The sequence below is a fragment of the Mycobacterium sp. SMC-18 genome (genome assembly GCF_045310895.1).
Lineage (GTDB): Bacteria > Actinomycetota > Actinomycetes > Mycobacteriales > Mycobacteriaceae > Mycobacterium.
Window position 1 is genome coordinate 1 of the sequence record NZ_JBJIAL010000036.1, and the last position, 53,153, is coordinate 53,153.

General features: G+C 66.4%; 47 protein-coding genes and 2 pseudogenes. 22 read left to right on the plus strand and 27 right to left on the minus strand.

The window, feature by feature from the left end; all coding sequences use genetic code 11:
* Positions 1-44 precede the first annotated feature (44 nt).
* Positions 45-2,246: pseudogene (locus ACJH6J_RS23490) on the plus strand (sulfatase-like hydrolase/transferase); the annotation flags it as partial.
* A gap of 69 nt (positions 2,247-2,315) precedes the next feature.
* Here the strand turns inward: ACJH6J_RS23490 and ACJH6J_RS23495 are convergent.
* The 9 genes from ACJH6J_RS23495 to ACJH6J_RS23535 all read right to left on the minus strand — a co-directional run bounded on the left by ACJH6J_RS23495 (position 2,316) and on the right by ACJH6J_RS23535 (position 13,362).
* Entirely contained in the window at positions 2,316-3,098 is a 783-nt protein-coding gene (locus ACJH6J_RS23495; RefSeq protein ID WP_406804598.1) for a hypothetical protein, read from the minus strand.
* A 219-nt stretch (positions 3,099-3,317) separates the two neighbouring features.
* The gene (locus tag ACJH6J_RS23500; RefSeq protein WP_406804599.1) at positions 3,318-4,370 is read right to left on the minus strand and encodes an LLM class flavin-dependent oxidoreductase; all 1,053 of its coding nucleotides are present in this window, start codon (positions 4,368-4,370) and stop codon (positions 3,318-3,320) included.
* Positions 4,370-4,876: an SRPBCC family protein gene (locus ACJH6J_RS23505; RefSeq protein WP_406804600.1), complete on the minus strand. Its 507-nt coding sequence runs from the start codon at positions 4,874-4,876 to the stop codon at positions 4,370-4,372. The genes ACJH6J_RS23500 and ACJH6J_RS23505 overlap by 1 nt, the downstream gene beginning before the upstream one ends.
* A gap of 4 nt (positions 4,877-4,880) precedes the next feature.
* Positions 4,881-5,477, minus strand: a complete 597-nt coding sequence (locus tag ACJH6J_RS23510; RefSeq protein ID WP_406804601.1) for a TetR/AcrR family transcriptional regulator — start codon at positions 5,475-5,477, stop codon at positions 4,881-4,883.
* Between the two features lie 160 nt (positions 5,478-5,637).
* A complete protein-coding gene (locus ACJH6J_RS23515; protein ID WP_406804602.1) occupies positions 5,638-7,440 on the minus strand; it encodes a fatty acyl-AMP ligase in 1,803 nt (600 codons plus the stop codon).
* A gap of 61 nt (positions 7,441-7,501) precedes the next feature.
* The gene (locus ACJH6J_RS23520) at positions 7,502-8,626 is read right to left on the minus strand and encodes an LLM class flavin-dependent oxidoreductase (protein WP_406804603.1); all 1,125 of its coding nucleotides are present in this window, start codon (positions 8,624-8,626) and stop codon (positions 7,502-7,504) included.
* A gap of 3 nt (positions 8,627-8,629) precedes the next feature.
* Entirely contained in the window at positions 8,630-10,018 is a 1,389-nt protein-coding gene (locus ACJH6J_RS23525; protein ID WP_406804604.1) for an NtaA/DmoA family FMN-dependent monooxygenase, read from the minus strand.
* On the minus strand, positions 10,015-11,193 hold the full coding sequence (locus ACJH6J_RS23530; protein WP_406804605.1) for an LLM class flavin-dependent oxidoreductase: 1,179 nt from the start codon (positions 11,191-11,193) through the stop codon (positions 10,015-10,017). The genes ACJH6J_RS23525 and ACJH6J_RS23530 overlap by 4 nt, the downstream gene beginning before the upstream one ends.
* Before the next feature lie 408 nt (positions 11,194-11,601).
* Positions 11,602-13,362 (minus strand): amidohydrolase family protein, encoded by a 1,761-nt coding sequence (locus tag ACJH6J_RS23535; protein ID WP_406804606.1) that lies wholly within the window; start codon positions 13,360-13,362, stop codon positions 11,602-11,604.
* A 139-nt stretch (positions 13,363-13,501) separates the two neighbouring features.
* On the opposite strand from ACJH6J_RS23535, the gene ACJH6J_RS23540 reads away from it, so the two are divergent.
* Positions 13,502-14,137 carry a TetR/AcrR family transcriptional regulator gene (locus ACJH6J_RS23540; protein WP_064858160.1) on the plus strand — a complete coding sequence of 212 codons (636 nt, stop codon included), beginning with the start codon at positions 13,502-13,504 and terminating at the stop codon, positions 14,135-14,137.
* 45 nt (positions 14,138-14,182) lie between these two features.
* Here the strand turns inward: ACJH6J_RS23540 and ACJH6J_RS23545 are convergent, their stop codons facing one another.
* The 4 genes from ACJH6J_RS23545 to ACJH6J_RS23560 form a co-directional block, all read right to left on the minus strand.
* A complete protein-coding gene (locus tag ACJH6J_RS23545; RefSeq protein ID WP_406774547.1) occupies positions 14,183-15,040 on the minus strand; it encodes an SDR family NAD(P)-dependent oxidoreductase in 858 nt (285 codons plus the stop codon).
* 63 nt (positions 15,041-15,103) lie between these two features.
* Entirely contained in the window at positions 15,104-15,529 is a 426-nt protein-coding gene (locus tag ACJH6J_RS23550; protein ID WP_212811458.1) for a hypothetical protein, read from the minus strand.
* A gap of 57 nt (positions 15,530-15,586) precedes the next feature.
* Positions 15,587-15,937: a hypothetical protein gene (locus tag ACJH6J_RS23555; protein WP_212811459.1), complete on the minus strand. Its 351-nt coding sequence runs from the start codon at positions 15,935-15,937 to the stop codon at positions 15,587-15,589.
* A 107-nt stretch (positions 15,938-16,044) separates the two neighbouring features.
* Positions 16,045-17,202, minus strand: a complete 1,158-nt coding sequence (locus ACJH6J_RS23560) for an acyl-CoA dehydrogenase family protein (RefSeq protein ID WP_212811460.1) — start codon at positions 17,200-17,202, stop codon at positions 16,045-16,047.
* An 86-nt stretch (positions 17,203-17,288) separates the two neighbouring features.
* On the opposite strand from ACJH6J_RS23560, the gene ACJH6J_RS23565 reads away from it, so the two are divergent.
* A complete protein-coding gene (locus ACJH6J_RS23565) occupies positions 17,289-17,918 on the plus strand; it encodes a TetR/AcrR family transcriptional regulator (protein ID WP_212811461.1) in 630 nt (209 codons plus the stop codon).
* A 45-nt stretch (positions 17,919-17,963) separates the two neighbouring features.
* On the opposite strand, the gene ACJH6J_RS23570 is transcribed toward ACJH6J_RS23565, so the two are convergent.
* The 5 genes from ACJH6J_RS23570 to ACJH6J_RS23590 all read right to left on the minus strand — a co-directional run bounded on the left by ACJH6J_RS23570 (position 17,964) and on the right by ACJH6J_RS23590 (position 23,156).
* Positions 17,964-18,353 (minus strand): hypothetical protein, encoded by a 390-nt coding sequence (locus ACJH6J_RS23570; protein ID WP_212811462.1) that lies wholly within the window; start codon positions 18,351-18,353, stop codon positions 17,964-17,966.
* A gap of 69 nt (positions 18,354-18,422) precedes the next feature.
* Entirely contained in the window at positions 18,423-19,475 is a 1,053-nt protein-coding gene (locus ACJH6J_RS23575; RefSeq protein ID WP_406804607.1) for an alcohol dehydrogenase catalytic domain-containing protein, read from the minus strand.
* Complete coding sequence (locus ACJH6J_RS23580) at positions 19,472-20,716, minus strand: LLM class flavin-dependent oxidoreductase (RefSeq protein ID WP_406804608.1); 1,245 nt, start codon at positions 20,714-20,716, stop codon at positions 19,472-19,474. Before ACJH6J_RS23580 ends, ACJH6J_RS23575 begins: the two co-directional genes overlap by 4 nt.
* A gap of 171 nt (positions 20,717-20,887) precedes the next feature.
* The gene (locus tag ACJH6J_RS23585; RefSeq protein ID WP_053856342.1) at positions 20,888-21,517 is read right to left on the minus strand and encodes a TetR/AcrR family transcriptional regulator; all 630 of its coding nucleotides are present in this window, start codon (positions 21,515-21,517) and stop codon (positions 20,888-20,890) included.
* A gap of 13 nt (positions 21,518-21,530) precedes the next feature.
* A complete protein-coding gene (locus ACJH6J_RS23590) occupies positions 21,531-23,156 on the minus strand; it encodes a PucR family transcriptional regulator (RefSeq protein WP_406804609.1) in 1,626 nt (541 codons plus the stop codon).
* A gap of 115 nt (positions 23,157-23,271) precedes the next feature.
* Between ACJH6J_RS23590 and ACJH6J_RS23595 the strand changes: the two genes are divergently transcribed.
* The 8 genes from ACJH6J_RS23595 to ACJH6J_RS23630 all read left to right on the plus strand — a co-directional run bounded on the left by ACJH6J_RS23595 (position 23,272) and on the right by ACJH6J_RS23630 (position 32,578).
* Positions 23,272-24,771 carry a CoA-acylating methylmalonate-semialdehyde dehydrogenase gene (locus tag ACJH6J_RS23595; RefSeq protein WP_133427375.1) on the plus strand — a complete coding sequence of 500 codons (1,500 nt, stop codon included), beginning with the start codon at positions 23,272-23,274 and terminating at the stop codon, positions 24,769-24,771.
* Positions 24,772-24,798: 27 nt separating this feature from the next.
* A complete protein-coding gene (locus ACJH6J_RS23600) occupies positions 24,799-26,181 on the plus strand; it encodes an aspartate aminotransferase family protein (protein ID WP_138249259.1) in 1,383 nt (460 codons plus the stop codon).
* A gap of 15 nt (positions 26,182-26,196) precedes the next feature.
* Positions 26,197-26,925, plus strand: a complete 729-nt coding sequence (locus ACJH6J_RS23605; protein WP_064858138.1) for a (Fe-S)-binding protein — start codon at positions 26,197-26,199, stop codon at positions 26,923-26,925.
* On the plus strand, positions 26,922-28,388 hold the full coding sequence (locus ACJH6J_RS23610; RefSeq protein ID WP_406804610.1) for a LutB/LldF family L-lactate oxidation iron-sulfur protein: 1,467 nt from the start codon (positions 26,922-26,924) through the stop codon (positions 28,386-28,388). The genes ACJH6J_RS23605 and ACJH6J_RS23610 overlap by 4 nt, the downstream gene beginning before the upstream one ends.
* The gene (locus ACJH6J_RS23615) at positions 28,385-28,999 is read left to right on the plus strand and encodes a lactate utilization protein C (RefSeq protein WP_406804611.1); all 615 of its coding nucleotides are present in this window, start codon (positions 28,385-28,387) and stop codon (positions 28,997-28,999) included. The genes ACJH6J_RS23610 and ACJH6J_RS23615 overlap by 4 nt, the downstream gene beginning before the upstream one ends.
* Entirely contained in the window at positions 28,996-30,489 is a 1,494-nt protein-coding gene (locus ACJH6J_RS23620; RefSeq protein WP_406804612.1) for an adenylate/guanylate cyclase domain-containing protein, read from the plus strand. The genes ACJH6J_RS23615 and ACJH6J_RS23620 overlap by 4 nt, the downstream gene beginning before the upstream one ends.
* A 21-nt stretch (positions 30,490-30,510) precedes the next feature.
* Positions 30,511-31,635: an epoxide hydrolase family protein gene (locus ACJH6J_RS23625; RefSeq protein WP_226522156.1), complete on the plus strand. Its 1,125-nt coding sequence runs from the start codon at positions 30,511-30,513 to the stop codon at positions 31,633-31,635.
* A gap of 109 nt (positions 31,636-31,744) precedes the next feature.
* Positions 31,745-32,578, plus strand: coding sequence for a DUF559 domain-containing protein (locus ACJH6J_RS23630; protein ID WP_226521967.1), 834 nt, complete (start codon positions 31,745-31,747; stop codon positions 32,576-32,578).
* 55 nt (positions 32,579-32,633) lie between these two features.
* On the opposite strand, the gene ACJH6J_RS23635 is transcribed toward ACJH6J_RS23630, so the two are convergent.
* The 4 genes from ACJH6J_RS23635 to ACJH6J_RS23650 form a co-directional block, all read right to left on the minus strand.
* Positions 32,634-34,007 (minus strand): purine-cytosine permease family protein, encoded by a 1,374-nt coding sequence (locus tag ACJH6J_RS23635; RefSeq protein ID WP_406804613.1) that lies wholly within the window; start codon positions 34,005-34,007, stop codon positions 32,634-32,636.
* Positions 34,008-34,011: 4 nt separating this feature from the next.
* Positions 34,012-34,896 (minus strand): EamA family transporter, encoded by an 885-nt coding sequence (locus tag ACJH6J_RS23640; protein WP_406804614.1) that lies wholly within the window; start codon positions 34,894-34,896, stop codon positions 34,012-34,014.
* A 138-nt stretch (positions 34,897-35,034) separates the two neighbouring features.
* Positions 35,035-35,280 (minus strand): hypothetical protein, encoded by a 246-nt coding sequence (locus ACJH6J_RS23645; protein ID WP_406804615.1) that lies wholly within the window; start codon positions 35,278-35,280, stop codon positions 35,035-35,037.
* Positions 35,281-35,380: 100 nt separating this feature from the next.
* Positions 35,381-36,202 carry an acyl-CoA thioesterase domain-containing protein gene (locus ACJH6J_RS23650; protein WP_406804616.1) on the minus strand — a complete coding sequence of 274 codons (822 nt, stop codon included), beginning with the start codon at positions 36,200-36,202 and terminating at the stop codon, positions 35,381-35,383.
* An 85-nt stretch (positions 36,203-36,287) separates the two neighbouring features.
* Here ACJH6J_RS23650 and ACJH6J_RS23655 point away from each other — a divergent pair, with 85 nt between their 5' ends.
* Genes ACJH6J_RS23655 through ACJH6J_RS23665 form a run of 3 tightly spaced genes read left to right on the plus strand, consistent with a single transcriptional unit; the run spans position 36,288 to position 38,533 of the window.
* Positions 36,288-37,211: a LysR family transcriptional regulator gene (locus ACJH6J_RS23655; protein ID WP_406804617.1), complete on the plus strand. Its 924-nt coding sequence runs from the start codon at positions 36,288-36,290 to the stop codon at positions 37,209-37,211.
* Positions 37,212-37,240: 29 nt separating this feature from the next.
* Positions 37,241-38,050 (plus strand): tat pathway signal sequence, encoded by an 810-nt coding sequence (locus tag ACJH6J_RS23660; RefSeq protein WP_406804618.1) that lies wholly within the window; start codon positions 37,241-37,243, stop codon positions 38,048-38,050.
* 9 nt (positions 38,051-38,059) lie between these two features.
* Positions 38,060-38,533 (plus strand): RDD family protein, encoded by a 474-nt coding sequence (locus ACJH6J_RS23665; protein ID WP_226521964.1) that lies wholly within the window; start codon positions 38,060-38,062, stop codon positions 38,531-38,533.
* Positions 38,534-38,536: 3 nt separating this feature from the next.
* Here ACJH6J_RS23665 and ACJH6J_RS23670 read toward each other — a convergent pair whose 3' ends face one another.
* Entirely contained in the window at positions 38,537-40,048 is a 1,512-nt protein-coding gene (locus tag ACJH6J_RS23670) for a carboxylesterase/lipase family protein (protein ID WP_135355260.1), read from the minus strand.
* A 79-nt stretch (positions 40,049-40,127) separates the two neighbouring features.
* Here ACJH6J_RS23670 and ACJH6J_RS23675 point away from each other — a divergent pair, with 79 nt between their 5' ends.
* Positions 40,128-40,826: a hypothetical protein gene (locus ACJH6J_RS23675; RefSeq protein WP_064858167.1), complete on the plus strand. Its 699-nt coding sequence runs from the start codon at positions 40,128-40,130 to the stop codon at positions 40,824-40,826.
* A gap of 3 nt (positions 40,827-40,829) precedes the next feature.
* Here ACJH6J_RS23675 and ACJH6J_RS23680 read toward each other — a convergent pair whose 3' ends face one another.
* Positions 40,830-41,060 (minus strand): hypothetical protein, encoded by a 231-nt coding sequence (locus ACJH6J_RS23680; protein ID WP_406804619.1) that lies wholly within the window; start codon positions 41,058-41,060, stop codon positions 40,830-40,832.
* Between the two features lie 135 nt (positions 41,061-41,195).
* On the opposite strand from ACJH6J_RS23680, the gene ACJH6J_RS23685 reads away from it, so the two are divergent.
* Positions 41,196-42,029, plus strand: coding sequence for a class I SAM-dependent methyltransferase (locus ACJH6J_RS23685; RefSeq protein ID WP_406804620.1), 834 nt, complete (start codon positions 41,196-41,198; stop codon positions 42,027-42,029).
* A gap of 16 nt (positions 42,030-42,045) precedes the next feature.
* On the opposite strand, the gene dnaE is transcribed toward ACJH6J_RS23685, so the two are convergent.
* Positions 42,046-45,579 (minus strand): DNA polymerase III subunit alpha, encoded by a 3,534-nt coding sequence (gene dnaE, locus ACJH6J_RS23690; protein ID WP_406804621.1) that lies wholly within the window; start codon positions 45,577-45,579, stop codon positions 42,046-42,048.
* A gap of 67 nt (positions 45,580-45,646) precedes the next feature.
* The gene (locus ACJH6J_RS23695) at positions 45,647-46,312 is read right to left on the minus strand and encodes a TetR/AcrR family transcriptional regulator (RefSeq protein WP_406804622.1); all 666 of its coding nucleotides are present in this window, start codon (positions 46,310-46,312) and stop codon (positions 45,647-45,649) included.
* A gap of 367 nt (positions 46,313-46,679) precedes the next feature.
* Here ACJH6J_RS23695 and ACJH6J_RS23700 point away from each other — a divergent pair, with 367 nt between their 5' ends.
* From ACJH6J_RS23700 to ACJH6J_RS23710, 3 genes are read left to right on the plus strand one after another with little or no spacing between them, the layout of a single operon-like run.
* On the plus strand, positions 46,680-47,612 hold the full coding sequence (locus ACJH6J_RS23700; protein WP_346414689.1) for an ATP-binding cassette domain-containing protein: 933 nt from the start codon (positions 46,680-46,682) through the stop codon (positions 47,610-47,612).
* Entirely contained in the window at positions 47,609-48,346 is a 738-nt protein-coding gene (locus ACJH6J_RS23705) for an ABC transporter permease (RefSeq protein ID WP_406774530.1), read from the plus strand. The genes ACJH6J_RS23700 and ACJH6J_RS23705 overlap by 4 nt, the downstream gene beginning before the upstream one ends.
* Positions 48,343-49,140 (plus strand): ABC transporter permease, encoded by a 798-nt coding sequence (locus ACJH6J_RS23710; protein ID WP_406774529.1) that lies wholly within the window; start codon positions 48,343-48,345, stop codon positions 49,138-49,140. Before ACJH6J_RS23705 ends, ACJH6J_RS23710 begins: the two co-directional genes overlap by 4 nt.
* Positions 49,141-49,166: 26 nt before the next feature.
* On the opposite strand, the gene ACJH6J_RS23715 is transcribed toward ACJH6J_RS23710, so the two are convergent.
* On the minus strand, positions 49,167-50,468 hold the full coding sequence (locus tag ACJH6J_RS23715; RefSeq protein ID WP_406774528.1) for a UDP-glucose dehydrogenase family protein: 1,302 nt from the start codon (positions 50,466-50,468) through the stop codon (positions 49,167-49,169).
* 331 nt (positions 50,469-50,799) lie between these two features.
* On the opposite strand from ACJH6J_RS23715, the gene ACJH6J_RS23720 reads away from it, so the two are divergent.
* From ACJH6J_RS23720 to ACJH6J_RS23730, 3 genes and pseudogenes are all read left to right on the plus strand, one after another.
* Positions 50,800-51,633, plus strand: coding sequence for a glycosyltransferase (locus ACJH6J_RS23720; protein WP_346414685.1), 834 nt, complete (start codon positions 50,800-50,802; stop codon positions 51,631-51,633).
* Positions 51,634-51,831: 198 nt separating this feature from the next.
* A pseudogene (locus ACJH6J_RS23725) lies at positions 51,832-52,286 on the plus strand (IS3 family transposase); the annotation flags it as partial.
* A gap of 192 nt (positions 52,287-52,478) precedes the next feature.
* Positions 52,479-52,676, plus strand: a complete 198-nt coding sequence (locus ACJH6J_RS23730; RefSeq protein WP_406774527.1) for a hypothetical protein — start codon at positions 52,479-52,481, stop codon at positions 52,674-52,676.
* The last annotated feature ends 477 nt before the right edge of the window (positions 52,677-53,153 follow it).

The following is a 53,153-nucleotide window of genomic DNA, read 5'->3' on the forward strand; positions in this document are numbered from 1 at the left end:
CTCCGGGTCGTACTTGCTCGGCATGACATGCACCTTCCCAAGGAAGGAGGTGCGCATCAAACGCGGGATGGTTCATCATAGTCCTCATCGACGACGCGGGTCCGGGTCTGCCGTCCGCATTGGGCGGTGAGGTGACCACCTCGACCCTCGACCGCGTGTGCGCGGAAGGCGTCTCCTACAACAGGTTTCACACCACGGCCATGTGCTCGCCGACACGGGCGTCGCTGCTGACCGGCCGTAACCATCACGAGATCGGTAACGGGCAGATCGCCGAACTCGCCAACGACTGGGACGGGTACGCGGGCAAGATTCCGCGATCCAGCGCGACGGTCGCCGAGGTGCTCAAGCAATACGGCTACGCCACGTCGGCATTCGGCAAGTGGCACAACACGCCTGCCGAGGAGACCACCGCGGCGGGCCCGTTCGAAAACTGGCCCACCGGTTTGGGTTTCGAATACTTCTACGGCTTCCTCGCCGGCGAGGCGTCCCAGTACGAGCCCAACCTGGTCCGCAATACCACGGTGGTGGCGCCTCCGAAGACGGCCGAAGAGGGCTACCACCTGTCCGAGGATCTGGCCGACGACGCCATCTCGTGGCTGCGCCGGCACAAGGCCTTCAACGCCGACAAGCCGTTCTTCATGTACTGGGCCAGCGGCTGCCTGCACGGGCCGCACCACATCATGAAGGAATGGGCCGACAAGTACGCGGGTAAGTTCGACGACGGCTGGGATGCCTACCGGCAGCGGGTGTTCGAGCGCGCCAAGGACAAGGGCTGGATCCCCCAGGACTGTGAACTCACCGAACGCGATGAGACCCTGCCCGCATGGGACGACATCCCCGAGGACGAGAAGCCGTTCCAGCGGCGCCTGATGGAGGTCGCCGCCGGCTATGCCGAGCACGTCGACGTGCAGGTCGGCCGGATCACCGACGAACTCGACGCCCTCGGCTACGGCGACAACACGCTGCTCCTGTACATCTGGGGTGACAACGGCTCCTCTGGCGAAGGCCAGAACGGCACCATCTCGGAGTTGTTGGCGCAAAACGGAATTCCGACGACCGTCCGCCAGCACATCGACGCTCTCGAGGAGCTCGGCGGCCTGGATGTCCTGGGCTCTCCCCTGGTCGACAATCAGTACCACGCGGGTTGGGCCTGGGCAGGCAGCACGCCGTACAAGGGCATGAAGCTGTTGGCGTCGCATCTGGGCGGCACCCGGAATCCGCTGGCGGTGCGCTGGCCCGCGAAGATCGCGGCCGACACCGTGCCCCGGGAGAACTTCCTGCACTGCAACGACATCGTGCCGACGATCTACGAGCTGGTGGGCATCGAGCCGCCACGCTCGGTCTACGGGGAACCACAGATGCCGCTGGCCGGCGCCAGCTTCGCGCGAACGCTGGTGGACCGGAATGCGCCGGGCGGCAAGAAGACCCAGTATTTCGAGATCATGGGCAGCCGCGCGATCTATCACGACGGCTGGATCGCGTCGGCGCGTGGGCCGCGGTTGCCGTGGGTGCCGGGACAGCCGCCGGGCATCGCGACGTGGACACCCGATCTGGACGTCTGGGAGCTCTACAACCTGGACGAAGACTGGTCGCAGGCCAATGATCTCGTCGAGCAGCAGCCGGAGAAGCTCGCGCAAATGCGGGAGATGTTCGCGATCGAAGCGGCCCGCAACGCCGTGCTGCCCATCGGTGGCGGGCTGTGGGTTCCCGTCTACCACCCGGAATTGCGGATCGCACCGCCGTTCCGGGAATGGCAGTTCTCCGGCGACATGATCCGCATGCCCGAGTTCTGCGCCCCGGCTCTGGGCAACAAGAACAATGTGGTGACCATCGACGCCGAGGTCCCGGAGAACGCGTCCGGAGTGCTCTACGCACTGGGCAGCGGCGCAGGTGGCCTGACCTGCTACCTCGAGGACGGCCACATCCGCTATGAGTACAACCTGTTCATCCTGCAGCGCACCAAGATTCAGTCCGAGTCCGTCATCGCGCCCGGCCGTCACACCATCACGGTGACCACCCGGTACGCCGAGCCACGCCCCGGCGGTCCGCTGGACATCACCGTCGCCGTCGACGGTGAGACGGTGGCCACCGGACAGGTTCCGATCAGCGCGCCGCTGCTGTTCACCGCGAACGACTGCCTCGACATCGGCACCTGCCTGGGGTCGCCGGTATCGATGGACTACCGCGAACGCGCACCCTTCCCGTTCGAGGGTCACATCCACAACGTCCACGTCGCCTACACGTAAGCGGACGCCGCCCTGCCACGGCCCGGCACCATTGCCGACCGTGGCAGGACGCCCCCGAGTTGGGTCAGGTCACCACGTCACCGACGTCTCGACGTGGCCCATCTCCGACTTCTGCTTACCACTGGCGTCATGGCAGGACAGCACGACGTTGTAGGTGGAGAGAGTCGGTGCACCGCTGAAGTTCTCGGTGTGGTTCCCGTTGGCAGGGACGTTGAACTGGCGGGTGGTCTTGCGCGGCACCAACGGATTCACCGAGTTCGTGGTGGCGACATAGTTGCACGTGGCCGCGAGATTCGACGTGTTCGAGACATTGAAGGCAATGCTCGTCGCACCCGGAGCGCCGAACGACGCCTGAATCGCGTTGGTCACCTCAGGAATCGGCGCGCACTGTTGGCCGGCATGCACCGTCGGGGTCGGCGACCCGTCCGGGCATTTGATGTCCGCCAAGGGTGCTGCCTCACACTGTTGTCCTGCAGGCACCGTCTCAGTCTTCGATCCCGCCGGACATTTCACCGGCGCCTCCTGCGGCTTGGCGGGCGGGGTGTAGTTGTAGTCCGCCCACGGCCCGCACCAGTCGCCTTCGAAATCTTTCTTGCGGCAGCCCTGGACGCCGATCTTGAAAGCCTTGCCGCCGTTGTCATGTCCCCACCGTGCGGTGGCGCCGTTGATGCATTTGAATTCGTATTCGGACTGGATGCCGTTCCACATGATGTGTACCGCGTCGATGACGTAGTCACCGTGCACGCGAGCGCATCCGCCGATGATGCACGTGACGTGGACGTCGCTGTCCGGCGTACAGGTCGCGGTGAGCCCGTTCGACAACTGATCGGCGCTGGCCGATGGCGGCAGCATCAGACCGAACGTACACAGACACGCGACCAGAATCGGCGTGACGATGCGTCTCAGATTTCGCCTCCGACTGGGCATGACATCTCCTCGGGCGCTGGAACATGGCAGACAAATCGCGGTGCGCTGGCCAGCTCGAACCACGGTTCGACGCTACGTCCGCGTCACGGCCCGGCAAATAAGGGAACTCCCTATGATGTGCCTGCCGCCGTCAGGCCTGCCGGATCACCGCTCGATCGAATGCACCATGTCGATGGCAGCACCGAGCGTGGTGAAGCGTTCCTCGAGAGTGTCGCCCGCAGGGTAAATCCGGACGGTGTCGACGCCGGCATCGCACCACACCTGAAGGCGATCGCGCACCATGTCCGCGGTGCCGATCAACGTGGTGGCCAGGATCATTTCGTCGGTGATCAGTGCCGCCGCACCATCACGGTCACCGGATTGCCAGCGTTCCCGGACCGCCGCCGCGACCTCGGCCCAGCCCTGCCGGCTGTACGCCTGGTTGTAGAAATTGGTCGAGGTCGAACCCATCCCACCGAGGCTGAACGCCAGCTCGGACTTCCGGGCGTCGATCAGTGTGTTGAGATGAGCCTCGTCGCGGGCGAACGACACCTCGGCGCCCTGGCAGATGTCGAGATCGGCACGCGCACGGCCCGAGCGCCCGAGACCGTCGTCGAGGTGGGCGAAGTAGGCGTCGTCGGCACCTTCGGGGACGAAGCTGGTGCCGAGCCAGCCGTCGGCGACCTCGCCGGTGAGCCGCAGCATGGCGGGTGTGAGACTCGCTATGTAGAGCGGGATTTCGTGCTCCGCCCGCATCGACAGGCGCATCGGCTTCACGTCACCGCCCGGCAGCGGAATCTGGAACTGGCTGCCGCTGAACGTGACCCGCTCGCCCCCGATCGCTTGCCGGATGATGTCGATGGTCTCCCGCATCCGGCCCAGCGGCTTGGCGAACGGTACGCCGTGCAGTCCCTCGATGACCTGGGGTCCCGATGCGCCGAGGCCCAGCAGGAAGCGCCCGCCCGACAGATTCGACAGCGTGATCGCGGCCTGGGCGATGGCCACCGGCGTCCGGGTGCCGAGCTGAATGATGCCCGAGCCCAACAACATCCGTTCCGTGCACGCGGCGTAGTACCCGAGTGCCGACGGCGCGTCGGATCCCCACGCCTCGGCGACCCAACAGATGTCCAGGCCCAACTTCTCGGCCTCGGAGACGAAAAGCCTTTGATAATTCCAGTTTCCGAGGCTCGCAGCCTCGACCGTCGTCGCTGCGCGCATCAGCTCTCGGCCCGCTGCTTGATGTACGCCAGTGCGCACTGCATCCCGGACTCGAATTCGCGGAGCCGGTTGAAGACGATCTTCTGCTCCTTGTCGGGCATCCGGGCGATCGCCAGTGACAACCCCGACGGTGCGGGGCCCATCTGGGCCCATTCCGCCAACCGGGTCCCGGTGCCCTCGGGGTGCAGGCTCAGGCGCCACGTTGCGGTCGGGTTGCCGGCATCGCCGATGGCCCAGGCCATCACATGTTGTGGTTCATACTCGACGATCTCGCACTCCGTCGACCACTCCCCGAGCGCGGGATGGCTGTTGTGGCCGACGAAACGGGCTCCCACACGCGGTGCGTCACAGTCCCCGAGCCATTCGACCCGCTGCAGCTCGGGGCTGCACTCGGGCATCACCGTGATGTCCGACGCCACTTCCCAGACCCGTGCCACGGGCGCGTCGATCCACGTCGACACCTCGACGGTCGGGGCGTCGGCATACACCGCACCGGTCCATTCCATGGTCTCAACTTCCCTTCGGGGTAGGTGCGCCTGCGGCAAAGAGCGTCCGGGCTGCCAGCAGCAACTTCAGTTCGGCGTTGACATCATCGAGCGGCTGCAGGCTCGATGTGGCCCGGCACATGGTGATGGCACCTTCGATGGCACCGAGCGACATGGTGGCCAGTCGGCGGGCAACCGCGGTGCCGACGCCGTCGGCCACCAGACAGTCGGTGACCAGCTGGTGCCAGGTGCGGAAGATCTGATTGGCGTGCTGCGCCAGCGCCGAACCCGGTGCCGCGCTGACGGCGATGGACACCACCGGGCAGCCGACCGCAAAGTTGTTCTGGCGCAGCAGCTTCCGCCAGAATCCGGTCATGGCATCGACGACGGCCGCCGGTCCGTCCGGTGCCGCCCTGGAGATCAGCCGAGAGATGGCATCACCGCTGAGCTGCGCGGCCTCGTCGATGATCTGAGCGCGCCCGCCGGGAAAGTGATGGTAGATGGAGCCTCGCGGCGCGCCGCTGCGGCTCAGCACATCGTCGAGCGTGACACCGTCGACGCCCCGCTCACGCAGCAGTTCGACGGCGGCGAACACCATCGACTGGCGAGTGTCGGGCGGCATGGGGCGACTCCTGACGGGCGGATCGATTGACCCGAATTATGATCGTGTTCATATCGAGGAGTCAAGAACCGCCCATATCCGACGAGCACGAGCTGCATGGGCGTGGGTCAACGCACTCGAATATGATCTGATTCATAACCGACCGCGTGGCGCCCGGTGCTTACAGCGAACCGTCCAGATAGGCGGCTCTGCAGGCGCGGCGCGCCAGCTTCCCGCTGGTGGTGCGCGGGATGCCGCCGGCGGGCAGCAACCGGACCTCGGCGACGGTCACGCCATGACGCTCCGAAACGAGCGCATGGACCGACTCGATCGCGGGCCGGGGATCGTGGCGCGCCGTGCCCGAGGCACGTTCGGCGATGATCACGAGCTGTTCGCCATCCTCGCCCGGCACGGTGAAAGCCGTCACGTAGCCGCGCCGCACCAGTGGTGACGCGTCGGCGGCCGTCGTCTCGATGTGCTGCGGATAGTGGTTCTGCCCACTGATCGTGATGACGTCGGCGAGACGACCCGTGACGTACAACTCACCGTCGAGGTAGAAACCCAGATCACCTGTCCGCAACCAGGATCCGTCGACATCGGCGCCGTCGGCGTGACTGTTCAGCGGCAAGGTGCCGCGCAGCCGAGCGTGGAAAACCTCTCGGGTCTCCTCCGGCCGGCCCCAATAGCCACGGCCGATGTTGTTGCCCTGCAACCAGATCTCGCCGACGCGACCGTCGGGCTGTTCGGTTCCGGTGACCGGGTCCACCAGCACCACCCAGAGACTGCTCGCCGGCTGCCCGCACGCCACCTGCGCGACCGCGCCCGGTGCGTCCTCGGCCACCGGCACCGCCACACCGGACGCCAGCTGCGCGCGGTCGAAGTACCGCACCGTCGCCTCCGCATCGGGCGCGATGTTGGACACGAAAAGTGTTGCCTCGGCGATGCCATAGGACGGCTTGATCGCCGTCTTCGGCAGTCCATACGATTCGAAGACCGCGTTGAAGCTCTTGATGGCGTCCATGCTGACGGGCTCCGAGCCCACGATCATCACCACGTTCGCCAGGTCGATGTCGTCACCCGGGCTCGGCGCACCACGATGCGCCGCCCATTCGTAAGCGAAATTCGGTGCCGCCGTGACCACTCGGCCGACCTTCGAGCCGTCCGACAACGCCTGGATCCACCGCAACGGCCGGCGGACGAACGCCGTCGGCGACATCAATGTCGAGTGCCCGCCGTACACGGTGGGAAAGCCGATCATCGACAGACCCATGTCGTGGTACAGCGGCAGCCAGCTGACGCCGTGGGTGTTGCGATCCAGCATGTCGATGGACAGGATCATCTGAATCAGGTTGGTGCCCACCGCTTTATGGGTGATCTCCACTCCGACGGGCGGGCGGGTCGCCCCCGAGGTGTACTGCAGGTGCGAGACGTCGTCGATCTCGAGGTGGACGGGTTCGAACGAAACACCCTCGTTGTCCGGCACCTCGTCGATGGCGACGACTGCCGGCGTGCCCAGGTCCGGATGCGCGGCCAGGAATTCGGTGACGGCCGGCCGCGCCGCCGTCGTTGTCACGATCGCTGCCGGTCGCGCATCGTGGAGTGCGGTGTCCAACCGCTCGGCATGCCCCGGCAATTCGGGCGCGAACAGCGGTACCGCAATGGCGCCGGCCTTGATCGCCGCGAAGAACCCGGCGACATAGTCGAGGCCCTGCGGCGCCATGATGGCAACGCGGTCACCGCGCTCGGTGACGGACTGCAGCCGGGCCGCGATGGCCGCCAGTCGCACCCCGAGTTGGGCCCAGGTCACTTCGTAAGTCCGCGATTCGGTGCCGGAGTAGTCGAGGTAGCGGTATGCCACCATGTCGGGGAGATGCGCGATGTTCCCATCGATCAGGGCGATCAGCGTCGCGCCGGGCGGCAGCGTCACCGCCCCCGATTCGTCGACGCAGTCCTCGATCTGGAAAAGGCCGCTGCCCGGTGTCATGGGTCCAGCCTATGCGCACCCTTGAAAGGGGCTGCGCCGCTACACATCTATCTGTAGTTGTTCACCGCCGCGACCACTCGTCGGCCAACAACTCGTAGGAACGCACCCGGTCCCGGTGGTCGTGGGTGATGGTGGTGATGATCAATTCGTCGGCCCCGGTGGCGTCGCGCAGCCGTTCCAGCTTGTCGGCGACCTGTGCGGCGGTCCCGACGAACTGGGTGTCCACCCGGTCCGCGACGAGCTCACGATCGGCAGCCGTCCAGGTGTGCGTCCGCGCTTCGGCCGGGGTCGGAAACGGGATGGCGCCTTCGGCGGTGCGGATGCTGCGCACCCACAGGCCGTATCCGGTGGCGAGTTCGCGGGCCGTGGCCTCGTCGTCGGCGACGACGACATCCGCCGACACCGCGACATAAGGCTCGTCGAGTTCGGTCGATGGACGGAACGCAGCCCGGTACGCATCGGTCGCCTCGAGAACCGACGATGGTGCGACGTGGTAGTTGCTGGCGAACCGCAGTCCTCTGGTGCCGGCGACCTCGGCGCTCTCACCGCCGCTGCTGCCCAGGATCCAGATCTGGAGGTCGGCGCCTTCCCCGGGCACGACCTGCGCCGCCAAGCCGTCGGCGTCGCGGTAGACGCCGGCGATCAACGCCAGGATGTCGCTGATCTGGTCGCTGTAGTCCTGCGATTGCGCGCCGGGCAGCTGCAGGAGTGCCCGTTGGAGGGCGAACCGCGGTGACTGCAGCAGCGGCCGCGGATCGAACTTCGGTTGAATCAGCAACCCGCGCGCGCCGTTGCGGACACCCGGAGCGCCCACCGAGGCACCCACCGGGACTTTGGGTTCCCGCGGCTTCCCACCGGAGCGCCCCAGGCCGAGGTCGAACCGGCCCGGGTGCAGGGCGTCGAGCAGGCCGAACTCCTCGACAGTCGCCACCGCGGTCCGGTGGCCCATCTGCACCGCCCCCGAGCCCAGTCGGATCGTGGAGGTCTCCGCCGCGGTCAGCGCGAGCAGCACAGCCGGCGAGGTGCCGGCGATACCCGGATTGAGATGGTGTTCGGCAAACCAGTAACGCGCGTAGCCCAGGGCCTCCGCGCGCTTGGCGAGGCCGATGCTGTTGCGTAGCGCCTGCGGCGCAGTCGAACCCGACGAGATCGGCACCAGATCGAGCACGGTCAGTGGAGTCGCCATGACCTACGACGCCACTTCTGCAGAGACGTTGGTGCGCACCGCCGGCCGCGGCAGCGGCGCCAGTCCCAGATGGTCGCGCAGTGTGGTGCCCGAGTAGTCGGTGCGGTACGTGCCGCGCTCCTGCAGCAGTGGCACCACCCGGTCGACGAACGGGTCGAGGCCGCCGGGCGTGATGTGCGGGACGAGGATGAATCCGTCGCTGGCATCGGCCTGGACGTATCGGTCGATCGTCGCCGCGATGGTGTGGGGCGATCCGATGAACGATTGCCGCCCGGTGACTTCGACGATCAGCTCGCGCGTGGTGAGGTTCTGCGCCTCGGCCTTGGCCCGCCACTCGGCGGCGATCGCGAGCGGGTCCCGGAACATGCGCACGCTGGCCCGGCCGCGCGCGATGGTGTTCTCCCCCACGACCGGATCCACCGCCGGCAACGGCCCGTCCGGGTCATGGTCGGACAGGTCGCGGTTCCAGAGCTGTTCGAGGAACTTGATCGCGGTCTGCCCGGACACCTGGGCGAGCCGGACCTCGTGCGCCAGGTCGGCCGCCTCGTCATCGGTGTCACCGATCACGAACGTCGCGGCCGGGAGGATGAGCAACTCGTCATGGCGCCGGCCGTAACGTGCCAACCTGCCCTTGACGTCGGTATAGAACGCCTGCCCGGCCTCCAGCGTGCTGTGCCGCGAGAAGATGGCGTCGGCCGCCGATGCCGCGAACTCGCGGCCCTCGTCCGAGTCGCCCGCCTGGAAGATCACCGGGCGCCCCTGCGGGCTGCGTGGCACGTTGAACCGGCCGTGGATGTCGAAGTGGCTGTCCGTGTGCGCGAACGCGCCGGCATCGGGTTCGGACAGGAACACGCCGCTCGTCTTGTCCGCCACGATTTCGTCGCCGCGCCACGAGTCGAACAGCTCCAGCGCCGTCTGCAGGAATGTCTTGGCCCGTTCGTAGCGCTGGTCCTCCGCCAGGAACCCGCCACGGCGAAAGTTCTCGCCCGTGAACGCATCCCACGAGGTGACGACGTTCCAGGCCGCACGGCCGTCAGAGAGATGATCCAGCGAGGCGAACTGCCGGGCCACCTCATAGGGTTCGTTGAACGTCGAATTGATGGTGCCCGTCAACCCGATTCGCTCGGTCACCGCGGCCAGCGCGGCCAGCACGGTGAAGGTGTCCGGACGCCCGACGACGTCGAGGTCGTAGATCTGGCCGTTCTGTTCGCGCAGGCGCAAGCCCTCGGCCAGGAACAGGAAATCGAATTTCCCGCGCTCGGCCGTCCGCGCGAAGTGCTCGAACGAGCTGAACTCGATGTGGCTGCCCGCCGCCGGGTCACTCCACACCGTGGTGTTGTTGACGCCCGGAAAGTGCGCAGCGAGGTGAATCTGCTTGACTGGCTTGCTCATTGGCTGCTCCTTGCGTAACGGTTGGTCGGGCGCGGCAGCCCGAGCAGGCCACGCAACGTGTTCGCTTCGTATGCGTCGCGGAAGAGTCCGCGGCGCCGCAATTCGGGCACCAGTTGTTCGGTGATCTGGACCAGGTCGTGCAGCAGAGCCGCCGGCCGCAGCCGAAATCCCGTCAGCCCGGCGCCGTGCCACTCCGTCAGCAGGTCGGCCAACTGCGCGGCGGTTCCGGCGAACACTGTTGCATCGCTGCGATATTCGGCACCGGCGACGTCATCGAGCCGGCGCCGGCGGGCCTGCGCCGCCGGCGCACTGTCATCGAGAAACACCACCACATCGCCGAAGATGTGGATCGTCTCGGAACCGCGGCCGGCGTCGTGTTGCAGCCCACGGATTTCCTCGACGACAGCTACGGCCTGTGCGGCATCGCCGGGAGTGACGAACCCGACGTCCGCGCTGCCGGCGATCAGTTCGTGGCCGGCGCGGCCGTGGCCCAATGCCGCGACGATCGGCTGCCCCTGCGGTGGGCGCGGCGTGATGGACGGACCCTTGACCGAGAACCAGCGGCCACTGAAGTCGATGTAGTGCAGCTTGTCCCGGTCGATGAAGCGGCCGGTGGCTGCATCGCGGATCTCGGCGTCGTCCTCCCAGCTGTCCCACAGCCGGCGCAGCACCTCGACGTAGTCGGCGGTCTCGGCGAAATACTCGTCGGCCCGCGACCGGGACGCAGCCTCACGTCGCCCGAAGTGCGCGGCGACATCCGGGCGGCCGGCGATCTGGACGCGCACACCGGCCCGGCCGGCACTCACGTAATCGAGCGTCGCGATGGACTTCGACACATGGAACGGCTCGGTATGGGTGACGACGGCTGTGGGCACCAGCCCGATCCGCTGGGTACGCGGCGCGACCCGCGCCGCGATCAACACCGCGTCCAACCGGCCACGGACCCGATCGACGCGCTGGTCGGGCACGAAGGGATCGTCGGACTGGATTGCCAACGAGTCCTCGACGGTCACGAAGTCCAGCGCACCGCGTTCGGCCTCGATGACCAGGTCGGTCCAATACCCGGCGCCGAAGAGATCGGCGGGTCGCGCGTCGGGTTCACGCCACGCGGCCGGGTGCCAGCCGGCGCCGTCCAGCGCCACGGCCAGATGGATTCGGCTCGACGAATGAGGCATCGCAACCTGCCTTCCTGACGGGGTACGACCACTCTGCCGAGCCGCGCGCAGATCGCGGCGGTTGCGGCAGTGTCCGCGCCCGGGCAGGGAATAGTCAGCCGAGCGGTCGGCACATCCGGTAGACGGACGCTCAGCCGTCGCACCGGCCGGCCGGAGATCAGGCCGGCGGGATCGTCGATGCCCGCCGGAGCGGCCCGAGGCGGGTGCGCTGCGGCATCAAAATGGCTTTATGCCAACGTCTTTGACGACGTGCGGCAGTCGACGGCGTCCGCACGTAGCGCGCCTCGCGGCGAGTGCCGGGGGCCCGGGACAGATCACTGGGATGCGAGTTTGCGCGCGGGGCCTGCCGCGTCTGCACGACCCCAGAGGTACCGCGATGCTCCTGAAATCATCAGGATTCCAAACCGGCTAGCGGATGCCGCGGACCAGCCGGCCCGGCCGCGCGCCGGTATCGATGCCGTGCCGGCGGGTGACGGTGCCGCTGACGATCGTCGCGTCGTACCCACTTGCGCCCTGCACCAAGCGTTTTCCACCGGCGGGAAGATCGTGCACCATCTTCGGCGCGTGCAGCGTCAGCGCGTCCAGATCGATGACGTTGACGTCTGCCTTCTTGCCGACGGCGATGACGCCGCGGTCCGACATCCCGTACAGCTGGGCGGTGTCATGCGACTGCTTGCGGATGACGTACTCCAGCGGCAGCTTCTCACCGCGATGGCGGTCCCGGGCCCAATGCGTCAGCAGAAACGTCGGGTACGACGCGTCGCAGATCATGCTGCAGTGCGCGCCGCCGTCCGACAGCCCGAGCACCCCGGCCGGATGCGTGAGCATCTCGCGGATGGCGTCATGGTTGCCGTCCGAGTAGTTGAACATCGGGTACATCAGCATGGCGCCGGCGTCGGCTTCCAGCATCAGGTCGTACATCGCGGCCAGCGGGTCCACGCCGCGGCGCTCCGCGATCGCCGCCACGGTGCGCTCGACCGTCGGCTCGTAATCCGGCGGTTCGCCGATGTGGTACAGGCGATTTGCCGCATTCTGCGCCAGCATGAACATGCCGTCGAACAACTTGGTGGGGTCGATCGGCAGGTCATCCTCGGCCAGGATCGCGGCCCGCACCGCGGGCTCGGCCAGCTTCTCGGCCAGCTCCTCGCGCGTGCATTCGGCGACCAGCCGACGGTAGGTCGGCCGGTGGGTGAAGGCGTGATGGCCGGGGAAGCCCAGCAGCATGCCGAACGGGCGCGCCGCCACTTGCGGGAACAGCCTGCTGCCCGCCTGGTGCGCGGCAGCCGACAGGTCGAGTTGTTCACGCCACAGATTGGGGTCGGCGTCGACTTGGATGAGCGCGAAACTCAGGGCGCAGTCGATCTCCTCGCCGAGCCGGCGCATCCAGTCGAGTTCCTTGCGCGGCGCGATGATGTCCTCGCCGGCCGCGCCCTGCGGGGCCAGCTCGAAGACCGCCGCGCCACCGGCCGCGGTGGCCCGGCCCAGCGCGAACAACTCATCTTCGGCGGCGAACGTGCCGGGCACCGGTTCGCCGTCCATGGCGCGGTGTGCCAGTGTCCGCGACGACGAAAAGCCCAGGGCGCCGGCCTCTATCGCCTCCTGGACCAGTTTCGCCATGGCTTTGATGTCGTCGGCGTTGGCCGGTTCGTTGCGGGCGCCGCGCTCTCCCATGGCGTATGCGCGGACCGCGCCGTGCGCGATCTGGGTGCCCATGTCGACGGCAAGTTCACGCTGCCCGATGACGTCGAGGTACTCGCCGAAGCTCTCCCAGCCCCATGTGATGCCCTCGGTCAGGGCGGTGCCCGGGATGTCCTCGACGCCCTCCATGAGGGCGATCAACCACTCCTCCTGGCCCGGGCGCACCGGCGCGAAGCCGACGCCGCAGTTGCCCGCGACGACCGTTGTCACGCCGTGGTTGCTCGAGGGCTCCAGCACGCTGTCCCAGCTCACCTGGCCGTCGTAGTGGGTGTGGATGTCCACGAACCCGGGAGCGACGATCTTGCCGCCGGCATCGATCGTCTGGGCCGAATCACCCGACAGCACAGGGTCGTTCGGGCCGCGGCGGTGCACTTCGACGATCTTGCCGTCCTTGATCGCGACATCGGCGGTGAACCGGTCGGCCCCCGTGCCGTCGACGACAGTGCCACCGGTGATCTTCAGATCGAACACATCTGCTCCCTCGTTGCTGCCCCCGAACGTCCGTCAGCGGCAGTACTGTAACAGTGTTACACCGTGATGGGCCGCAGATCCAGAGGCAGGACGCGGCCCTGGTGTGATTAGGTGTTCGGCGAGGCTGAAGGAGGTGGTCATGGCTGAGGCAACCCAGCGCGGGTCGGAGGGTCCGTCGAAAACTGTTGACGCTCAACTCATCCTGGATACCGCCGCGGCGCTTCTGGAGCGCGACGGTGTCGAGGGCTTCTCCATGCGCAGCCTGTCCGAGCATCTCGGTGTCGCCGTCACGTCCATCTACTGGCACGTCGGGGGCCGGGACAAGCTTTTCGACCACCTGATCGACCGGCTGATCGAGGTGATGGCGAGCCTGCCGGCCACCGGTGACACCCCGGAAGAACGCATCGTCTCGCTGGCCCGCGCACAGCGCATCGCGCTCATCGAACGCCAGCATCTGATGGCCATCGCACACGAACGCGACCGGACACCGTCGCTGTTCCAGTCGGTGCAGCAGACCCTCGCCGCCGAACTCGCCGCGCTGGGGATCACCGGCAATCAGGCGGCCCTGGCCTTGCGCTCCATCGAGGTGCACGTGATTTCGTCTGCGCTGATGCAGTTTTCGGCGATTCGCAGTGGCGAGCACGAGGAAGAGGACGCCTCGCTGTGGGGCGACGACTGGCCGGATCAGCAGCTGGTCGACGCCCTTCGCTCCCCCACCGACTACGACGCGGTGTTCGAGTACGGACTGGCCGCGCTCCTCGCCTCACTGGTGTGATTTGTGCACGAAAATCCGCGGTGAGCGCGGAAAATCGTGCACAAATCACTTGGTGGCGAACCGGCGGGTGCGCAGCTTCGGGATCGCCTGCTCACTGAGGACCCGGGCGCGTTCGGCCATGGCGCCGGCGACGGCGTCGGGGTGGGTGGTCAGATAGAAGCCGCCGGCCGCCGACTGGTCGAAGATGGCCGCGGCCGCGGTGAGCGGGTCCATGGCGGAGAGCTGGTGCATCGCCGCGCGCTCGGACTCTGAGGCGTCGGCGGCGTCCCCGCTTCCGCTGTCGACACCGCCGGCCGCCGTGAAGATGTTGGATTGCACCGGTCCGGGCAGCACCGCCTGCACGGTTACGTGGTCGTCGTGCCCGGCGAGCTCGACCTCGACGCGCAGGCACTCGGTGAGTGCGAGCACGGCGTGCTTGCTGACGATGTACGGCGCCTGCAGCTGCACCGTCGACACGCCACCGACGGACGACATGTTCCACACCCATGCCGGTTCGTCCGACGCCAGCATGGCGGGCAGGAAGGCCCGCACGCCGTGGAAGACGCCGCTGACATTGATGTCCATGACGCGCTCCCAATTGGCGACCGGCGTGTCCCACAGGTAGCCGAACTGCTCGATGCCGGCGTTGTTCACCAGCAGCCGCACCGGCCCGATCTCGCGGTTGACCCGGTCGGCCAGGGCCTGCACGGCCTGCGCATCGCGGACATCGCACACCGCGTCGACAGCGGTTGCACCGGCAGCGGACAGTTCATCGCGCAGCGCGGCGATCGCGGCGGCGTCGACGTCGGCGAGCACCGTCGTCATCCCGAGCCCGGCGGCGTACCTGGCCAGTCCGGCCCCGATGCCCGAGCCGGCACCCGTGATGACCGCGATCCCACCACCGAACAGTTCCTGTGCACCCATGGCCGAAGTAAATCGCAGGGCGCGGGCCCGGACGGCCCGAACGTCCGATCAGTGGAATGCCGGTCAGGCCGGCTGGACCTCGACCTCGGCTCTCGGCGCCGCGCGCAGCACACACCGCGCATAGCCGATCCAGCTCACCACGCAGGCCACGAAGCCGATGACGATCATCGGCGTGACCGCCTGACCGAGAACCACTGCGACGGAATCACTTCCGGCCAGCCGCCGGTCGACCGCGCCGCCCGTCATCAACGGCAGCAGACTGACCACGAAGCAGGCGATGGCCGCGGCCAGCGCGGTGCCGAACATGGCGCGCACCGCGGCGACGATCATCGTGCCGGCCGCGAGCAGGATCAGCACCGCGAAGGGCAGCGGCCGCAACGCGGCGCCCAGGTTCCCGGTGATGTCCCAGATTCCCCAACCGCTCATGGAACCGTGCCCATGGTCGTTGTGGGCGGTGTACCACGGCAGCACGGCAGCGACGACGATCATCGCGAAGGCGATGACCCCGATCGCCCAGCGCGTCAGTACGTTCTCGATCTCGACTCCTCAGACCCCCGTGAACGTCGGCTGCATCAGCGTCAAGATGGCCATGGCCAAGCTGATGAGCAGACACAGACTCAATACGATCATCGCACCCACCAGCAGCCAGCGGCCCATCCGGCGGCGAATGCGCGTCAATTTCGCGATGCGACGGTCCGCGACGTAACTGATGGCGACCATGGCGAACGCCACGTCGATGTGTTCGTCGCCGACGGTCGCCGCGCCCGCCGCGATCTCCTGCAGGCGCCCGGGCTCGATCTGCACTCCCGCGACGGCGAAGCGCCGACTGAGCCGGCGCGCCTGACCCCGCGTGAGCGGATGGTCGCACACGTGCACGTGGTGTCGTGGGGCTGCCACTTTGCGTCGTTCCCTCGATTCGGGCACCTCGACAGGCCCGAAAATGCAGAAGGCGCCCGGGAATCAAGTTACTCCGACGGGCGCCTTCGCACACTGCGACAGCGCTTTTAGAGCCCCATGTCCTTCGCGATGATCATCTTCATGACCTCACTGGTACCGCCGTAGATGCGGCCGACGCGGTTGTCGGCGTACAGCCGGGCGATCGGGTACTCGTTGATGTAGCCATAGCCGCCGTGCAGCTGCAGGCAGCGGTCGATCACGCGCGCGGCCGCATCGGTGCAGAACAGTTTGGCCTTGGCGGCGTCGGCAGCGGACAGCTCGTCTAGGTCGTGCGCTTCCATGGCCCGGTCGACGACGGCTTCCATCGCGTCGACGTCGGCCTGGCAGGCGGCGAGCTCGAACTTGGTGTTCTGGAATGAGGCCACCGGCTTGCCGAACACCGTGCGGTCCTTGGTGTACTGCACGGCGAACCGGACCGCGGCCTTGGCCTGCGCGTAGGCGCTGACGGCGATGCCCAGCCGCTCGCGCGGCAGGTTCTGGCCGAGGTAGTTGAAGCCCTGGTCGGGCTCGCCGAGGATGTCCTCGACCGGGACCTTGACGTCGGTGAAGTTGAGCTCGGCGGTGTCCGAGCAGCGCAGGCCCAGCTTGTCGAGCTTGCGGCCGACCGAGTAACCCTCCAGCTTGGTGTCGACCACCAGCAGCGAGATGCCGAAGCGGCGGTCGTCTTCCTTGGGGGCCGACGTGCGCGCGCAGACGATCACGCGGTCGGCGTGCACACCGCCGGTGATGAAGGTCTTGGAGCCGTTGAGGACGTAGTGTGTGCCGTCCTCGGAAAGCTTTGCGGTGGTGCGCATTCCGGCCAGATCGGAACCGGTGCCCGGCTCGGTCATCGCGATGGCGAACATGATCTCGCCGCTGAGCATGCCGGGGAACCAGCGCTTCTTCTGCTCTTCGTTGCCGATGTCGCGGATGTAGGGCAGACACAGGCCGACGTGCACGCTGGAGCCGCCGAAGGAGACCGCGGCGCGGGCCAGCTCCTCGGTGAGGATCGCCTGGAACTTGTAGGAGGTCAGACCCTCGCCGCCGTACTCCTCCGGGATTTCCGCGCCGAAGATGCCGAGTTCGCCGAGCTTGTAGTAGAACTCGCGCGGCACCAGGCCCTTCTCGAACCACTCGTCGTAGACCGGACTCACCTCGGCCTCGACGAAGGCCCGGATCATGGCCCGGTAATCCTCGTGCTCTTCGCTGTAGACCTCGCGTTTCACAGACAACTCCTCAAAAGTGGTGAACAGTGTTAGCTTGTTGCCGTCACCATAAGCTAACAATGTTCGCTAATTCAAGGGAGAAGCAGATGGGCAGGCCCCGCGTACCGCTGCTCAACCGCGAACTCATCCGTGACACCGCATTGGACTTGATCGATCGCGACGGCCTCGCCGAATTGTCGATGCGCAAGCTGGCCGCCGAACTCGGCGTCCAGGCGTCGTCGCTGTACAAGCACTACCCCACCAAGGACGACGTGCTCGACGCCGTCGCGAGTCGGGTCGCCGGGGAAATCGACACCTCCGGGTTCGACCGCGGCGATGACTGGCAGGACGCGCTGGCGGCGTGGGCCCGCTCCCACCGCGCCGCGCTGGCCGCCCACCCGAATCTCGTGCCCTACCTGGCGACCGGGCCGGGCCGTCGCGATGTCAGCCTCCGGATCGCCGACGCCGTCCACGGCGGCCTGGTCGGCGCCGGCTGGCCACCGCGGGAAGCGACCTTGATCGGTGCCGCCACCCGGTCGCTGGTGCTCGGATCGACCGTCGGCTCCTTCTCACGTGGATTCACCGACGACGTGCAGGTCTACCGCGACCGCTACCCGCACATGGGCCAGGCACATCTGCTGCGTGGCAAGGCCGACCAGATCGACACGGCCGGTTTCGAGCTGGCCCTGACTGCGTTCATCGACGGATTGGCCATCCGCTTCAACGCCCTACCGTGATTTGTGCACGATTTTCCGCGGCCGGCGCGGAAAATCGTGCACAAATCACCTGTCTTGCGGGGGTTTGGGTCCGCCGCCGAAGGGGTTCAGCCGCGACACCCCCGGGATGTTCGACAGCAGCCGGAACACCTCGTTGCCGGTGTTCACCAGGGCTTCGAGTTGCGGCAGCAGGGCGTCGAGCGTCCGGAACATGGGATCGGCCATGGCCATGACCCGCTCGGTACGGTCGATCGTCGCGTTGAGCCGCTCGGTGGCCACCGCCAGGTTCTCGATGAGATCGGGCACCTGGGCGGCGAGCTGGACGGAGGCCGGCGGGATGCGCATGGCACCGCTGGCGACCGCCTGCGTCATCTCGACGGCGGACTGGGCGGCATCGACCGCGGACTGAGCCGCAGCCTTCAGGTCGCTGGGCTTCGGAATCATTTGACCGGCCATACAGTTAACTGTGCCGCACCCGGGCCCGCCTGTCCCGTGATCGACACGGCTACACGTCGGTAACGCTGCTCACGACCAAGACGGCAGTACCAGGATCTTGACGTGCTCGTCCGGATTCCGCAGCGCGGTGAACGCGTCCGCAATGCCGTCGAGCCCGGTGCGTCCGGTGATCAGTGCCTCGGCGTCGATCTCCCCCGCGGCCAGCCGGCCCAGCACCTTTTCGTAGGCCTGCTCGTACGGGCCGTGCCCGAAGTTGATCGCGATCTGTCGCATCTGCGCGACCACCGGGATGATCGTCTCCTCCGCGAACGGGGATGCCACCACCTGGATGCGCGAACCCCACGGCAGCGTGTGGGTCAGGGTGTTGAGCGTGCCGACCCGGCCGCTGCACTCATAGGCGATCAGCAGGCCACCGCCGGTCTTGCCGCTACCCAGCAACTCGTTGTAGACGTCGATCGGGTCCTGCTCAGTGGGGTCGACGACGATGTCGGCGCCCATCTTCGCGGCGAGCTCGCGCCGCTTCGGCGACGGCTCGGAGGCGATGACGAGGTGCGCGCCTGCGGCTTTCGCGGCGAGGATCGTGCCCAGACCGATCGAGCCGCAGCCGATCACCAGCGCGGTGTCCGCGGGCGTCAGCCCCGACTGCTGCATGTGCATCTCGCCGACGTGCAGCGGTTCGGCCAGGGACGCGTGTTCGAGCGAGAGGCCGTCGGGCACGTGCCGTACCCACAAGGCGTCGACGACGATGTACTCGCCGAACGCCCCGTGGTAGTCGTTCGAGTAGCCGATGATCGTCGGCATCCCGTTCTGCTCGGTGGTGATGCCGAGGCCCGTGACGCGGTCGTCGACCTGGAAATCCTCGACGCCTTCGCCGGTTTCGACGACGACGCCCGCCCATTCATGCCCCAGCACCACCGGACGGGTGGCGTCGAAGACGGCGAACGGGAAGCCCGCCCCGGCGGCGACGGACACGAACCGGCACGGGTCCTTGGACATGCTCAGGTCGCTGCCGCAGATGCCGCACGCGGCCACCTTGATGCGCACCTGGCCCGGACCGGTGGCCGGCGGCTCCGGCACGTCCGTCACGGTGAACTGGCCGTCGATGAACTGTGCTGCCCTCATGCGTGTGCTCCTGCGGTGTTGAGTTCGTTGGCGGGCGCCGGGGTGGCGGGCAGATCGGTCGGCTGCCCGTAGTAGTCGGTGTAGGCCTTGGTGATCGCGCCCACGAGGTTGCCGATGAGCACCTCTGAGTTGTCCTGCGCGAACTGCAGACTGGCCTGACGGCCGGCGTTGCGGCGGCGGAAGTGCGGGATGACCTCCGAGGCGAACAGCTCGTAGCTGCGCTTGGTGTTCTCCCAGTCGGCCAGGTCGACGTGCATGATCAGCAGGGTGCCGAAGCCGCCGGTCTTCTCGATCAGACGATCGATCTGCGCGATGGCGTCCTCGGGCGTGCCGATGATCGCCTGACCGAACTCGCCGAGCGATTCGCCCCGCCAGTAGTCGATGATGCCGGCCGGGGTCTGCGCCCAATCCGGGTTGATGTTCTGCTGCCGGTTGACGTATTCGGCGATGGCGTGAATCCGGCGGCTGACGGCGCGCTCGGCTTCCTCGCGCGTCTCGGCGATGAACATCGGATTGACCAGACGCCACGTCGACCGGTCGGCGACGTGGCCGTTCTCGGCCGAAACCTGTTCGTACACACCCCAGTTGCGGTCAAGCGACTCGTAGCCGGCCGGCGAGCTCGCGGCCAGCGACAGCAGCGACAGTCCGTGCTTGCCGGCCAGTACCGAGCCGTTGGGTGAGATGGTCGAGGCGGTGGCCACCTCGATGCCGGCCGGGTTGTAGGTGGGCAGCTGGGCGCGGGCGTCGCGCAGGGTGAACCAGTCGGTCTCCATGTTGACCACCTCACCGCGCAGCAGACGCAGCACGGCTTCCAGCGCCTCGCCCTGCATGCGGCGCTGGTTGGTGGTGGTGATGCCCATCATGTGCGCGTCGAGCGGGATCTTGCCCGGGCCGGTTCCGACGATCAGCCGGCCGCGGGTCTGCAGGTCCAGCTGTGTGATGCGGTCCGCGGTGATCAGCGGGTGGTGGTACGGCAGCGACATCACACCGGTGCCGAAGCGGATGCGCTCGGTGCGCTCGGCCGCGGCGGCGATGAAAACGTCAGGCGCCGGGACGATCTCGGCGCCGGTGGAGTGGTGCTCCCCCATCCAGGCCTCTTCGAAACCGAGGTGGTCCAGATGCGTCATGAGGTCGATGTCGCGGCGCAACTGCAACGCCGGGTCGGCATCGAGCGGATGGTACGGGGCGAGGAACGCCCCGAACTTCATGGACATCGGGCTCCACTGGGCAACGCTGCTCACGGTGGTCTCCTGATTCTCGGTGAGGGCTGTCTCGGCTTGCCCGGCCGACTGTAATCCGATCACTCGATTGGATCAAGTGATCCAAAAATATCGGCGTGCTCGCCAGCCACGAGTGCGACGAAAATGCACGCAGATTGCGGCGTGTTGCCGTACAGACACGGCCGCTCGCGGTTAAGAATTCAGGAGGCGTTCGGTGCCGCCGACGACGAACGTCACGAGGTCTTCGTAGAACGCCTCCAGGGCCGGGGCCGAAAGCTTGGCGCGGTCCCATTCGTCGGCGCGGCTCAGGCCCTGCACGAAGCCCATGATCGACACCGCCCAGCGGGCCTCGAGCCGGGCCTCGTCGGCGTTCGGGAAGGCCCGCCGCACCTGCGCCAGCAGGGCGACGCGCAGCTTGGGCTCGATGTTCTCGTCGGCGGGGCCGGCCTGGGTGATCTGGGCCATGATCTTGATCCAGCGCATACCGCGGGTGCGCTGGCGCCGCAGCAGATCGAGATAGGGCGCGGTGACGGCGCGGACCAAGGCGTCGGGCGACGGCGCGGCCGAATCCGCCGCCAGCACATCGACATTCGCCTGGATGGCCGAGCCCACCGCGGCGCCGAGATCGAGCACCACCGCGCGCAGCAGCTCGTCCTTGGAACCGAAGTGGTAGTGCACCGAGGCGGCGCCGAGGCCCGCCGCCGCATTGACCGAGCGCACCGAGACGGCGTCCACGCCCTGCTCGGCGAAGAGCTTCTCGGCCGTCTTCACCAACTTGGCGCGGGTGGCATTGCCCTGACGGTTCTGCGATGTGCCCGACACGGTCAGAAGCATGTCACAGCGGTGCGCCGCCGCCACCGAAAGCGTTGCGTGTCTCCAGGATCAGCAACGCCACGTGCAGGGAAGTCGCCGACTCACCGTCGGCGAGGTCGACGCCGAGGATCTGCTCGATGCGGCTGAGCTTCGCATAGAGCGACGGGCGGCTCAGATGCAGCCGCGACGCGAGCGCCGACTTGTTGCCGCCGAGTTCGAGATAGCCGCGCAAGACGTCGAGCAGGCCCTCACCCGTCTCCATGTCGTGCAGGATCAGCGCGCGCAGCTCCCCCTCGGCGAATCGCTGCACCCGCGGGTCGGTCCGCAGCATCGACAGCAGCCCGCGCAGCCTGATGTCGGCGACCCGGAAGCAGACCCGTTGCGACGCGGGCAGCGACAGCGCCGCCTCGGCGACATGGGCGGCATCGGTGATGCGGTGAATCGCGTCGATCAGGCCCGCCGCCGGCGAACCGATGCCCAGTACCAGGCCGTGAGCGTCGACGGCACGTTCGGCGTCGCGTCGCAGTGCCCGGCCCAGTGGCTCCAGCGCGCCACCTGCGCGCGCGTTGAGCGACAGGACCATGGCGATCTCGCCCGGACCGCGTAGCGAGAACAATCCGGTGTGCCCCAACGCCTTCACCGACCGGGTGACCACGTCGAGCAGGCGTGCGCTGCGGCGTTGTTCGGACACCGGGTCGGTGTCGGAACCATCCTGCGCGGCCCAGCTTGCGATCCGCAGCGTTGCGGGCAGGTACTGCGCCGCCGGACGCAGGCCCAGCGCGAAGGCGCGCGCTGTCGCCTCATCCTCGAACCGGATACGTTCGCGCGCAACGTCTTCCAGCAGACCGGCCTGCGCCTGATGTTCGATGTCGGTGCGGCCACGCTCGGCCATCCGGTGCAGCACCAGGGCCTGCGACGCCCGCTCCAGCACCATCGTGAACCTGCCCGCCACGTCATCCGAGGGGCTCAGCGCGATCAGGCGGCCCCACGCATCCTCGCCGCGTCCCACCTCGCTGATCACCCAGTCGTCGGTCCGTTCGGCCCCGGTCTCGTGCTGACGGGACCGACGTTGCCAGTCCCGCAACACCTCTGAGGTCGGGCGCCCGGCCGTCGCCACCGCGATCGCCTGGTGGGTGAGGTCCTCGAGGACGACGGGCGCGCCGAGCAGATTCGCCGCCGCCTCGGCGATCCCGGCGGGCGTCGCCCGGCGCATGCTCAGGTCGGTGAACACCTCGTGCGTCTGCCGCGCGAAATCGACCTCCTGGTACTGGTCGGCGACGATCACGCGGTGCACCTGTTCGGTCACCTCGACGAACTTGATCACCCGGCGCACCGCCACCAGGGCCAGCCCGAGTTCTTCCGCGATCGCGCCGACGTTGACGGGCAGCGGCACGGCGCCGGCGCCCAATTCGACGATGACGCCGACGGCCTGCGCGGCGGCAACCGACCGCAGGTAGTCCAGCGGCGCGGCCCGCAGCGCGGCACCGGTCGTCAGCACCAGCTCACCGCCCTGCAGGACTTCCGAGAGGTCCGGGACGTCGCTGACGTGGACCCAGCGGATCGGGCGATCGAATCCGGTCGCGCAGAGAATCTCGGGTTCGCCCTGCTGGATGACCGGCAGGGCGACGATCTCGGCGACGGTCGGCATTTACAAAGTGTAAATCCACATCCGGAACCTGATACAGATTGTCGGCCGATTCGGAGGTCGCCCCGGGGCAAGCTGAGTGCACACCCAGTACCGACCAGGAAGGCCTACTTCGACGATGACCACCTCGCAGACCATCTCGCACTGGATCAACAACGACGTCTTCACCGGATCCTCGGGACAGTCGGCACCGGTCACCAACCCGGCCACCGGCCAGGTCACCGGACAGGTGGCACTGGCCAGCGTCGAGGACGCCCAGACCGTCATCAACGCCGCGGCAGCCGCCTTCCCGGCCTGGCGCGACACCTCGATCACCAAGCGTGTGCAGACGCTGTTCGCCTTCCGCGAGCTGCTCAACGCCCGCCGCGGAGAGCTGGCCGCGATCATCACCGCCGAGCACGGCAAGGTGCTCTCCGACGCCATGGGCGAGGTCGCCCGCGGTATCGAGGTCGTCGAATTCGCCTGCGGCATCCCGCATCTGCTCAAGGGCGGCTACGCCGAGAACGCCTCCACCAACGTCGACGTCTACAACATCCGGCAGGCCCTGGGCCCGGTCGCCATAATCGCGCCGTTCAACTTCCCGGCCATGGTGCCGATGTGGTTCTTCCCCATCGCCATCGCCGCCGGCAACACCGTCGTCGTCAAGCCGTCCGAGAAGGACCCGTCGTCGTCGCTGTGGATGGCCGAACTGTGGAAGGAAGCCGGCCTGCCCGACGGTGTCTTCAACGTCCTGCAGGGCGACAAGACCGCCGTCGACGAGCTGCTGACCAACCCCGCCATCAAGGCCGTCTCGTTCGTCGGCTCCACCCCGATCGCGCAGTACGTCTACCGGACCGCCACCGCCTCCGGCAAGCGCGTGCAGGCCCTCGGCGGCGCCAAGAACCACGCCGTGATCCTGCCCGACGCCGACCTGGACCTGGCCGCCGACAGCATGGTCAACGCCGGCTTCGGTTCCGCCGGTGAGCGCTGCATGGCCATCTCGGCCTGCGTCGCGGTCGGTCCGATCGCCGACGACCTGGTCGCCAAGATCGTCGAGCGCGCCGCCGCCATCAAGACCGGTGACGGCGCCAAGGGCTCGGACATGGGCCCACTCATCACCAAGGTGCACCGCGACAAGGTGGCGTCCTACATCGACGCGGGCGAGGCCGAAGGCGCCAAGGTCGTGCTCGACGGCCGCAATGTCACGGTCGAGGGTGCCGAGAACGGCTTCTGGCTGGGCCCGACCCTGCTCGACAACGTCACCCCCGAGATGAGCGTCTACACCGATGAGATCTTCGGCCCGGTGCTGTCGGTCGTCCGCGTCGAAACCTACGACGAGGCACTGGAACTGATCAACAACAACCCGTACGGCAACGGCACCGCGATCTTCACCAACGACGGTGGCGCGGCCCGGCGGTTCCAGAACGAGGTCGAGGTCGGCATGGTCGGCATCAACGTCCCCATCCCGGTTCCCATGGCGTTCTTCAGCTTCGGCGGCTGGAAGGCGTCGCTGTTCGGCGACACCCACGCCTACGGACCCGAGGGTGTGCAGTTCTTCACGCGCGCCAAGGCCGTCACCCAGCGCTGGGCCGACCCCAGCCACGGCGGCATCAACCTGGGCTTCCCTGAGAACAACTGATCACGCCACCCAGACAGAGGACCCGACATGACCCTCGCCGCAGACCACGTCCTGCCCGCAGGCCACACCATCGACTCGATGCGTGCCGAAGCCGAGCGTGCCTACGCGCTGGACCGCGCCCACGTCTTCCACTCCTGGTCGGCCCAGGCCGCGCTGAACCCCATGACCATCACCGCCGCCGAAGGCAGTTACTTCTGGGACGGTGACGGCAACCGGCTGCTCGACTTCTCCTCGCAGCTGGTCAACACCAACATCGGCCACCAACACCCGAAAGTTGTTGCGGCGATCCAGGAGCAGGCCGCCAAGCTGTGCACCATCGCGCCACAGCACGCCAACGCCGCACGTTCCGAGGCCGCCCGGCTGATCACCGAGCTGACCCCCGGCAACCTGAACCACGTGTTCTTCACCAACGGCGGCGCCGACGCCAACGAGCACGCCATCCGCATGGCGCGCCTGCACACCGGCAAGCACAAGGTGCTCGCCCGCTACCGCTCCTACCACGGTGGCACCGACCTGGCGATCAACCTGACCGGTGACCCGCGACGGTTCGCCAACGACCGCGGCGCGGCCGGCGTCGTCCACTTCAACGGACCGTTCCTGTACCGCTCGGTGTTCCACGCCGAGACCGAGGAGCAGGAATCGGCCCGCGCCCTCGACGAACTGCAGCGCGTCATCGAACTCGAAGGCGCGTCGACCATCGCGGCGATCATCCTGGAGTCCATCCCGGGCACCGCCGGCATCATGGTGCCGCCGCCCGGGTATATGGCCGGCGTCCGCGCGCTGTGCGACAAGTACGGCATCGTGATGATCGCCGACGAGGTCATGTCCGGCTTCGGCCGCTCCGGAAAGTGGTTCGCCATCAACCACTTCGATGTCGTCCCGGACCTGCTGACCTTCGCCAAGGGCGTCAACTCCGGCTACGTGCCGCTGGGTGGCGTCGCGATCAGCGACGCCATCGCCGCCACCTTCGCCGAGCGCGCCTACCCCGGTGGCCTGACCTACTCCGGCCACCCGTTGGCGACCGCGGCCGCGGTCGCGACGATCAACGCGATGCGCGAGGAGGGCATGGTCGAGAACGCTGCCCATCTGGGTGCCGACATCATCGGGCCGGCTCTGCGGGACTTCGCGCAGCGCCACCCCAGCGTCGGTGAGGTGCGCGGCGCGGGCGTGTTCTGGGCCGTCGAACTGGTGAAGGACCAGAAGACGCGGGAGCCGTTGGCGCCCTACGGTGGCAGCAGTGAGGCGATGAACGCCGTCGTCGCGTTCTGCAAGGAGAACGGGCTCATGCCGTTCACCAACTTCAACCGCATCCATGTGGTGCCGCCGTGCAACGCCGCCGATGACGACGTCCGTGCCGGGCTGGAGATTCTGGACCGCGCCCTCGACGTGGCGGACCGGTACGCAAAGTAGGGGTACTGTCGGCCGGTGCGGATAGCCCTGTTCGCGACGTGCCTGGCCGATGCCATGTTTCCGGCTGCCGCCATCGCCACGGTGCGGTTGCTGGAACGGCTCGGCCACCAGGTGGAGTTTCCCGCCGGGCAGACCTGCTGCGGGCAGATGCACGTCAACACCGGTTACCTGCGCGAGGCCGTGCCGCTGGTGCGCAACCATGTGGAGGCATTCGCCGGCTTCGACGCGATCGTGGCGCCGTCGGGGTCCTGCGTCGGGTCGGTGCGACATCAGCATGCGATGGTGGCGCGGCGCGCCGGTGACACCGGACTGGCGGCCCGCGCCGAATCGGTTGCGGCACACACCTTCGAGCTCTCCGAGTTCCTGGTGGACGTACTCGGCGTCGACGACGTCGGCGCCTACTACCCGCACCGCGTCACCTATCACCCGACGTGCCACTCGCTGCGGATGCTGGGCGTCGGTGACAAGCCGCTGCGACTACTGCGCAACGTCCGGGGCCTGACACTCGTCGAGCTGCCCTCGGCCGAATCCTGTTGCGGCTTCGGTGGCACATTCGCCTTGAAGAACGCCGACGTGTCCACGGCGATGCTCGAAGACAAGATGGCGAACATCACGACGACGGGCGCCGCGGTGTGCACCGCCGGTGACGCATCGTGCCTCATGCACATCGGCGGAGGCCTGAGCCGGACCGGCAGTGGGGTCCGCACCGTGCACCTGGCCGAAATCCTGGCGGCCACATCGTGACCGCGGTGTTCCTCGGGCAGCCGGGTGTGGGGAATCTCCGTGGCGATCATAGTTTTCCGGCGGCGGCGCGGACAGCGCTGGCCGATGAGCAACTGCGACGCAATATCGGCCATGCCACCGGCACCATCCGCGCCAAACGCCTTGCCGCCATTGCCGAATGCCACGACTGGGAACAGCTGCGTGCGGCCGGCAGCGCGCTGAAACAGGATGTGCTGGCGCGGCTGCCCGAACTCCTGGAGGAACTGGAAGCCAACGTCACCGCGCGTGGCGGCACCGTGCACTGGGCCCGCGACGGCGACGAGGCCAATCGTATTGTCGCCCAACTGGTCCGGTCGACTGGTAGCCGCGAGGTGGTGAAGGTCAAGTCGATGGCGACGCAGGAGATCGGACTCAACGAGCATCTCGAGGCCGAGGGGATCACGCCCATCGAGACCGACCTGGCCGAACTGATCGTCCAACTCGGACACGACAAACCCAGCCACATCCTCGTGCCGGCGATCCACCGCAACCGTACGGAGATCCGGGACATCTTCGAACGCGAAATGCCCGGCGTGGGCGACCTCACCGACGAACCCCGGGTACTGGCGATGGCCGCCCGCGCGCACCTACGACGAAAGTTCCTGTCCGCCAAGGTCGCCGTCAGCGGCGCCAACTTCGGGGTCGCCGAGACCGGCACCCTGGCGGTCGTCGAATCCGAGGGCAACGGGCGGATGTGCCTGACGCTGCCCGAGACCCTGATCACCGTGATGGGCATCGAGAAAGTCATCCCGCGGTTCACCGACCTCGAGGTGTTCATGCAACTGCTGCCGCGGTCGTCGACCGCCGAGCGGATGAACCCGTACACCTCGATGTGGACCGGTGTGCATCCCGGCGACGGGCCGCAGCAATTCCACCTGGTGCTGCTCGACAACGGCCGCACCCGGGCGCTCGCCGACGAGGTGGGACGTGCTGCGCTGCACTGCATTCGGTGCAGCGCGTGCCTGAACGTCTGTCCCGTCTACGAGCGCACCGGCGGACATGCCTACGGCTCGGTGTACCCGGGACCCATCGGCGCGATCCTAAGTCCCCTACTGACCGGGACCACCGGACATGACGATCCGAACGCGACCCTGCCGTACGCGTCGTCATTGTGCGGCGCGTGTTTCGAGGCCTGCCCCGTCCTCATCGACATCCCGTCGATCCTGGTGCACCTGCGGGCCGCACAGGTAGACCAGGAACGAGGCGGGCTCCCGTCCGGACAGGATCTGGCGATGAAAGCCGCGGGCTGGGCCATGGGGTCCGCGGCGCGGTTCGGATGGGCGGAGAAGGCTCTCGGCGCCGGCCGGATGCTCGCGGGCAAGGACCACCGCATCAGCCGACTACCGTGGCCGGCGTCGAAATGGACTGCGAGCCGCGACATTCCGGCACCACCGGCGGAGACGTTCCGGCAGTGGTGGGCCCGCAACCGGGGTGGCGAACAATGAGCGATGCCCGAACCGAAGTGCTGGGCCGGATCCGCGCGGCTCTCGGGCCGGCGACGGCAGCGGTCGCGGTGCCACGCGACTACGACCGTCACCGGCTGACAGATCGGGGCAACGTCGCGCGATTCGCCGAGACGGTGGCCGACTACCGGGCACAGGTCCACCGCGTCGACGCGAGCGAGGTGGCCGCCACGATCGAGGCGCTCGTCGGCGCCGGCACGGCTGTGGTCCCGGCCGACTTGCCGCCCGACTGGGTCACCGGCATCCGCGCCGTCGTCGACGATCCGCCCGTCGGCCTCGACGTGTTGGACAGCGTCGATGCGGTGGTGACCGGCTGTGCCCTCGGCATCGCGGCGACCGGAACCATCGTGCTCGATGCCGGTGCGGCACAGGGCCGGCGCGCGCTGACGCTGGTGCCCGACCATCACGTCTGCGTCATCCGGGCCGACCAGATCGTCGATACCGTGCCGCAGGCCTTCGCGGCACTCGACCCGTCGCGTCCCCTGACCTTCATCTCCGGACCGAGTGCGACGAGCGACATCGAGTTGCAACGCGTCGAGGGTGTGCACGGCCCGCGCATTCTGAACGTGGTGATCGTCGAGGGCATCCGGTGACCGACCCCGTCGCGACCCGGCCCAGCGCCACCTCCATCGCGCTCCGCTACACCGTCGGATTCACCTTCGCCTACCTGCTGACCACCGCCGAGGTCGTCGCGACCGTGGTATCGCTGTGCGCCGAAACCCACAGTGCCGCCAGTTCGTTGCTGAGCCGGGCGAACCTGCTCCCGCTGGTCGCCGTGGTCACGCTCGGCACGCTGGTGGTGGCGATCGGCAGTTATCGCAGCATCGTCGACAGCGCCCGCTGGTACGCCGCCGCCGCGATACCCGACCAGGCCCAGCGACGCCGCGCTGTCACCGTCGTGCAGCGGCAGGCGGCCCTGTCCGCCGTGGTGTGGGTCATCGGCGGTGCCACCCTGATCACGACCAATCACCAGCCGATACCGGCGACGCTGCTCGCCATGACCGCCATCTTCGGCGCCATGTCGACGCTCAGCACCGGCATGTTGTTCACCCAGCGCGGCTACCGACCCCTCGCGGCCGCGGCCACTCAGGACTATCTGGGCCGGGCCGGCACGCCCGGGGTGCTGGCGCGCCTGGTGATCATGTGGGTGATGAACAGCGCGCTGCCGAGTCTGTTCATCGCCGTGCTGATCATCTGCCGCCACATGGGCTGGTTCATGCCCAAATCGGCGTCGGTGGACATTCCCGTCGTGGTCGTGGCAGCGGTGTCGGTGGCGCTGGGGCTGCGCGCGCTGATGGTGGTGTCGCTGTCGATCTCCGATCCGGTGCGCGACGTCGTCGAGGCCATGGCCGAGGTCGAACGGGGTCAGATCGGCCGCACCGTTCCCGTCTACGAGCAGTCCGAAATCGGCCGCCTGCAAAGTGGATTCAACCGCATGGTGACCGGACTGCTCGAGCGCGACCGGCTCCGGGACCTCTTCGGCCGGCACGTCGGCCCGGACGTGGCGCGTCTGGCACTGTCGTCCGACGAGCCGGTGGCCGGCGAAGTGCGCGATGTCGCGGTGCTGTTCATCGATCTGACCAACTCGACCCGGATGGCCGAAACCATGGCACCCGCAGATATCGCCGCGGTGCTCAACGACTTCTTCCGGATCGTGGTGGCCGCCGTCGACCAGCACGGCGGCCTGATCAACAAGTTCCAGGGCGACGCCGCGCTGGCCATCTACGGGGCTCCCCTGCGCTCGGACACCGCGGCCGCCGATGCCCTGGCGACGGCTCGCACGCTCGGTGTGGCGTTGCAGCAACTACCGGTGATCGACTTCGGCATCGGGGTCAGCGCCGGCAGTGTGTTCGCCGGCAACATCGGCGCCGAGAACCGGTATGAGTACACCGTGATCGGTGATCCGGTGAACGAAGCCGCCCGGCTGGCCGATGTCGCCAAGAAGGAGCCTCACCGGACCCTCGCCTCCGAGGCGGCAATCAGCCTGTGCGACAACGCAGAACGAGGGCACTGGCGAAACAGCGGCAGCCGGATGCTGCGTGGACGGTCGAGCCTCACGCACACCTCCGTACCGATCGAGTAAGAATGGATACTTGTGACTGACATCGTGCCTTTTCAGATCGCCGTGCCCGACGAGGTGCTGGACGATCTGCACCAGCGCCTGACCAACACTCGCTGGCCCGAGGCCGAGTGCGTCGACGACTGGAGCCAGGGCATCCCACTGAGCTACACCCGCGCGCTGGCCGATTATTGGGCGGACGGCTATGACTGGCGGGCCCGCGAAGCCGCACTGAACCGGTTCGACCAGTACATCACCGAGATCGATGGCCTGGACATCCATTTCATCCATCAGCGGTCCCCGCATCCCGACGCGCTGCCACTGATCATCACGCACGGGTGGCCGGGGTCGATCGCCGAGTTCCAGAAGGTCATCGGGCCGCTGACCGACCCGACCGCGCACGGCGGACGGGCCGAAGACGCGTTCCACGTGGTGTGTCCGTCACTGCCGGGCTACGGCTTCTCGGGTAAACCCGCCGCCACCGGCTGGGGCGTCGAGCGGACCGCGCAGGCGTGGGACGACCTGATGGTGCGACTCGGCTACCCCCGGTACGGCGCGCAGGGCGGCGACTGGGGCGCGGCGGTGACCACCCAGATCGGGCGAAACGTGGGTCATTGCATTGCGATTCACACCAACATGCCGATGGGCCGTCCTGCGCCCGGCACCACGGAGTTCACTGCCGAGGAACAGCAGGCGCTGGCGGCGCTGAAGCGCTACCAGGACGTCGATTCCGGCTACGCCAAGCAGCAGTCCACCCGTCCGCAGACGCTCGGCTACGGCCTGGTCGACTCACCGGTGGCGCAGCTGGCGTGGATCGTGGAGAAGTTCTGGTCCTGGACCGACCACGACGGTGATGTGGAGGGCGCACTGAGTCGCGACGAGATGCTCGACGACGTGATGATCTACTGGGCCACCGCCACCGGGGCATCGTCGGCCCGGCTGTACTGGGAGAGCTTTCGCGTGTTCGGCGGCGGGCAGCAGAAGGTCGAGATACCCACCGGCGTGGCGTCGTTCCCGAAGGAGATCCTGCGGGCACCGAGGTCCTGGTGCGAGAGCGGCTACAGCGTCACCCACTGGACGACGATGCCGCGCGGTGGTCACTTCGCGGCATTCGAGCAACCCGAGTTGTTCGTCGACGACGTGCGCACGTTCTTCGCGACGGTGCGCTGATCAGCTATCCCGACGAGTGTTATCCCCAGTGTGAGTTCTATACACAGGATCGGCCCGAAATCGGTGCGTGGGCCTCACAGTCGTCGGTGCCGCCCACGACCGTGTCACCATGGGACCATTCATCGGCAGCCGGGCGGTGCGGCGTGGCGCACTGACCAGGAGAACTCTGGCCCGCGACTACCGACCAATATTTCGGGACGTCTACCTGGCACGCGGGGTCGAGCTGACGGCGCAACTCCGGGCCCAGGCTGCGTGGCTGGAAAGTGGTGCGCCGCTATGTGGGCTATCTGCGGCCGCCCTATTCGGAACCAGGTGGTTGGACTCGCAGCAGCCCGCGGAGATACTGCGTGCCAACCGCCGCTCCCCGGCCGGAATGATCGTGCGGTCGTGGGTTGTCTGTCCCGATGAACTCTGCGTAGTCGAAGGCATCACACTCACGACGCCCGCGCGAACAGCCTTCGACATCGGCCGGATTCATCCTGCGCACCAAGCGATACCGATACTCGATGCACTGTTGAATGCCACCCGCATCAAGCCGGCCGATATCGCTGCGGTAGCTGATTCGCATGGTGGCGTCCGCGGAGCCGCCAGGTTGCGCGCATTGCTCGACCTGGTCGACGGCGGGGCGGAGTCACCACAGGAGAGCAGGCTCCGGCTGCTGTTGGTACGTGCTGGACTGCCACCGCCCGAGACACAAATCGAATTCCGCACACTGCGGATCCGGGTGGATATGGGCTGGACCCAATGGAAGTTGGCGGTCGAGTACGACGGCATCCAGCACTGGACCGATCGGAGCCAGCGGTCGTGGGACATCGACCGGATCGCGCTACTGGAGGCCGCCGGGTGGACGGTGGTCCGCGTCAGCGCCGAGATGCTCTCGCGACCGCAGGTCATCATCGACCGGGTGCGCGCAAAGCTGCGCGCAGCGGGCTGCGCCATCTGATCAATGTGAGCCCTATGCACGGAACTTCGCCGATTTCCGTGCACAGCACTCACAGTCAGGAGCGCAGGCGCCGGTAGCCGCCGTAGGTCACCAGTGCGACAACGAAATTCACGAAGTACGCGATGTCCGCACCGTGCCACGCGACGGCGACGGGACCTTGCAGCAGCGTGGTGTTCATGAACGGGATCGCCGCGCCGTAGGCCACGGCGAACGCGACGAGCGCGGCGATGGCGTCGGCGCGCGGCGTCGCCTCCGCCGCCGGATCCACGGTCGGCCGGCCGCGGCTACGGCGGCGCCAGTCGACGATCACAATGGCCGCGAAGGCCGGAATCCAGTAGCTGATCAGGAGCAGGACGTTGGTGAATCGCGTTGCGGTGTCACCGGTGTGGAGCCACAGGATCAGCCCGAACGCCAGCGCCGTCACCACCAGTGAGGACACCGGCCGCCGCACGCGCACGCCCAGCGTCTGCAGGGCCAGGGACCCGCTGTAGTCGTTCATCACGCCCGAGCCCACCGAGGCCAGCGCGATGACGGCCAGGGCAATGGCACCCAGTGCGCCGCCGCCCATCACCGACCGCACGCCCTCCGCCGTCTGGTCGGTGATGAGACTTCCCGCGGCGATACCGATCGTCTCGACGAACACGTACGCGGTGGCCAATCCCGCGAAACTGAACCCGAACACCTTGCGCGGCGCGGAATCGGCCGGGAGGTAGCGACTGAAGTCAGCGGCATAGCTGGCCCAGGACACCGCCAGGCTCAGCGCGATGGTGACCGCCAGTACGAACGCGCCGGCGAAGTCCGCGCCGTGCGCGGCGGCCGGCGTCACGACCTGATGTCCGGCAACGAGTTTCACCGCGAACACGACGAACGTCACGAACAACACCACGGTGAGTACGGCCTGCAGCCGATGGATCAGCTCGTAGCCGATGAACCCGACCGCGCCCTGCACGCCCAGCACGATCAACACGGCCACCCAGAACGGGATACCCAGCAGCACCGAGAGTGCTCCGCCCCCGAACAGGCCTACCAGCGCGTCCCACGCCACCGACGAGAGCCATTGCAGCACAGCGGGTACCGCGATCAAGCCGCCGAAAGCCATCCGCGCCCCGGGCAATTGCGCGGTACCCGTACGCGGACCCAGCGTGGACAGATAGCCGACCACCACGGCACCCAGAACCGTGCCGATGATCATGGCCAGCAACGCGGCCCAGAAACCCAGACCCAGTGCGCCGATCATGGCGCCGGTGAAGACGCATGTCATGTTGATCTGCGGCGCGAACCACACCGTGAACAGCCGGCCCGGCGTGCCGTACCGGCGGTCAGCCGGAACCGGCGCGATGCCATGGGTTTCCACCGACAGGTCCCCGGCCCGGCTGGGCGTGCGGCCGGTGAACGGCGAGGCTGTGAGCGCGGTGGCCGGTGGCGTCATGCCCCTATTCGACCACGAGGGCCGGTTCCCGGTGGCCCGCCCCGGCGACGGGTCGCGCACCGCGGCGCGCGGCACCGACACCGGCCAGCACGACGAGTGCGATACCGGCGACGGCAGGCAGGCCCGGCACCTGGTGCAGGATGAGCAGCCCGAGCATCATGGCGAAAGCCGGCTCGAGGCTCATGAGCGTGCCGAACGCTGCCGCAGTCAGGCGCTGCAGCGCCAGCATCTCCAAAGTGAACGGGATGGCCGGCAACAGGATGGCCAGGCCCAGGCCGGCCAACAGCAGGTGCGGCGTGAGATGGCCGATGACCGACGGCCCGGCCACCATGGTGACGACCAATCCGGCGACCGGCATGGACACCGCCAGTCCGGTGATGCCGGTGACCGCGTCGCCCACGCGCTGGGTCAACAGGATGTAGGCACCGAGGCAGACCGCCGAAGCCAGCGCAGCCGACACACCGATGAGGTCGACGGCCGCGGCCCACGGTTGCGTCAGCAGCACGACGCCGGTGCCTGCCATCGCCGGGAACAGCAGACGCCCGCGGCCGCGCCCCTTGGCCACTGCGACGGCAAGCGGCCCAAGGCATTCCAGGGCGCTGGCGGTGCCGAGCGGGATGCGGGAGACCGCCACCATGAACAGCAGGGTGAACCCGGCGGTGGTGATGCCGAGCAGGACACACGACAGGAACGCCGACCGGGTGAACGACGCCGGCCGCGGCCGGACGAACAGCAGCATCAGCACGCCCGCCCACGCCAGGCGGAGGCACGCCACACCGGCCGGCCCGATACCGTCCATCAGCTTCACCGCAAGCGCCGCGCCCAGCTGCACCGACATCATCGACGCGACGGTCATGAGTGCGCCGTTGTGGGCTGCTGCGGTGGTCATGCGTCGTATTGAACGGGAGGAAGACCGTTCATGTCCACGTGATAATCATGGACATATCGTTCGCAATTCATGAATGGAGCCGTTGTTGCAACGACTACAACAACGGCCCCTTCGTGGTCCGGATCAGAACCGAACCGATCAGAACGTCGGGACGAACGTGCCGTTCACCCAGACGCCCCAGTGGTTCCAGCCGGCGTCCCAGACCTGGGGATTACCCATTGACCATGCCGGTTCCGCCGGCTTCGGCGGTGCCCATGACGGCGGCGCCGTCACGGTGGGTCCAGGGGGCGGCGTCATGCCGGCCGTGGCCGTGCCTGTGCCGACACCTGCGGCGCCGGCGAACAGTGCACCGGCAACAGCAGTGGTGACGACTGTTTTCTTCATCCTCATCGCGATCCTCCAATCAGATGATTGCGGGGTGTCCACCCCACGGATTGCTCGGACAGTCCTTGGTTACCGCAGGCGTCCCGGTGCTAAACCTGCGCTAGAGTTCCCGCCGGATCCGCTCGGGAAATCGGCTGTGACCGAAGTCGATCTGCGCGGCGGGGTTGCTGACCGCGGTGGTCAGACCGGTACCGATCGGTCCAGCGCTGTCGTACAAGGTGGTGGCACCGACCGCGATACCCTGGGCCGCCCAATGCGTCTCGGCCTCGACGCCGACCCAGCCGTCCTGCGGCAGCCGCGTCAACGCCACAGTGAGGTCGCCGTTGATGTAGCCGATGCCCGCGGTGCCCAGATTCGTGACCATGCTGGTGCCCTCGGCCGTCACCGCGGCACGGACGAACGGGGTGTTGACCTGCCCCTCGATGACGTCGATGGGCCGGTTGACGTAACGCTTGCGGCCGGTGTTCTGATGCTCGGCGATGGTTCGCGTCCAGCCGACACCGTCACTGCTGATGTATGGCGCCAGGCCGTCATCGATCACCGCGGGCGGCTCGAAATCGGTTGTGCCGAACCACTCCTCACCAGCGGGCGCCTCCGCGAGCCGATACTGCACCAGCGTGGCCCTGGCGACAGTGACGCCGTCCTGCACCACGTCACACTCGGAATTGCGCACCCGTCGCCCGTCCCGCACCAACTTCACCGCGGTCGTCGTCGGCACCCCGCGCGCGGCGCGGAACAGGTCGACGGTGAGCCGGGCCGGCAGAAAGTCGGGTAAACCGAACGCGGCCTCCAGCGCGTGCGCGGCCAGCCCCACCACCGCCGGGCCGTTGAGGTGGTCTTGACCCCACAAGCTCTGGGCGAATCGGGTCGGCTGAACCCGATCGGTGTCGATCGGGACGAAGTGAGCGGGGCGTGCGGTCATTTTCGGATCGTCGCACATTGGCTAAATATTCATAACTTCGGGCCGGAACACGCAGAATCGTGCAGATTCCCTGGACAATGATGAGATGGACACCCGCCGGCTGCGCCTCCTGCTGGCGCTGTCGCGCCTGGGGTCGATGCGGGCCGTCGCCGAGAACCTCAATCTCACGACGTCGACGGTGTCGCAACAGATCGCTGCGCTCGCCAAGGAAACCGGCACCCAACTGATCGAACCGGAAGGGCGCCGGGTCAGGCTGACACCGGCCGGACAGCGCCTCGCCGACCATGCGGTGACCATCCTCGCCGCCGTCGACGCGGCGCGCCTCGACCTCGATTCCGGCGCCGAACCCGTCGGCACCCTGCGGATCGGCGGCTTCGCCACCGGCATCCGCGTCTCGCTGCTGCCGATCCTGGCGGAACTGACACGGGAACACCCTGGAATCGATGTTGCGATAAGCGAATACGAGCCCATCGAGGCGTTCGCGTTGCTCACCGACGACGACCTGGACCTGGCCCTGACCTACGACTACAACCTGGCTCCGGCCTCCCCCAGCCCGCTCCTCGAAGGCTTTGCCCTGTGGTCGATTCCATGGGGGCTGGGCCTGCCGGCCGACGAGGCGAACGGACCCGCCGAACTGTCCGAGTACGCGGACCGGACCTGGATCGTCAACTCCCGCAACACCGCTGACGAGGACGCCGTCCGCACACTGGGTGCGCTGAGTGGATTCACCCCGCGCATCGCCCATCAGATCGACAGCCTGGAACTGGTCGAGGACCTGATCGTCGCCGGGTACGGCGTCGGGCTGCTGCCGCTGGAACGGCCCACCAGCGCGGGCATCAAGGTCGTCCCGTTGACCGGGCCGACGGTGATCCACACCGCCTACGCCGTCACCCGCAAGGGCCGCACCAACTGGCCACCGCTGCGGGCGGTGCTCGACCGGCTGCGCCCGGGCGACGGGCCCGTGCCGCTGCCGACGTGGCCCCGGCCAGAGGCCGTCGGCACCGGATGACACTGACCGAGATCTGGGAGGCTACCGGCGTGAAACTGCTCAGGGCGGCACTGGTCGCAACGCTTTTGACCGGGACCGCACTGCCCACCGCCCGTGCCGAATGCACCGGCGCCTGCGATGCGCAGCAACGCGTCGCGGCGGCGGACGCCTATCTGGCGACCCGGCCGGGCACCGTCGGATACGTGCTTCGCGATCGAAAAACCGGTGCGGTGTACCGCAATTCGCATGCGGGGGACATGGTCTGGACGGCCTCGACCATCAAGCTCGGCATGGTGGTGGACCTGTTCGCCCGGCAGAGCGCCGGGCTGCTGCGGCTCACCGACAACGACATCGCCCTGATGGGCAAGATGCTGCACACCTCGGACAACGACGCCGCCGACACCCTGTGGTCCCGGTACGGCGGACCCGACCACACGATCTTCAACAACGACTTCCCGCACTTCGGCATGACCCGGGTCCAACCACAGCGCGGGTTCGGAGACATGTTCCCGTACTGGGGCTTTCAGAAGTCCACCACCGACGATCTGGACCAGATGGTCAACTACATGCTGACCAAGCTGCGGCCCAACGAGACCGCGTGGATCGTCAATGCCATGCAGCACGTCGACCCCATTCAGCAGTGGGGTGTCTGGGGCGCCGGCCCGGGCATGGCGCCCGGCAACAAGGACGGCTGGTCCGACGAGCAGGGCGGCTGGGTGACCAACACCGTCGGATTCGCCGGGCCGGGACAACGTTTCACCCTCGCCGTCATGAATGCGTTGAACGGCGCCGGCGGCAATGCGGACGGCCAGGCCACCACTACGCGGCTAAGCCAGATATTGCTGGCCGATCGGCAGTAAATTGACGCCATGACCTACGGCGAGAACTACCCCACCCCAGGCGCTTACGGCGCACCCACCCCGGTGCATCCCGGTGACCTGCTGCCCCGATTCTTCGCGCGGTTCATCGACGGACTGATCGTCGGAGTCCTGGCCTTCTTCGGCGCCTTCTCCATCGGCTCGATGTCCGACGTCATGGTGACCGGCCTGTTCTCCGGACTGGGCACCTTCCTGTACTTCGTGCTGTTCGAGGTCCTGGCCGGGGCGACGCCCGGCAAGATGCTGCTGGGCCTCAGCGTCCGCGGACCCCACGGCATGGCGAAGCCCGACTTCAAGCAGTCGGCCATCCGCAACTCGTTCACCCTGCTGCCCATCATCCCGTGGGTCGGCGGGCTGCTGGCGTTCATCGCCTACATCTTCATCGCCGTCACGATCAACTCCAGCCCCTGCAAACAGGGCCGGCACGACGAACTCGCCGGCGGCACCCAGGTGGTCAAGAAGTAGGCCCTAGCCGTGGACCAGTGAAAAGCCTTCCCAGGCCTGACGCTGCTCGGCGCGCGGATCGAACTCGACGCGGGTCTTGCGGTCGAACACCAGCACGGCGCGGTCGGCTGCGTCGTACTGCGGCCAGCCCTCGCCGGGGATGCCCGTCCTGGCGAACGCCCGCCACCGGTTCTGGACGTCATTGCTGATCCGCAGCGCCGACTTGCGGTCCATGGCGGCGGTCAGCACCGAACCCAGCGGGGTCCGGTACACGTCGAACACCGCGAGCAGTTCGGTGGCGTGCGTGGCACCGAGGCCGGTCCAATGCAGCGCCGGCGGCGCGTAGTCGTACCGGTAGGCGTACGTGGGCGCGTGGCGCATGTGCGCCCCGGCGATCTCCCACGACGCGGTGCCGAAAGCGAAGTCGCCGCCGAGCTTGATACAGGCGTCGGCAGACCGCGGATAGCCCGGATATGCCCCGGTGATCCGGGCGCGCCGTTCCGCAGGGAGGTGAGCGAGGATGCGCTCGATCATGGCCTCGTTGGTGGGCAGCAGCTGCATGAACTTGGTGAACAGCCGGCCCTCGTCGGCATTGCTACCAACGATCAGCGGCACCTGGTGGGCCCGCCCCTCGCGCATCGCGACCATCGGGTCTTCGGGCAGGAACTCGGTTCCGTACGCCGGCCCGGCCGGGAAGGCACCCGGCATGTCGCCGACGGCACCATGAATGACGCGGTCCAGCGCGGCCATCAGCTCAGCCGGTCTCGCCGACATCAGCGCGGCGGCACCGTCCCGCTCGCCGGCTCCCAAGGCTTCGGCGAACTGCTTCGCGAACTGGGCGGCCGCGTCGGGTGAGCGCACCATGCCGCTGGCGGGGCTCTCCGCAATCGCCTGGTGGAAAAGGCCTTTCGCCTGCGGCACGGCGAGCAGCGTCGCCACGGCGTGGGCCCCGGCGCTCTCCCCGAAAATGGTCACGTTGTCCGGGTCGCCGCCGAACACGGCGATGTTGGTCCGCACCCACTTCAGCGCCGCCACCAGGTCCCGCAGGAACAGATTGTCGTCCAGCGGGTGCTCCGCCGTGGCCAGGGTGGACACATCGAAGCAGCCGAGCGCACCCAGCCGGTAGTTGGCCGAGACGAAGATGCAGCCGCGCCGCGCCAGCGCGGCACCGTCGTAGATCGGGGTCGCGGAACTGCCGAGGATGTAACCGCCACCGTGGATGAAGAACATCACGGGCAGCGGCTCACCGGTGGACTGCTCGGGCGTCACCACGTTCAGCGTCAGGCAGTCCTCGCCCATCGGCTGGTACTTGCCCACGCTCAGCATCGTGTACTTGCGCTCCTGCGGCGCGCAGTAGGTGAAGCCATGGCAGTAGCGCACGCCGCGCCAGGGCTGGACGGGTTGCGGGGCCCGGTAGCGCCACGGACCCACCGGGGGCCGCGCGTAAGGTACGGAACGCCAGCGGTGCACGCCGTCGCGGGTGAACCCCTCGATGGTTCCGCTGTCGATAGTCACGCGGACGGTACGTTCGTGCATAAATGGACACTATCGAAAATCTGTAATCCTCGGGGTGCCTGAACCGCGTGTTGGGGTGGTGCCGGTTACCCTGGCGGGCATGCGACTTCCGGTGGCCCTCGCGGCATGTGCCCTGGTTGCTGGTTGTGCCGCCAATTCGGACCAGCACGGACAGCCCGGCGTGGCGATCTCCGAGCCGTCTCTGTCGGCCACCGCACCGGCGAGTCGTCCCCCGGCCCCGGCGCCGAAGGCCGCGCCCACGACGCCGCCGCCCGCGGGCGCGCCGGTCGCCGACGTGATCGCCTGGGTGGAGGCCGGCACCCCGGCCGACCCGGCCGGGTTCCACACCGCGACACGCGACGGCACGCCGACCGATCTGGGCACCGACATCGCGTTCACCACGGCGTCGGGCGCCAACTGCATCACCGACAAGAGCTTCAACGGTGCACTGGCATGCCTGATGCACCTGACGTCCCCACCGCCGCAACCGGCCGACACCTACGGCCACTGGGTCGGCGGCTGGGTCGATTTCGAAGGACCCACCGCGGAAGTCGGTTCGGTACACGGGGATCCAGGGCGTTTCAACGCCGGCACCGGACCCAAACTGAAGGACGGCCAGAGCCTGCGGTTCGGCGACTATCAATGCCGCGCCGACGCCACCGGGCCGGTCTGCGTGAATTACGCGCGCCGCACCGCGGTCCGGTTCAGCAACGCCGGCATCCAGACCTTCGGTTGCCTGACGCCGGTGCTGCCGGCGCCCGAAGGCGTCGGGCTGAAGTTCGCCTGCACGACAGCCTGAGCATCAATTCGCCGCCGCGACAGTCGCTTTCGGTTCGTGGCCGGTCGGCCCCGGCGCGGCTTCGTAGAGCGCTTCGATCTCTGCGGCGTACTTCTCGACGACGGGGCGCCGTTTGAGCTTCATGGTCAACGTTATCTCGTCTCCGGCGGTGCGCAGTGCGACGGCGTCCGGATCGAGCGCCGCTGTCAGCTGGAACGCTTCACACAAAGTGGTCGGACGCTGCGCTTCAGACATTCCGGTGTCCCTCCTCGATGGGCCTCATGATGAAGCACATCGCCGGCGTTTCATGGCACCGAGGCGCGAAATCCACAGCGCCCTAAACATTTTGAGCAGAACGTTCAGTGCGGATGGAGGCGTATGGTCGGAACGATGGGAATCGCTGTCACGTCACTGACGCCTGTCGAACGGACCGCACTGCTCACCGTGTACGCGCGGGCCCTGGACAGCCGCAAGCCCCGCTCGATTCTTCGCGACACCTGGGCGGACTCGGCAGTGGCGGCCATCGACTACGACTTCGCCGCGCTGGGAGTCCAGACCAGCGTGGTCTGCCAAACCGCGCTGCGCGCCAAGATGCTCGATGCCCGCGTATCGGCGTTCACCGCAGCACACCCTGATGCGGTCGTGGTCGATCTGGGCGGTGGCCTCGACAGCGGCTTCTATCGGGTGGCCCCGCCGCCGACGGTCGACTGGTACACCGTGGACCTCGCCGGCATCTCCGCGCTGCGTGAGCAGCTGTTACCGGCGAATCCGCAGTCGCACACGGTGGTGGCATCGGTGGCCGAAACAGACTGGGCCGCAGGCATTCCCGCGGACCGGCCCGCCATGCTCGTGGCAGACGGGCTGTTCGCATTCCTGACCGAGCCCGTCATCGCCGGCGTGTTCCGCAGCGTCACCGAACATTTCCACCGCGGCGAGCTGGCGTTCAACGACTACGGACAGTTCGGACCGATCAGCCTGGCGGCTTTCAAGTACCTGCCGCAGCAGATGTTCAAAGACGTTGGCAGCCAACTGGGTTATGCGGGTTTCAAAGATGCCCGGCACCCCTTGAGCTGGAATCCCCGCATGCAGCTCGTCGAAGAGGCCAGCCTGGCCCATCAGCCCGAGGTCGACCTGTTTCCCCGCATACTGCGGTTCGCCGCCCGGCTGACGGGGCGCACCCGCGCCGGCGCACGGAAAGCGCGGATCCTGCGCTACCGCTTCTGAACTGGGACCACCCGGACTACCCGCCGAGGCAGCCCGGGCCCAGCAGCGCCTTCAAGTCACCCATCAACGCCGACGACGGTGTCACCCGCAGCGTCTGGTCCAGTTCCAGGGTGGTGATGCGGTCTCCACTGATGAGCCGCAGATGCACCTGAGAGGTACCCGGGTGGTGGGCCAGCACCTGCTTGAGCGCACTGACCTTCTCCGGGGTGCACTGCCGCGTCGGCAGGCTCACCGCGAGCGGACGGTCGGCCTGCGCGTTCGAGAAGTCGGGCACCACAAGGTCACTGGCGAAGATCGACACCCGCTCGTCTTCGACGCGCGCCTTGCCGCTCACCAGCACGATGGCGTCGTCCATGATGTCGGCACCGAACACGGCATAGGTCTTCGGGAAGAAGTTCACCGTCACCGAACCGTTGAGATCTTCCAATTGCGCTGAGGCCCAGGGCAATCCCTGCTTGTTGACGCGCCGGACCACACCCGCCAGGATGCCGCCGATGCGGACCTGGCTGTCGTTGGCGACAGCGCCTTCGAGGATGGCCGGAATCTGGGTGTCCACCTGCGCGTTGAGCAGGTGCGCGACACCGTTGAGCGGATGGCCGGAAACGTACAGGCCCAGCATCTCTCGCTCCAGGGCGAGCTTGTGCTTGTCGTCCCACTCGTCGTCGGGCACCTTGATGGTGAAGGCCGCATCCCCGGCATCCCCGGCGTCACCGCCGCCGAACAGATCGAACTGCCCCATGGCCTCGGCCTTCTTGGTGCCGAGCACCGAGTCGACCGCATCGGCGTGCACCAGGAACAGGCCCTTGCGGGCATGGCCCAGCGAGTCGAAAGCGCCTGCCTTGACCAGAGATTCGGTGACCCGCTTGTTGCAGGCCGTGATGTCGATCTTGCTGAGGTAGTCGGAGAAATCGGTGTATTTCCCCTTGTCGGTCCGGCCCGCGATGATGGACTGCACCACGTTGGCGCCGACGTTGCGCACACCGCCCAGCCCGTACCGGATGTCCTTGCCGACCGAGGCGAAGTTGTGCACCGATTCATTGACATCCGGCGGCAGCACCGTGATTCCCAGGCGGCGGCAATCCGCCAGGTATATCGCGGCCTTGTCCTTGTCATCACCGACCGAGGTCAGCAGACCAGCCATGTACTCGGCCGGATAGTTGGCCTTGAGATACGCGGTCCAGAACGACACCAGGCCGTAGCCGGCGGCGTGCGACTTGTTGAACGCGTAGCCGGCGAACGGCAGCACGGTGTCCCACAACGCGGTGATGGCCGCCTGAGAGAAGCCGTTCTGCTTCATACCGTCGGCGAAGCCGCCGTACGCCTCGTCGAGGATTTCCTTCTTCTTCTTACCCATCGCGCGACGCAGCAGGTCTGCTTGGCCGAGCGAGTAGCCCGCGACCTTCTGTGCGATGTGCATGATCTGTTCTTGGTAGACGATCAGACCGTAAGTCTCGGAAAGGATGTCGCGCAGCGGCTCTTCGAGCTCCGGGTGGATGGGCTTGATCTCCTGCAGCCCGTTCTTGCGCTTCGCGTAGTCGGTGTGCGCGTCCACACCCATCGGACCCGGTCGGTACAGCGCCAGGACGGCCACGATGTCCTCGAAGCCGGTCGGCCGCATCAGTTTCAGCAGATCGCGCATCGCGGATCCGTCGAGCTGGAACACGCCCAGCGTGTCGCCACGCGCCAACAGCTCGTAGGTTTTCGGGTCGTCCAGGCTCAGGTGGTCGAGGTCCAAATCGATGCCCCGGTTGGCCTTGATGTTCTCCAGCGCGTCACCGATGACGGTGAGGTTGCGCAGGCCCAGGAAGTCCATCTTCAACAGGCCGATGGCCTCACACGACGGGTAGTCCCAGCCGGTGATGATGGCGCCGTCCTGGGCGCGCTTCCACATCGGGATGGCGTCGATGAGCGGTTCGGAGCTCATGATCACCGCACAGGCGTGCACACCCGCGTTGCGGACCAGCCCCTCCAGACCGCGGGCGGTCTCGTAGATGGTGCGCACGTCGGGGTCGGTGTCGATCAGCGCGCGGACCTCGGCCGCTTCCTTGTACCGCTCGTGGGTGGGGTCGGTGATCCCCGCCACCGAGATGTCCTTGGCCATGATCGGCGGCGGCAGCGCCTTGGTGATGCGGTCGGCGATGGCGAAGCCCGGCTGCCCGTAATGAACTCGAGCCGAATCCTTCAGTGCCGCTTTGGTTTTGATGGTACCGAAGGTGATGACCTGGGCGACGCGGTCACTGCCCCACTTCTCGCTCGCGTAGCGCACCATCTCGCCGCGGCGGCGGTCGTCGAAGTCGATGTCGATATCGGGCATCGACACGCGCTCGGGGTTGAGGAACCGCTCGAACAGCAGACCGTGCGGGATCGGGTCGATGTTGGTGATGCCCATCGCCCACGCCACCAGCGAACCTGCGGCCGAACCTCGGCCGGGGCCGACCCAGATTCCCACTTCGCGCGCGTGGCTGATGAGGTCACCGACGACGAGAAAGTACGCCGGGAAGCCCATCTGCACGATGACGCTGATCTCGTACTCGGCGCGATCGAGGTACTCCTGCGGCGGGCCGCCCGGGAAGCGCCGGTCCAGACCACGCAGCACCTCTTTGCGCAGCCACGTGGCCTGCGTCTCGCCCTCGGGCACCGGGAAGATCGGCATCCGGTCGTGGAACTTCCAGACATCGGCATAGGACTCGACGCGCTCGGCGATCAGCAACGTCGAATCGCAGGCACCGGGTACCTGGTGATCCCACATGGCCCGCATGTCCTCGGCCGACTTGAGGTAGTAGCCGTCACCGTCGAACTTGAACCGCGTCGGATCGGACAGCGTCTTGCCGGTCTGGATACACAGCAGCGCCTCGTGGTTGTGCGAGGCCTCGCGGGTGACGTAGTGGCAGTCGTTGGTGGCGAGCGGCGGGATTCCCAGCTTCTTGCCGATGTCCAGCAGGCCCTCGCGAACCCGGCGCTCGATCTCGATGCCGTGGTCCATCAGTTCGAGGAAGAAGTTCTCCTTGCCGAAGATCTCCTGCCACTTCGCGGCGGCCTCGACGGCTTCTTTCTCGTGACCGAGCCGCAGCCGGGTCTGCACCTCACCAGACGGGCAGCCGGTCGTGGCGATGATGCCCGCCGAGTGCTCGGCGATGATCTCGGCGTCCATGCGGGACCACTTGCCGAGCTGTCCCTCGAACGACGCCAGCGACGACAGCTTGAACAGGTTGCGCAGACCGGTCGCGTTCTCCGCGACCATCGTCATGTGGGTGTACGAACCACTACCCGAGACGTCGTCGCTCTTCTGGCTCGGATCGCCCCAGGTGACGCGCTTGGTGTTGAAGCGCGACGCGGGCGCGATGTACGCCTCGATGCCGATGATCGGCTTGATGCCCTCTTTGGTGGCGGTGTTGTAGAACTCGCTGGCGCCGAACATGTTTCCGTGGTCGGTCATGCCGATTGCCGGCATACCCAACCGGATGGCTTCCTGCACCATCGGCTTGACCTTCGCCGCACCGTCCAGCATCGAGTACTCGGTGTGATTGTGGAGGTGCACGAACTGGCTCATAGGGCTGCCAGTCTAAAACGGGCCACCGACACCTCTCGGCGTGTCGGGCGCTGTGTCGTCGGCGGGACTACGACGTGGGCGCGGCGGCTGTTGCCACGGGACCCACCAGCAACCCCTTGTGCAACACCTGTTGCAGTTGCTTAGTTACCGCTTCGACGCGATCCCGGTCGGCCACGAGCCCGGCATAGAAGCCGAGCCCCCACACCATGGTGTAGAGCAGGTCCGCCACAGGGGCCACAGCCGTCTCGGCAGGCAACTCACCGCGCGCCACGGCGTCGCGTACAGCCTGGTCCATGAATTTGCGGACGGCCGCCTTCGCGTCCCTGCGCGGGGCCGGCAACCGGCCAGCCTCCAGATAGGAGCTGACCAGCAGCGCCACACTGCCCGGTTCATGGACACCAGCGTTGCGGAATTCGGTGATGAGTACCGAAATCTGTTCTGGCAGAGTGGATTCCGCTCCCGCTCGGGCGATGCAGAGGTCGATCGTCGTGGCGATCTCATTCAGCAGACAGTGGTAGATGTCCTCACGCGTCTGGAAGTGGTAATGCAGCGTGGGACGGCTCAACTCGGCGATCTCGGCGATGGCCTGGATGGTGGTGGCGTGGTAGCCACGGACTGCGATCACCTCGCGTGCGGCGTCCAGGATGCGCGCCCGCGTCTGCGCCGAATCGGTGCCGGCCGGGCGGCCCCGACGGCGTGTCGCCTTCACTGGGAGAACATCGAGATGCACCATGCCACGTCCTCGCACAGAAAGGGATATTTACGAATTCAGCAAACTCTAAGACATAGCTGATACGTGGTCAACCGCAACCTCGACAACGGCGGGTCGACTTGCCTCGCGACAACCCTGGGCAAGGTCCATTCAGTCCGGTGACCACCACAGACGGCGTCATGCCCGGCGGTCGATCGGCGGCGCGTTCCGCGATGGCGACGAGCACCGCAATTCATTTGCCCGAAAATTTGTCGCCGACGTAGAGATCCGGCAACCGAATCGGGGTCTCGATGGGGCCCTCGCCGAGCGCCACATAGTGATGATGTCCACATCACGGCGTGCGCTGTGCGAATTGAATGCGCTGCGGCTCTCTGTATCGTATGACTCCGTGATCGAGCTCATTAACGTCGCCAAGACTTTTGGCGGGTCTGTTCCCGCACTCCGCGACGTGAGCTTTTCCGTCCCCACCGGCTCTGTGTGTGCGTTGCTGGGACACAACGGCGCCGGCAAGACGACGACCGTCAAGATCCTCTCCACCTTGCTCAAGCCGACCTCGGGCCAGGCGATCGTCGCCGGCTACGACGTGGCAAAGGAACCGGCGAAGGTGCGTCAGTCCATCGGCGTCACCGGACAGGATGCCGCCCTGGACCTCCGGCTGACCGGACGGGAGAACCTCGTCCTGTTCGGGCGCCTGCGGGGCCTGCGGCGCGGCGAGGCCCGCAGCCGGGCCGACGAACTGATCACCCAATTCGACATGGGGCACGCCGCGGACCGCCAGGTGAGCGGGTATTCCGGCGGCATGCGCCGCCGCATCGACATCGCGGTGTCCCTCGTGGTCCCACCGAAGGTGCTGTTCCTCGACGAGCCGACCACCGGGCTGGACCCGCGCAGCCGCCGCGACGTCTGGAATCTGGTGTCCTCGATGAAGTCCCAGGGCATCACCGTCCTGCTGACGACGCAGTACCTGGAAGAAGCCGACATCCTCAGCGACTCCATCGTCATCCTCAACGGCGGACAGATCGTCGCCCGCGGGACCGCCGACGAGCTCAAGCGCCAGACGGGCTCGAGCTACTGCGAGATGACCCCGCTCAACCCGGATGACCTGCCGCGCATCGCCACGGCCCTGGCCGATTTCGACGAGATCGAGGTCGACACCGACGCGACGACGGTGTCGGTACCGGCGCCGGGCGGCGTCGCGACCCTGACCGAGGTATTCCGCCGGATGGACGAGATCGGCGTCGAACTCATCGACATCTCGCTGCGCCGCCCCTCACTCGACGAGGTGTTCCTCCACCTCACCACCCCGGCGACCACGGCATGAACGCGCCGACAATTCTTACTGCCCGAATCGTCAGCCGAAGTCGGGTAGATTTGATCTTCGCAGCGGTGGCTCCGTTGCTGGGCTTAATTGGCCTAACCTTGTTGCTGCGCGATGTGATCAACACCGGCGGAATGAGTTACGCGCAGTACGTACTGCCTGCCGTGGTTGTTCAGGCTATGTTATTTGGGGCGCTCACCACCACCGATCGGGCGGCGCACGAAAAGGCCAGTGGTATGGGTGTTCGACTACGCACTCTCCCCATTTCCCAATACGCGCCACTCTTGGCCCGAATGAGCTACTGCATCATACGTGGCGCACTCGCGACAGTTGCATCAATCGCTGCAGCATCAGTGTTCGGATTCCGATTCGCTGGCGGCATTGGCTATGTGGCAGCGTTTTTCGGTCTGGCTCTCACTCTCACCTTGGCGCTGTCGCTGGGCGCCGACGCGACAGGCAGTAAGGCTGGTCGGACCGAAGTTGCCAGCCAGTTACTTATGGTGCCCCAGCTGCTATTGGTCCTGCTTTCGACCGGACTCGCTCCGCTGGGATCGTTCCCCACTTGGGTACAACCCTTTGTCCGTTACCAACCCATTTCTCAGATCACCGAAACGCTGCGCGGCCTCACCAGCGGTCACGTGCACCAAGGCAATCTGCTCGTCAGCCTCGCATGGTGCGTTGGGCTTCTCATTGTCTTCGGCATGTTCGCACTCCGGTTGCAAAGGCGGGCCCAGTGAATACCCAATCAACGCGGCAATTTTCGCTGTTAACCGAAAGTTGGATATTCGCCAGCCGGTTGCTCATACAGTGGCGGCGCTACCCAACCGTGCCCCTTCAAGCGCTGCTGTTTCCCACGGTTCTATTGGTCGCCTATAGTCTGCTAGTCGGAACCTCGATGACCCGCCTCACCGGCAACAGCGGCCTTGACGTACTGATCCCGGTGTGCGCGGTTGCGGGTGCCATGTCCGGTTGTGTGGGCGCCGGGATGACTATGCCTCATGATCGAGAGAGCGGCCTGCTCACCCGGCTGTGGATCATGCCCGTCCGAAGAGCGAGCGCGCTGATCGGGACGCTGCTCGCCGAATCCATGCGCACTTTCGCCGGGAGCGCACTTATCCTGGCAACTGGCTATGCACTCGGCTTCCGATTTGGCGGCAACATCATCGAACTGCTCGCATACCTCGCTGTTCCGAGTCTCGTAGTCCTCGTCTATGCGATGATCGTGATCACGTTGGCATTACACGACCAAGGCCGCACAATCCTGGCATGGGTAGGTACTGCCAGCATGGGTTTAGCGTTCGCAGCGATCATTCCGGTCGCCAAACTCCCGGCGTTACTGCGTCCCCTTGCCCAATATCAGCCCGTCGCCCCGGCTATTCAGGCCATGAGCCAGCTGTCGCAAGGCGCTGGCGCATTCTGGCTGCCACTCGCGGCTTCCGTTGCTTGGATCGTTGTTCTCAGCGCGCTGTTCGGCCCCCTTGCCGCGCGTAACTACCGGCAAGCTGCTGAGACAGGACAGCTTGGCGACTGATTCCAGTCGCTATCTGACCTGACGGGTCAAGTCAGATAGCGCCAGCCGCACTTGGTCCACCACTCACGGTCCAGGCAGAGCCGGCCGTCGATCACGGTGGTACGACGCACGATGGCACTGAGTTCAGCCGGGTTAATCTCGGTGAACTCAGACCACTCGGTCAATACCAGGACGACGTCGGCATTCTCGCATGCGCCACGAACCGAGTTCGCGTACGAAAGCGTCGGAAACACTCTGCGGGAGTTCTCAATCGCCTTCGGGTCGTACACCGTGACCGAAGCACCCTGCAGCTGTAGTTGACCAGCGACATTAAGTGCAGGCGAGTCACGGACGTCATCAGAATCCGGTTTGAACGCCGAGCCCAGGATCGCGATGTTCGCACCCAGGAGCGACCCGTTGCAGGCAGCTCTAGTGACCTCGACCATACGTGTACGACGCCGCATGTTGACGTTGTCCACTTCACGCAAGAACATTAGGGCCTCCGAGGCGCCTAGTTCGCCAGCACGCGCCATAAAAGCCCGGATGTCCTTGGGAAGGCAGCCGCCGCCAAAGCCTAGACCGGCGTTGAGAAAACGGCGGCCGATGCGCGCGTCATAACCGATCGCGTCGGCGACTGCTCTCACATCCGCGCCTACAGCATCGCATACCTCGGCGATCGCATTGATGAAGGAGATCTTGGTAGCCAGAAAGGCGTTGGCGGATACCTTGACCAGTTCGGCGGTCTCCGGGTCCGTCACGATGAACGGTGTATCCCGCTCAAGAATCGTGGCATACACCTCGCGGGTCAGTGTCTCAGCCCGGCCACCTTCGGTACGGCCCAACACAATCCGATCCGGGGTCAATGTGTCATGCACGGCATAGCCTTCGCGGAGGAACTCAGGGTTCCAGGCGATTTCGATCTCGCCCTCCGTGGACAGAGCGCGGGCTCGGTCAACGAGCTTCGCGCATGTGCCCACGGGCACAGTGGATTTGCCGAGGATCAACACCTCGCTGCGCACTAGCGGAGCGAGTCCATCGATAACAGCTTCGACGTATCGCAAGTCTGCAGCCGATTCGCCCTTCTTCTGTGGGGTACCGACCGCGATGAAGTACAGCGCCCCCCAATCCGCAGCGTCCTGATAGCTGGTGGTGATACGCAAAAGGCCGGATTCCAGGTGCTTTTTCAGCAGCGCCGCCAGTCCAGGCTCGTAGAACGGCACTTCGCCATTCGCAAGCTTGGCAACCTTGTCGTGATCTACCTCGACCCCGAGCACCTCGTGGCCCAATTCAGCCATACACACAGCGTGGGTGAGTCCGAGGTACCCCATACCGAATACTGTCAGCCGCACGACTGATCTCCTTGCTTCTGCTTGCTGTCATCGAGGTATAGCGAGCCCTGAGGGCCGAGCTCGCCCGACGCGCGCTTCCAATTGCCAGCTAACACGGCCGATCGCTGTGAGGCTACCGTACGGCCGACGTCGAACTGCCGAAGCGCATTGTCTGCTGACCACACCTCACAGCTTGTCGCGAGGTGGTGGTCAGTCGGATGGTAGGTTTGCGCATGGCGCGAGAGGCCACAGAGAGGCCATGCAACGGTTTGCCCGGCGGCGTCGTTGGCACCCCGAAACATTTTGGCGTAGGCGTCATTTGAGACGCAGTACGGAAGGGACACTAACCGTAATGTCGAACGAGTTGCCGGTCATTGCCGCGATTCCCAACTACAACATGGGCCACCACCTACGCAAGCTCCTGCCACAGGTGCTGGTACAGGGCTACGACCGCATATATGTGTTCGATGACGGGTCCACTGATGACAGTGTCGAGGTGGTCAAGGAGTTTGGCGGTCAGGTGCAGATGATCGTCGCCCCGCAAAACCAGGGCTGCACAGCGAACCGCAATCAAGTCCTCAAGGTGATCGATGGCGACGAGCTCATCCACTTCATCGATGCCGACATGGATCTGGAGACCGAGAACATCGCCGACGTGGCGCGCCAGGTTGCCGCTCGCTACGTCGACAAGGGCGTGGGTGCGATAGGCGGGCTGGTAAGCCGCACCGACGGAAGTCAGGAACCTTACAATTTCGGCCCAGCGTTTTGTTTGCACACGCACATGACGGCGATTCCCCCAGTCCTCGACCGGATCCGCAACCGTCCCAAATTGGCCCGCACGATTCAGCAGGCGGTCCGGCCAATCGTCAAGAACTATCCGAACGTGCTGGATGCACCAACAGCTCAGGAGACTTTCTGGCTGCACGAGGGCAACATGCTGATCTATGCCGATGCGTACAAATCGATCGGCGGCTATGACATCAACATGCGCAACCATGGGGCTCAGGATCTGGCGATCCGATTGGAGAAGAAGGGCATCAAACGCTGGTTCGACCCTTCAATCGAAGTGGTCCACCACTACATCGATGTGCGCGGTAAGAAACGTAAGAAGCAACAGTACGAATCTCTGCGTTACCTGCTCGGAAAGCATGGGTTCAAAGCCTGGGTCACGGGTAACTATCGCTGACGTGGCTTAACATGCAACTTGCTCGGGCGCTTGCGACATGAACAACCGATATTTCCGAGAGGCGGGTACTTTCGTAGCGTGGTGACCCCGTGATGGGACAACCCCGGTTTGGTTGTCTCTTGAACTGTGAGGATCGAAACGATCAACCTCTTGCCACAGCCGTTCCCGCCAAGCTTCGAGTCGACGCTACCGCAGTGGCCCGCACCGGTGGAGCCTCTGGCCGGTAACCTTGCCGATGACGGCGTGCCCGTCGAGGCGAACCTGCCGGTTCTTAGGGTCTCCATCCAGGCGATCTATAGTTGGCACAAAAGCGCCTGTGACGCAGCGAATTTGGGGCGATGTGCACTTGATCAACGCCGCCCGCGACATCGACGCCGACGACCAAGCCTTCGGATACTGATTCACTGCCGACCAATTACCAGGGCGCGGAATCCGCGCTGGCAAGAACCGGCAGCGCGGTTATGCTCCCAGGAGCGCATCTGGTCAAGCTTCGTCAAGAAGCGTGGCCTGAACTCTCAACTCGGTCCTGCGCCATCAAAGGCGTCTACTTCAACTCCTATTGTGGGCCACTCGACCTTATCGCGGATAAGTTCTCGCCGACGGTAGCCGCTTTGAATCAGGCTGTGTCATCGTACTCGCCGGTCGCGACGATCACTATTCAGCCCGCGGTTTGGCTTTACCCTCCTGGGACCCGAAGACCTCGCAGATGGGGTCGACGCAATCCATCGGGAGTCGCGGCACGATTTCGCAAAAATCGGCACATCAAGTGCAGGTGCGACCCTAGAATGGAGGTCGTGCACCACCGCGGACATGTCCGTGGTAAGAAATTGTACATAGGGGGATAAATGCATTCTGCCGAATATTGGGTATTTAAAGCACGTCAAAACTGGTCTAAATTGTCGGTACCCGATAATCCGCATTTCGACAGCGCCGAATCGACTAAATGGTTTATTGGCCAACTGAATAATGCGAAGTCGTATCTTGAGTACGGCACCGGCGGATCAACCATCCAAGCCGCCAGTCGCGGCGTCAACATGGTGTGAGTCGAGTCCGACCCCAACTTCCTCCGTCTCGTCGGCGCAAAAATTGCGGCAGCCGGACTTGAAAGCGAAAACCAACAACTGGTATACGCGGATATAGGCCGCACGGGCCCTTGGGGACGGCCATACGGCCACGCAGATGAGCAGCGCCTAGCACTGTACCGACGCTATTCGGATCCGCGATTCATAAATGTGCCACCAGATTTGGTGTTAGTAGACGGGCGCTTTCGAGTGGCTTGCGCCGCGAAATGCTTTAACCTGCTACGGGATACACACGGGTGGCAAGTCGTCGTCGACGACTACATCAACAGACCGCATTACCACATTCTGGAGAATGTGGCAGAATTCTTCCCGGTCGGTCGGATGGCGGTCTTCACGAAAGTAAAATCGAATGCCGACTTAAACGGGCTCTTCACAGATGAGGGTGTAGAGGTGGTTGGCGCGTCGTTGCCGGGATAGAGGTCGAGGTCTCTCGAAAAT

Excerpts from the sequence above, each read along its gene's own strand:
- ACJH6J_RS23680 (WP_406804619.1), bottom strand. The coding sequence starts at position 41,060 with ATGTCTGAAGCGCAGCGTCCGACCACTTTGTGTGAAGCGTTCCAGCTG.
- ACJH6J_RS23705 (WP_406774530.1), top strand. The coding sequence starts at position 47,609 with ATGAACGCGCCGACAATTCTTACTGCCCGAATCGTCAGCCGAAGTCGG.
- ACJH6J_RS23600 (WP_138249259.1), top strand. The coding sequence starts at position 24,799 with ATGACCCTCGCCGCAGACCACGTCCTGCCCGCAGGCCACACCATCGAC.
- ACJH6J_RS23525 (WP_406804604.1), bottom strand. The coding sequence starts at position 10,018 with ATGAGCAAGCCAGTCAAGCAGATTCACCTCGCTGCGCACTTTCCGGGC.
- ACJH6J_RS23570 (WP_212811462.1), bottom strand. The coding sequence starts at position 18,353 with ATGGCCGGTCAAATGATTCCGAAGCCCAGCGACCTGAAGGCTGCGGCT.
- ACJH6J_RS23575 (WP_406804607.1), bottom strand. The coding sequence starts at position 19,475 with ATGAGGGCAGCACAGTTCATCGACGGCCAGTTCACCGTGACGGACGTG.
- ACJH6J_RS23720 (WP_346414685.1), top strand. The coding sequence starts at position 50,800 with ATGTCGAACGAGTTGCCGGTCATTGCCGCGATTCCCAACTACAACATG.
- ACJH6J_RS23635 (WP_406804613.1), bottom strand. The coding sequence starts at position 34,007 with ATGACGCCACCGGCCACCGCGCTCACAGCCTCGCCGTTCACCGGCCGC.
- ACJH6J_RS23520 (WP_406804603.1), bottom strand. The coding sequence starts at position 8,626 with ATGGCGACTCCACTGACCGTGCTCGATCTGGTGCCGATCTCGTCGGGT.
- ACJH6J_RS23665 (WP_226521964.1), top strand. The coding sequence starts at position 38,060 with ATGACCTACGGCGAGAACTACCCCACCCCAGGCGCTTACGGCGCACCC.
- ACJH6J_RS23730 (WP_406774527.1), top strand. The coding sequence starts at position 52,479 with ATGCATTCTGCCGAATATTGGGTATTTAAAGCACGTCAAAACTGGTCT.
- ACJH6J_RS23595 (WP_133427375.1), top strand. The coding sequence starts at position 23,272 with ATGACCACCTCGCAGACCATCTCGCACTGGATCAACAACGACGTCTTC.
- ACJH6J_RS23515 (WP_406804602.1), bottom strand. The coding sequence starts at position 7,440 with ATGACACCGGGCAGCGGCCTTTTCCAGATCGAGGACTGCGTCGACGAA.
- ACJH6J_RS23505 (WP_406804600.1), bottom strand. The coding sequence starts at position 4,876 with ATGGAATGGACCGGTGCGGTGTATGCCGACGCCCCGACCGTCGAGGTG.
- ACJH6J_RS23615 (WP_406804611.1), top strand. The coding sequence starts at position 28,385 with ATGAGCGATGCCCGAACCGAAGTGCTGGGCCGGATCCGCGCGGCTCTC.
- ACJH6J_RS23685 (WP_406804620.1), top strand. The coding sequence starts at position 41,196 with ATGGGAATCGCTGTCACGTCACTGACGCCTGTCGAACGGACCGCACTG.
- ACJH6J_RS23510 (WP_406804601.1), bottom strand. The coding sequence starts at position 5,477 with ATGCCGCCCGACACTCGCCAGTCGATGGTGTTCGCCGCCGTCGAACTG.
- ACJH6J_RS23650 (WP_406804616.1), bottom strand. The coding sequence starts at position 36,202 with ATGACCGCACGCCCCGCTCACTTCGTCCCGATCGACACCGATCGGGTT.
- ACJH6J_RS23675 (WP_064858167.1), top strand. The coding sequence starts at position 40,128 with ATGCGACTTCCGGTGGCCCTCGCGGCATGTGCCCTGGTTGCTGGTTGT.
- ACJH6J_RS23630 (WP_226521967.1), top strand. The coding sequence starts at position 31,745 with ATGGGACCATTCATCGGCAGCCGGGCGGTGCGGCGTGGCGCACTGACC.
- ACJH6J_RS23565 (WP_212811461.1), top strand. The coding sequence starts at position 17,289 with ATGGGCAGGCCCCGCGTACCGCTGCTCAACCGCGAACTCATCCGTGAC.
- ACJH6J_RS23695 (WP_406804622.1), bottom strand. The coding sequence starts at position 46,312 with ATGGTGCATCTCGATGTTCTCCCAGTGAAGGCGACACGCCGTCGGGGC.
- ACJH6J_RS23640 (WP_406804614.1), bottom strand. The coding sequence starts at position 34,896 with ATGACCACCGCAGCAGCCCACAACGGCGCACTCATGACCGTCGCGTCG.
- ACJH6J_RS23495 (WP_406804598.1), bottom strand. The coding sequence starts at position 3,098 with ATGCTGCCGCCATCGGCCAGCGCCGATCAGTTGTCGAACGGGCTCACC.
- ACJH6J_RS23550 (WP_212811458.1), bottom strand. The coding sequence starts at position 15,529 with ATGATCGTCGTCGCTGCCGTGCTGCCGTGGTACACCGCCCACAACGAC.
- ACJH6J_RS23655 (WP_406804617.1), top strand. The coding sequence starts at position 36,288 with ATGGACACCCGCCGGCTGCGCCTCCTGCTGGCGCTGTCGCGCCTGGGG.
- dnaE (WP_406804621.1), bottom strand. The coding sequence starts at position 45,579 with ATGAGCCAGTTCGTGCACCTCCACAATCACACCGAGTACTCGATGCTG.
- ACJH6J_RS23540 (WP_064858160.1), top strand. The coding sequence starts at position 13,502 with ATGGCTGAGGCAACCCAGCGCGGGTCGGAGGGTCCGTCGAAAACTGTT.
- ACJH6J_RS23545 (WP_406774547.1), bottom strand. The coding sequence starts at position 15,040 with ATGGGTGCACAGGAACTGTTCGGTGGTGGGATCGCGGTCATCACGGGT.
- ACJH6J_RS23500 (WP_406804599.1), bottom strand. The coding sequence starts at position 4,370 with ATGCGCGCAGCGACGACGGTCGAGGCTGCGAGCCTCGGAAACTGGAAT.
- ACJH6J_RS23590 (WP_406804609.1), bottom strand. The coding sequence starts at position 23,156 with ATGCCGACCGTCGCCGAGATCGTCGCCCTGCCGGTCATCCAGCAGGGC.
- ACJH6J_RS23670 (WP_135355260.1), bottom strand. The coding sequence starts at position 40,048 with ATGCACGAACGTACCGTCCGCGTGACTATCGACAGCGGAACCATCGAG.
- ACJH6J_RS23530 (WP_406804605.1), bottom strand. The coding sequence starts at position 11,193 with ATGCCTCATTCGTCGAGCCGAATCCATCTGGCCGTGGCGCTGGACGGC.
- ACJH6J_RS23645 (WP_406804615.1), bottom strand. The coding sequence starts at position 35,280 with ATGAAGAAAACAGTCGTCACCACTGCTGTTGCCGGTGCACTGTTCGCC.